This is a genomic window from Corynebacterium sp. LK33, assembly GCF_014334955.1.
GTDB lineage: Bacteria > Actinomycetota > Actinomycetes > Mycobacteriales > Mycobacteriaceae > Corynebacterium > Corynebacterium jeikeium_D.
On sequence record NZ_PDGU01000001.1, the window covers coordinates 1 to 45104 of the forward strand.

The 45104-nt window shown below is 58.2% G+C and carries 37 protein-coding genes; 21 read left to right on the forward strand and 16 right to left on the reverse strand.

The window, feature by feature from the left end:
• Window positions 1–349 precede the first annotated feature (349 nt).
• The 4 genes from CRD20_RS00005 to mptB form a co-directional block, all read right to left on the reverse strand.
• Window positions 350–1363, reverse strand: a complete 1014-nt coding sequence (locus tag CRD20_RS00005; RefSeq protein WP_016422745.1) for a heme A synthase — start codon at window positions 1361–1363, stop codon at window positions 350–352.
• A 93-nt stretch (window positions 1364–1456) separates the two neighbouring features.
• A complete protein-coding gene (locus tag CRD20_RS00010) occupies window positions 1457–2260 on the reverse strand; it encodes an ABC transporter permease (protein WP_187404611.1) in 804 nt (267 codons plus the stop codon).
• Entirely contained in the window at window positions 2260–3228 is a 969-nt protein-coding gene (locus CRD20_RS00015; RefSeq protein WP_049193479.1) for an ABC transporter ATP-binding protein, read from the reverse strand. The genes CRD20_RS00010 and CRD20_RS00015 overlap by 1 nt, the downstream gene beginning before the upstream one ends.
• 25 nt (window positions 3229–3253) lie before the next feature.
• Window positions 3254–4993: a polyprenol phosphomannose-dependent alpha 1,6 mannosyltransferase MptB gene (gene mptB / locus CRD20_RS00020; protein ID WP_069359565.1), complete on the reverse strand. Its 1740-nt coding sequence runs from the start codon at window positions 4991–4993 to the stop codon at window positions 3254–3256.
• A gap of 185 nt (window positions 4994–5178) precedes the next feature.
• Between mptB and CRD20_RS00025 the strand changes: the two genes are divergently transcribed.
• The 7 genes from CRD20_RS00025 (at window position 5179) to CRD20_RS00055 (ending at window position 11629) form a co-directional block, all read left to right on the forward strand.
• Complete coding sequence (locus CRD20_RS00025; RefSeq protein WP_048734176.1) at window positions 5179–5877, forward strand: metalloregulator ArsR/SmtB family transcription factor; 699 nt, start codon at window positions 5179–5181, stop codon at window positions 5875–5877.
• Window positions 5874–7340: a Fe-S cluster assembly protein SufB gene (sufB, locus tag CRD20_RS00030; protein WP_016422750.1), complete on the forward strand. Its 1467-nt coding sequence runs from the start codon at window positions 5874–5876 to the stop codon at window positions 7338–7340. The genes CRD20_RS00025 and sufB overlap by 4 nt, the downstream gene beginning before the upstream one ends.
• A gap of 5 nt (window positions 7341–7345) precedes the next feature.
• Window positions 7346–8536, forward strand: coding sequence for a Fe-S cluster assembly protein SufD (gene sufD, locus CRD20_RS00035; RefSeq protein ID WP_187404612.1), 1191 nt, complete (start codon window positions 7346–7348; stop codon window positions 8534–8536).
• 92 nt (window positions 8537–8628) lie between these two features.
• A complete protein-coding gene (sufC, locus tag CRD20_RS00040) occupies window positions 8629–9390 on the forward strand; it encodes a Fe-S cluster assembly ATPase SufC (protein ID WP_049190726.1) in 762 nt (253 codons plus the stop codon).
• The gene (locus tag CRD20_RS00045) at window positions 9383–10636 is read left to right on the forward strand and encodes a cysteine desulfurase (protein ID WP_187404613.1); all 1254 of its coding nucleotides are present in this window, start codon (window positions 9383–9385) and stop codon (window positions 10634–10636) included. Before sufC ends, CRD20_RS00045 begins: the two co-directional genes overlap by 8 nt.
• 20 nt (window positions 10637–10656) lie before the next feature.
• The gene (sufU, locus tag CRD20_RS00050) at window positions 10657–11172 is read left to right on the forward strand and encodes a Fe-S cluster assembly sulfur transfer protein SufU (RefSeq protein ID WP_070567113.1); all 516 of its coding nucleotides are present in this window, start codon (window positions 10657–10659) and stop codon (window positions 11170–11172) included.
• Window positions 11165–11629, forward strand: a complete 465-nt coding sequence (locus CRD20_RS00055) for a metal-sulfur cluster assembly factor (RefSeq protein WP_016422755.1) — start codon at window positions 11165–11167, stop codon at window positions 11627–11629. Before sufU ends, CRD20_RS00055 begins: the two co-directional genes overlap by 8 nt.
• Before the next feature lie 405 nt (window positions 11630–12034).
• Here CRD20_RS00055 and CRD20_RS00060 read toward each other — a convergent pair whose 3' ends face one another.
• Together CRD20_RS00060 and CRD20_RS00065 are read right to left on the reverse strand one after the other, a co-directional pair.
• Entirely contained in the window at window positions 12035–13498 is a 1464-nt protein-coding gene (locus tag CRD20_RS00060) for an amino acid permease (protein WP_187404614.1), read from the reverse strand.
• A 98-nt stretch (window positions 13499–13596) separates the two neighbouring features.
• Complete coding sequence (locus CRD20_RS00065) at window positions 13597–14805, reverse strand: lycopene cyclase family protein (protein WP_187404615.1); 1209 nt, start codon at window positions 14803–14805, stop codon at window positions 13597–13599.
• A gap of 20 nt (window positions 14806–14825) precedes the next feature.
• Between CRD20_RS00065 and CRD20_RS00070 the strand changes: the two genes are divergently transcribed.
• Window positions 14826–16457 (forward strand): ABC-F family ATP-binding cassette domain-containing protein, encoded by a 1632-nt coding sequence (locus tag CRD20_RS00070; RefSeq protein ID WP_038625400.1) that lies wholly within the window; start codon window positions 14826–14828, stop codon window positions 16455–16457.
• Here CRD20_RS00070 and CRD20_RS00075 read toward each other — a convergent pair.
• The 6 genes from CRD20_RS00075 to acnA form a co-directional block, all read right to left on the reverse strand.
• Window positions 16454–17212, reverse strand: coding sequence for a response regulator transcription factor (locus CRD20_RS00075; protein WP_224433497.1), 759 nt, complete (start codon window positions 17210–17212; stop codon window positions 16454–16456). The two genes, CRD20_RS00070 and CRD20_RS00075, sit on opposite strands and share 4 nt — an antisense overlap.
• Window positions 17205–19481 carry a sensor histidine kinase gene (locus CRD20_RS00080; protein WP_070858598.1) on the reverse strand — a complete coding sequence of 759 codons (2277 nt, stop codon included), beginning with the start codon at window positions 19479–19481 and terminating at the stop codon, window positions 17205–17207. Before CRD20_RS00080 ends, CRD20_RS00075 begins: the two co-directional genes overlap by 8 nt.
• Window positions 19482–19526: 45 nt before the next feature.
• Window positions 19527–20273 carry a glutamine amidotransferase gene (locus tag CRD20_RS00085; protein WP_083229260.1) on the reverse strand — a complete coding sequence of 249 codons (747 nt, stop codon included), beginning with the start codon at window positions 20271–20273 and terminating at the stop codon, window positions 19527–19529.
• Window positions 20274–20320: 47 nt separating this feature from the next.
• A complete protein-coding gene (locus CRD20_RS00090; RefSeq protein WP_070438429.1) occupies window positions 20321–21070 on the reverse strand; it encodes a glutamine amidotransferase in 750 nt (249 codons plus the stop codon).
• A gap of 142 nt (window positions 21071–21212) precedes the next feature.
• The gene (locus tag CRD20_RS00095) at window positions 21213–21779 is read right to left on the reverse strand and encodes a TetR/AcrR family transcriptional regulator (protein ID WP_016422763.1); all 567 of its coding nucleotides are present in this window, start codon (window positions 21777–21779) and stop codon (window positions 21213–21215) included.
• Window positions 21780–22001: 222 nt separating this feature from the next.
• Window positions 22002–24788, reverse strand: a complete 2787-nt coding sequence (gene acnA / locus CRD20_RS00100) for an aconitate hydratase AcnA (protein ID WP_080971469.1) — start codon at window positions 24786–24788, stop codon at window positions 22002–22004.
• A 367-nt stretch (window positions 24789–25155) separates the two neighbouring features.
• On the opposite strand from acnA, the gene CRD20_RS00105 reads away from it, so the two are divergent.
• The 6 genes from CRD20_RS00105 to CRD20_RS00130 all read left to right on the forward strand — a co-directional run bounded on the left by CRD20_RS00105 (window position 25156) and on the right by CRD20_RS00130 (window position 32135).
• A complete protein-coding gene (locus CRD20_RS00105) occupies window positions 25156–25665 on the forward strand; it encodes a DUF6676 family protein (RefSeq protein ID WP_048734147.1) in 510 nt (169 codons plus the stop codon).
• A 630-nt stretch (window positions 25666–26295) separates the two neighbouring features.
• Window positions 26296–27942 (forward strand): DIP1281 family NlpC/P60 protein, encoded by a 1647-nt coding sequence (locus tag CRD20_RS11245; protein WP_187404616.1) that lies wholly within the window; start codon window positions 26296–26298, stop codon window positions 27940–27942.
• Window positions 27943–27996: 54 nt separating this feature from the next.
• Window positions 27997–29001, forward strand: a complete 1005-nt coding sequence (locus CRD20_RS00115; protein ID WP_016422767.1) for a MoxR family ATPase — start codon at window positions 27997–27999, stop codon at window positions 28999–29001.
• Window positions 29001–29849: a DUF58 domain-containing protein gene (locus tag CRD20_RS00120; protein WP_187404617.1), complete on the forward strand. Its 849-nt coding sequence runs from the start codon at window positions 29001–29003 to the stop codon at window positions 29847–29849. The genes CRD20_RS00115 and CRD20_RS00120 overlap by 1 nt, the downstream gene beginning before the upstream one ends.
• 115 nt (window positions 29850–29964) lie before the next feature.
• Window positions 29965–30957, forward strand: coding sequence for a VWA domain-containing protein (locus tag CRD20_RS00125; RefSeq protein ID WP_016422769.1), 993 nt, complete (start codon window positions 29965–29967; stop codon window positions 30955–30957).
• 119 nt (window positions 30958–31076) lie between these two features.
• Window positions 31077–32135 carry a ferrochelatase gene (locus CRD20_RS00130; protein ID WP_187404618.1) on the forward strand — a complete coding sequence of 353 codons (1059 nt, stop codon included), beginning with the start codon at window positions 31077–31079 and terminating at the stop codon, window positions 32133–32135.
• A 40-nt stretch (window positions 32136–32175) separates the two neighbouring features.
• Here the strand turns inward: CRD20_RS00130 and CRD20_RS00135 are convergent, their stop codons facing one another.
• A complete protein-coding gene (locus CRD20_RS00135; protein ID WP_187404619.1) occupies window positions 32176–33033 on the reverse strand; it encodes a hypothetical protein in 858 nt (285 codons plus the stop codon).
• A gap of 65 nt (window positions 33034–33098) precedes the next feature.
• On the opposite strand from CRD20_RS00135, the gene CRD20_RS00140 reads away from it, so the two are divergent.
• From CRD20_RS00140 to CRD20_RS00150, 3 genes are all read left to right on the forward strand, one after another.
• On the forward strand, window positions 33099–33953 hold the full coding sequence (locus CRD20_RS00140) for a DUF3097 domain-containing protein (RefSeq protein ID WP_070643480.1): 855 nt from the start codon (window positions 33099–33101) through the stop codon (window positions 33951–33953).
• 60 nt (window positions 33954–34013) lie between these two features.
• Entirely contained in the window at window positions 34014–34451 is a 438-nt protein-coding gene (locus CRD20_RS00145) for an NfeD family protein (protein ID WP_042388696.1), read from the forward strand.
• A gap of 91 nt (window positions 34452–34542) precedes the next feature.
• The gene (locus tag CRD20_RS00150) at window positions 34543–35943 is read left to right on the forward strand and encodes an SPFH domain-containing protein (RefSeq protein ID WP_070643482.1); all 1401 of its coding nucleotides are present in this window, start codon (window positions 34543–34545) and stop codon (window positions 35941–35943) included.
• Window positions 35944–35947: 4 nt separating this feature from the next.
• Here the strand turns inward: CRD20_RS00150 and CRD20_RS00155 are convergent, their stop codons facing one another.
• Window positions 35948–36520, reverse strand: coding sequence for a DNA-binding protein (locus tag CRD20_RS00155; protein WP_187404620.1), 573 nt, complete (start codon window positions 36518–36520; stop codon window positions 35948–35950).
• Between the two features lie 129 nt (window positions 36521–36649).
• On the reverse strand, window positions 36650–37321 hold the full coding sequence (locus CRD20_RS00160) for a TVP38/TMEM64 family protein (protein WP_187404621.1): 672 nt from the start codon (window positions 37319–37321) through the stop codon (window positions 36650–36652).
• A gap of 385 nt (window positions 37322–37706) precedes the next feature.
• Here CRD20_RS00160 and CRD20_RS00165 point away from each other — a divergent pair, with 385 nt between their 5' ends.
• The 3 genes from CRD20_RS00165 (at window position 37707) to meaB (ending at window position 43006) form a co-directional block, all read left to right on the forward strand.
• Entirely contained in the window at window positions 37707–39599 is a 1893-nt protein-coding gene (locus tag CRD20_RS00165; RefSeq protein WP_370545770.1) for a methylmalonyl-CoA mutase family protein, read from the forward strand.
• Window positions 39600–39607: 8 nt separating this feature from the next.
• The gene (gene scpA, locus CRD20_RS00170) at window positions 39608–41827 is read left to right on the forward strand and encodes a methylmalonyl-CoA mutase (RefSeq protein ID WP_076772029.1); all 2220 of its coding nucleotides are present in this window, start codon (window positions 39608–39610) and stop codon (window positions 41825–41827) included.
• Between the two features lie 66 nt (window positions 41828–41893).
• On the forward strand, window positions 41894–43006 hold the full coding sequence (meaB, locus tag CRD20_RS00175; RefSeq protein ID WP_048734122.1) for a methylmalonyl Co-A mutase-associated GTPase MeaB: 1113 nt from the start codon (window positions 41894–41896) through the stop codon (window positions 43004–43006).
• Between the two features lie 60 nt (window positions 43007–43066).
• Here the strand turns inward: meaB and CRD20_RS00180 are convergent, their stop codons facing one another.
• Window positions 43067–43399: a metalloregulator ArsR/SmtB family transcription factor gene (locus CRD20_RS00180; protein WP_048734120.1), complete on the reverse strand. Its 333-nt coding sequence runs from the start codon at window positions 43397–43399 to the stop codon at window positions 43067–43069.
• Between the two features lie 186 nt (window positions 43400–43585).
• Between CRD20_RS00180 and cls the strand changes: the two genes are divergently transcribed.
• Complete coding sequence (gene cls / locus CRD20_RS00185; protein WP_070547124.1) at window positions 43586–45079, forward strand: cardiolipin synthase; 1494 nt, start codon at window positions 43586–43588, stop codon at window positions 45077–45079.
• The last annotated feature ends 25 nt before the right edge of the window (window positions 45080–45104 follow it).

Below are 45104 nucleotides of genomic sequence, written 5' to 3' on the forward strand. Positions count from 1 at the left end.
CCGGTTGCGGGAAGGGCCTCTTTTTGTGTGTGGAGATGGGCACGGGCTGCAAACGTGAAACTGTGCGAGTTTATGCCACTTTCAGGCAATTTTTCGCGCGATTTCTGTCATAAACATAGTCAGTAACTCGGATCGATAGGTGGGCAGACCGCCCCCTTGCACCGCCCGCGCAGCCCGCACCGCCCGCGCAGCCCGCTAGCCACTGGGAAACGCACATCCGAGCACACGGAGCCGAGCAGACAGCAGAACCGCCTAAACACGCACAACCAAAGCGCGTGTTTAGGCGGTTCAAGCAGGAATCAACAGCCGGTAACCACAGTGGTTAATACAGCCGCTGACCGGCAGCTAGCTACGCGGTAACCTCGACGTTCTTCTCCGAAGCAACAGTGGCGGCAGCCGCATCGCCTTCAAGCGAGCCAGTGACTTCTGCGCTCCCACCGACAGTGCGGTAACCGTGCTGGAAAAGTACTGCAGTCAAAGCGGTGCAGATACCAGATCCGGCAACGTGAACCGGCACCAATGCCTCCGGTACACCGGACCAATACTGAATCATTCCAACTACGCCCTGAGCCAAAATGAACACAACGAGTGCGATGGCAACCTTACGCACAGGTGCAAAGGCTTCCGAGGCCAGCAGACCGAAAATGAGGCCGATAACCAGGCCAAGGTAGAGGTACATAAAACCAGCGTGGATATGCGCCAGGTCAACAATCGGTAGCTGGAGGCGATCCTCCGGGAGCACCGAAGCATCTCCAGCGTGTGGTCCGGCACCGGTGACCATAGTTCCGGTAATCAGCGTCATCGTCAGGGCCAAGCCGGAGGCGGCAGCCAGATAGCGCAGATAGCGCGGGTACATGCGGGTAGCAGTGCCGTCGTCAGGCTCAGAAATCTTGACGAAAAGCATGCCAGCGAGCCAGACCAGAATCATCGAAGGCAGGAAGTGCAGCGCTACGGCGTACCACTTCAGGTCAACCCAAACGGAGATACCGCCGATAACAGCCTGGACGATAACGCCGAGACCGTTGAGGAAGGCCAGCAACTTGATTTCCTGACGGCGACCGACACGCATAACCGAAAGAAAGAGCAGAAGTGTCAGAGCAACCAGCACAAAGGTGAGCAGCCGGTTGCCAAACTCAATAATCTGATGGAGCATTTCTGCTTCCCCCGCGACAGGAACGAAGCTGCCTGGGTGACATTCAGGCCACGAAGCACAACCGAGACCTGAACCAGTAACACGGACGATAGAACCGGTTACCGCAATTGCCGCCTGTGCAATCAAAACCAGCAGGGCATAGAGCTTCTGGCGCCCGATTGGTGTCAGCGGCAAAAACGATAGGGGCAAACTTCGATCTGCAGTATTCACATTAAGAAATTCTACCCATGCTGGCGGAAAATGGTAATAAGCGAAACCCCTGCGTTGGGCTGCGCTTTTCTATGCAGACTCCCCGATAGATTCCTAGTCATTCGGCATATCAAAACGGAACCAGCGAGCCGCCAGTGCAGCGCCAAGGACACCCCACACAATCAGCACCCCGACAGCTGACCAATGGACGGACATGGCCAATGCCGCGGAGATCACGTCGGTAAGCGCGACGGACGGCAAGAGGTGTAGCAGTTCAGAGCTGATGTCATCTAACGATGGCGCAACGGCCACATACGTAGTAGCACCAATGAGGATGAACCAGATCAGGTTGGCCAGACCTAGGATTAGCTCGGCTCCCAACGTACCGCCCATGAGCAAGCCCAATGAGGTAAAGACGAACGTTCCCAGAAGCATCCCCACATAAGCCAGCAGCCAGCCGCCAATCGACAGCTCTGCGCCAAGGGCGAGCCCCACGAGACTAAACAGTACGTACTGCAACGTGACGGTGGTGCAGACCGACACAATCTTTCCTGCGATAATGCCCCAGGGTGGCACGCCTGAGGCGCCGATGCGCTTCAGGGCTCCGTAACGGCGGTCAAAGCCCACGGCAATTGCCTGTCCGGTAAACCCTGCAGACATGACGGAAATCGCCAGCACCATGGGGAAGATACGCTCGAGCGGATCATCGAGCTCCAACACCGGCACCATCACCAGGCCGATGAGCATCGCCAACGGGATAATGATGGTGAGGAGCATTTGCTCACCATGTCGCCAGAAGAGCTTCGTTTCCAACCACGCCTGCGACATGACCAACTTCGCCATGTCCGAACGCTGTGGCGCTGGGGCGAAAGTGCCCTTTGCAAAGCGGGAAGCATCGGCCCTCGGTGCGGTAGTCATTAGCTCCTCATCTCCGTTCCAGTGATCTGCAAGAAGACATCTTCAAGCGATTGCGTCGCCCTATTCAACGAGGTGATCAACACCTCTTGCTGCTCGCAACTCTGCGCCAAGACAGTCAAGGCGCGCGGTGAAGCCTCACCAATCAGGGAAAACTCTCCACCGCCAGAACGCTGCAGACGCTGTGGAAGACCGGACTCGCTGAAGTTGCGGTTGACCTCTTCGAAGTCAAGGCTGCCTCGAACGCTGATCTTCATAGCAGTGCTTGACGACGTTCCCTGGAGAGCCGATGCGCCTGCGCTAGTGATCTCCTCGGTGGTACCGGCCACAACTAAATGGCCCCGGTCGATAATCGCAACGTCGTCGGCAAGCGATTCGGCCTCGTCCATGAGGTGCGTTGTCAGGACCACGGTGACCCCATCACGGCGCAGCGACGAGATGAGATCCCAGACGGCTAGACGGGACTGAGCATCGAGGCCTGCTGTCGGCTCGTCGAGGAACACAAGCTCCGGGCGTCCGACCAGGGCACATGCGAGCGACAGTCGCTGCTGCTGACCGCCAGAGAGCCTGCGGTAGTTCGTCTTACGATGGCGTTCTAGGCCAACGACTTCAAGAAGCCAATCAGTGTCCAGCGGGTTTGCGGAGTAACTGGCAACGAGGTTCAGCATTTCGCCAACGCGAACACCGGGGTAGGCGCCTCCGCCCTGGAGCATGATGCCAATGCGACTGCGCAGTGCTGTGGTTTGAGCGACCGGGTCGAGATCGAGAATGCGAATTCGCCCTTCATCCGGCTTGATGAAGCCCTCACACATTTCAACGGTTGTGGTCTTACCAGCACCGTTGGGGCCGAGGAGCGCAAGAACCCTACCTCGATCCAGGGAAAGCGAAAGGTCTGATACAGCCTCAACGTCATCGAATTTCTTCGTTACGTTCTCAAGGCGCAGAGCAGGAGAATTGGCAGCGTTATTCACGGTTAGTCAGTCTAATCTCACAGTTTTAATGAAGGCGAAATACCTTAGATCGCGTCGAGTACGCCAAGATGACGAACATGACTGCGACGAAGAATACCAACGCCAGTAGGTAAATCTGAGCGACGGTGCCCGGAGGCAACCCCAGGCCGCGTGGTAGTACTACAAAACTGAAAATTGCCGAGTACAGAACCACGGCAATGCGAAATTGTACCCGGTTGGCCCAAGCGGACAGGGGCACGATGGCCCATAGCAGGTACCAGGGGTGCACGACGGGGAAGAGGATTACTAGAGCGAACATCGCGAGGCCGTAGCCGCCGAGCGGGTGAATGCGCCCACGGAACGTCGCTAACAGCATGCGCAGGAGCCAGGCAGCCACCAGCACTACGCCAATGCCGCGGGTAAACAGCAAAGCACTGTCGCTGATATCGCCGAGCCCCAGAAGCCTGCCGAAGAAACCAGCGATGATCCCGAGCAGGGTAGTCAACGACATCCAACTGCGCACCGTTGCGGCGCCACCCTGCGCGGTGATCCAACCAAAGCCCAGACCAGTTCCTAAGGAAACAACGACTGCCGTGACGACGGTCATTGCGCCCGTCACTACCGCGGAAAGAGCAACGGCCTTCCAGGTACTGCCAAACTTTCGAGCCAGCCACATGCCGGCGAAGCCGAGCGCCACGAAACCAGTGACTTTGACCATTCCGGCGAGACTGATGAGCACAATACCGCCTGCATACATTGCCCACGATCTACCTCGGCTTTGGTTCTCGTGTCCGATTGGTCCGGGTTCTGGCAGCTCATCGGGCACCATCGATTGCGCAGGGCCGTGGATAGCGCGCAGACACAGTTCGAGACCAACAAGCAGGAGTGCCAGCAGCAGGGCCTCATTGTGGATACCGCCCACCAGGTGCAGCAATACCAGCGGATTGAGCGTGCCCAGCCAGAGGGTGAACTGAGAGCTAACGCCGCAGCGGCGACCAAGCTGCACCAGCGCCCAGGACACCACGAGAAGCGAAACAATGGCGACGAGTCGATGCAGAAAGACGGAAGCGATCACCCCGTCGCTGGTTATCTTGGCGATACCCCATGCCACTGCGAGGGCCGTGGGACCGTATGGGCTCGGAGAGTGCGACCAAATCAATGGCACCGATCGGGCAAGTGGGTCGTTGGCTCCCAATAGGTCAACAGGCCCTGCGAGGTAGGGATCCATACCCCGCTCCACAATTGCAGCCTGCGCCAAATAGGAATAGATATCCTGCGTAAACAGGGGAGCGGTAAACATCAAGGGCAATACCCATGCCGCGTAGGTGCGTATGAGCATCGGAGTAGTCACTGCGGTGACGCGAGTCCGCGCACCGGCCAGAACGAAAGCGCCGACACCCAACCAGGCTGTGACTAACATGCCAATGCCCACGAAGGTGACGATTGTCGTTGCCACCAACATTCGACCGAGGATTAGCCCAAGTGGTGTACCCCAAAACTCATTTCCAACCACCGGTGTCGCGCCTGCGCCAATCCCGGCGACCATAATAAAGACCGCCCCGAGAGCACCCAGCCAACGCAGCCAGGTGAAGCGTCGGAGTTCGCGGTAATTGATGCGGTGTTGGAGCGGCTGTTCTGAGCCCTGGTGGAGGGTTGCCGACCTAGAACCGGCCAGACCAATTTTCGGAATGGCGTCACGCACCCCGAGAGCGTCGTCGAAGGTGGACGAGCGGCGCGAGGTAGGTCGGTTAGTTTTCACAAGGTCACATAGTAGACGATTCGACACGCCGAAAGGGCGTTCTAATCAGCGACGTTGCATTGATATTTAAATGCGTTGGACATTGTGGCCCAATTACGACACAATTATGTTGTCTAATACACCAGCGGCGCAAGTGGGATACTTGCCTCGCTGAGCCACCTAGACACCCATTATTATCCAGCAGTCCAATCGCAGGAGGTGACTCACCAGTCATGGCAGATCGGAAGCCGACAGTCAATGATGGTGATACGCGCAAGCGCATTCTCCAATTGCTTCTGGAACACAACCCGGCGTCCGCGACTTTTATCGCAGACACCCTGGGACTATCCGCTGCAGGCGTCCGCCGTCATATTGACATTCTGGTGGACGAAGGTCTTGCCGAAACCGCTCCGGCACCCAGCACCGGCCCCCGGGGCCGAGGCAGGCCAGCAAAGTCCTATCGCCTGACAGATCGGGGCCGCGCTAGATTCGGGCACGCTTACGACGATCTTGCCAGTGCAGCTCTGACCGCACTGCGCAAGGCCGGTGGTGAGCAGGCAGTTGCCCAGTTTGCCCGTCAGCGCATTGATGACATTCTGCTCGGCGTCACCCCAGTGGGGCAGGACGCAGAGAAGGAAGAGGTCGTAGAGGCCGTCGTCGATGCTTTCCGACGGGCCGGGTACGCGGCAACTATCAACCAGAACACTGGCGGCGTGCAAATTTGCCAGCACCATTGCCCAATTAGCCACGTAGCCTCCGAGTTTCCGGAGCTCTGCGCGGCGGAGCATGAAGCCGTTAGTAAATTATTAGGTCAGCACACCCAACCGTTGGCGACTATCGCTGATGGAAACGGTATCTGCACTACGAATATCCCACTCACTCCCGTAACAAAGACACTTACTGAATCGCCACAAGAAAGGAGCGGAGAATGACCCTCGCCCATGAGAACTCCACCGACGTGGCTGAATCCACGAAGGCTGCCACTCCGCAGACTGACGAAGAGATTATCGAGTCCATTGGTGCCTACCAGTTCGGTTGGCACGACCCGGATACCGCTGGCGCTTCCGCGAAGCGTGGTCTGTCTGAAGCGGTCGTTCGCGATATTTCGGCTAAGAAGAACGAGCCGGAGTGGATGCTTGAACGTCGCTTGAAGGCTTTGGAAATCTTCGACCGCAAGCCGCTGCCCACCTGGGGCGCGGATTTGTCGGGCATCGACTTCGACAACATTAAGTACTTCGTTCGCTCCACCGAGAAGCAGGCCCAGACCTGGGAAGACCTGCCGGAGGATATTAAGAACACCTACGACAAGCTCGGCATTCCGGAGGCTGAGAAGCAGCGCCTGGTCGCAGGTGTCGCCGCTCAGTACGAGTCTGAGGTTGTCTACCACCAGATTCGCGAGGATCTGGAGGCCCAGGGCGTTATCTTCCTGGACACCGACACCGCTCTCAAGGAGCACCCGGAGCTGTTTAAGGAGTACTTCGGCACCGTCATTCCGTCCGGTGACAACAAGTTCTCCGCTCTTAACACCGCAGTCTGGTCCGGCGGCTCCTTCATTTACGTGCCGAAGGGCGTCCACGTGGACATCCCACTGCAGGCATACTTCCGTATCAACACGGAAAACATGGGACAGTTCGAGCGCACGCTCATTATTGTCGACGAAGATGCCTACGTGCACTACGTCGAGGGCTGTACCGCTCCGATTTACAAGTCCGACTCGCTGCACTCGGCTGTTGTGGAGATCATCGTGAAGAAGGGTGGCCGCTGCCGCTACACCACGATCCAGAACTGGTCGAACAACGTCTACAACCTGGTTACCAAGCGCACCAAGTGCGAAGAGGGCGCAACCATGGAGTGGATTGACGGCAACATCGGTTCCAAGGTCACCATGAAGTACCCGGCAGTGTGGATGACCGGTCCGCATGCCAAGGGCGAGGTGCTGTCCGTGGCTATGGCTGGCGAGGGCCAGTTCCAGGACACCGGCGCCAAGATGGTGCACATGGCTCCGCACACGAGCTCCAACATCGTGTCCAAGTCCGTGGCCCGCAACGGTGGCCGCGCTGCCTACCGCGGGCTGGTGCAGGTCAACAAGGGTGCCAAGCACTCGCACTCCAACGTCGAGTGTGACGCACTCCTGGTGGACACGATTTCACGTTCGGACACGTACCCATACGTGGATGTCCGCGAGGACGACGTCACCCTCGGCCACGAGGCAACGGTTTCCAAGGTCTCTGACGATCAGCTTTTCTACCTGATGAGCCGCGGCATCGAGGAAGAAGATGCAATGGCCATGGTCGTGCGCGGCTTTGTCGAGCCCATCGCCAAGGAGCTCCCGATGGAATACGCCCTCGAGCTCAACCGCCTCATTGAACTGCAGATGGAAGGTTCGGTCGGTTAATACCAATGACTACGACGATTAACAACGAAAACCAGGCTGCTCGTAGCCGCCGCGTGCTGGCGAACAAGGGCGACGTTTTCTCATCCTTCAACGTGGAGGACTTCGCCGTGCCGCATGGCAAGGATGAAGAGTGGAAGTTCACGCCGCTGCGTAAGCTCCGCGGTCTCCACAACGGCACCGCAGCAGAGCCGGTTGCAGCCTCAATTTCGGTCGAGACTGCTGGTCAGGATGGCGTCGCTGTGGACGTCGTCAAGCGTGACGACGAGCGCCTTGGTCGCGCCGGCGCCCCAACGGATCGCGTGGCAGCACAGGCGTACTCCAACTTCGACGATGCGCACATCGTGACCTTCGCGAAGAACTCGGTGTCCAAGGAGCCTGTCGTCATCGACATCGATGGTCCGGGCGAGGACAAGGTGTCCTACGGCCATATCGTCATTGACGTGCAGTCTCACGCCGAGGCCGTCTGCGTCATTAACTACCGAGGCAGTGGCACGTTCGCGGACAACATCGAGTTCGTAATCGGCGACGGCGCCAAGCTGGGTGTCGTGACCATGGTGAACTGGAACGAAGATGCCGTTCATGGCTCTGCGCACCACGTTCGTGTCGGCCGGGATGCTACGCTGCGCCACACTGTCGCAACGTTTGGCGGCGAGGTTGTCCGTATCGTTCCGCGCGTTGCTTTCACGGCACCCGGCGGCGACGTCGATCTGCTGGGCGTGTACTTCGCCGATGCCGGTCAGTACTTTGAAAACCGCATGCTGGTCGACCACGCTGTGCCGAACTGCCGCTCCAACGTGATGTACAAGGGCGCGCTGCAGGGCGAGCCGAATGTCGCTCATCGTGAGGCCCGCACCGCGTGGGTGGGAGACGTGCTCATTCGTGCAGAAGCTACGGGCACCGACACCTACGAGCTCAACCGCAACCTGCTGCTCACCGAAGGCGCGCGTGCCGACGCAGTTCCGAACCTGGAAATTGAAACCGGTGAGATTGCCGGTGCTGGTCACGCTGCCACCGTTGGCCGCTTCGACGAGGAACAGCTCTTCTACCTGCTCTCGCGCGGTATTCCGGAGCTGGCCGCTCGCCGTCTGGTGGTTCGCGGCTTCTTCAGCGAGGTCATCAACCTGATTCCGGTCGAGTCCGTTCGCGAGAAGCTTGAAAAGCTCGTTGACGAAGAGCTCAACACCGCTGGCTTCTAACCGCTTATCTTCTTTCTCACCCTTTCCGTCCTGTCACCCCGGAAGTGCCGGGGGACAGGCCACTTACACCGATTAAAGGAAAAGATTTCACTATGAGCACTTTGGAAATCCGTAACCTCCACGCGCAGGTGCTGCCGACCGACGAGTCCGCCGAGCCCAAGGAGATTTTGAAGGGCGTCAACCTGACGATTAAATCCGGCGAAACCCACGCTGTGATGGGGCCGAACGGCTCTGGTAAGTCCACCCTGAGCTACACCATCGCAGGTCACCCGCGTTACGAAGTCACCGAGGGCGAAATTCTCCTCGACGGCGAAAACGTGCTGGAGATGAGCGTCGACGAGCGTGCTCGCGCTGGCCTCTTCCTGGCAATGCAGTACCCGGTCGAGGTCACCGGCGTGTCCATGTCCAACTTCCTGCGCTCTGCAGCGACCGCTGTCCGTGGCGAGGCACCGAAGCTGCGCCACTGGGTCAAGGAGGTCCGTGAGGCAATGGCTGACCTGGAGATCGATTCGTCGTTCTCCGAGCGCTCCGTCAACGAGGGCTTCTCCGGTGGCGAGAAGAAGCGTCACGAGATTCTGCAGCTCGACCTGCTGAAGCCGAAGTTCGCCATCCTGGACGAGACCGACTCCGGCCTGGACGTCGACGCTCTGCGCGTTGTCTCTGACGGCATTAACCGCTACCAGGACGAAAACGACGGCGGCATTCTGATCATTACTCACTACCAGCGCATCCTGAACTACGTGAAGCCGGACTTCGTCCACGTCTTCCACGATGGTCGCTTCATCACCTCCGGTGGCCCGGAGCTTGCAGACGAGCTGGAAGAGCACGGCTACGAGAAGTACATCAATGCCTAACGCCGAACTACTCAGCCCATCACTCCGCGAGGACTTTCCGATTCTGTCGCGCACTGTCCGTGACGGAAAGCGGCTGGTCTACCTGGACTCCGGAGCGACCTCGCAGCGCCCCAAGCAGGTCATCGATGCTGAGGTGGAGTTTCTGACTCATCACAATGCACCGGTGCACCGCGGCGCTTACGAGATCGCTGAGGAGGCCACGGATGCCTACGAAGATGCCCGCGAAGCCATCGCTGGCTTCATCGGCGCTGACTACGACGAGCTGGTCTTCACCAAGAACGCCACCGAAGCGTTGAACACAGTGGCATTCGTGCTTGGCGACGACCGCGCAGGTCAGTACCAGGTCGGCGAAGGTGACGAGATTGTCGTCACCGAGCTGGAGCATCACGCGAACTTGGTGCCGTGGCAGGAGCTGGCTCGCCGCACTGGTGCGACACTGCGTTGGTATGGTGTGACTGAAGACGGCCGCATTGACATGGACTCGCTGGAGCTCAGCGAGAAGACCAAGGTTGTGGCCTTTACCCATCAGTCAAACGTCACCGGTGCAGTAACCGATGTGAAAGAGATGGTGCGCCGTGCACGCGAGGTCGGTGCGCTGGTAGTCCTCGATGCCTGCCAGTCGGTGCCGCATATGCCTGTCGACGTCAAGGATCTCGATGTGGACTTCCTGGCGTTCTCCGGCCACAAGATGCTTGGCCCCAACGGGGTCGGTGCGCTCTACGGTCGCCGGGAACTGCTCGAGGCACTGCCGCCGTTCCTCACTGGTGGCTCGATGATTGAGGTCGTCACCATGGAGAAGACCACCTTCGCGGCGCCTCCGCAGCGCTTCGAGGCGGGTACCATGATGACTTCCCAGGTCGTCGGCCTGGGTGCTGCGGTGAAGTACCTGGATGCCATCGGTATGGATAAGGTAGCTGCTCATGAGCACCACCTGACCGCGCTCGCACTGGAGAAGCTGCAGGAAATTGATGGCGTGACCATCATCGGTCCGACTACTCCAGAACAGCGTGGCTCTGCAGTCTCTTTCAAGGTCGAGGGCATTCACCCGCATGATCTTGGCCAGGTTTTAGACGACCAGGGCGTGTGCATCCGCGTCGGTCACCATTGTGCGTGGCCAATTCACCAAATCCTCAACGCCCAGTCGACCGCCCGGGCATCCTTCTACATCTACAACACGGAAGAGGACGTTCAGGCGCTTGCCGACGCAGTGCGCCATGCACAGAAGTTCTTCGGTGTCACCCCGTAACTTTAAGAAAGGAGAAGGACATGAAGCTCGAGCAGATGTACCAGGAAGTTATCCTGGATCACTACAAGCATCCGCAGCATGCGGGTTTGCGGGAGCCTTTCAATACGGAAGTGCATCACGTCAACCCGTCGTGTGGCGATGAACTCACGCTTCGCGTCACTCTGAACGACGACCTCACCGTCGTCAATGACGTCTCCTATGACGCCGTGGGCTGTTCTATCTCGCAAGCCTCCACCTCAGTTATGGCTGAGGAGATTGTCGGCAAGACTGTCGACGAGGCCATGGCCAAGCTTGCCGAGTTCGAGAAGATGGTCACCTCCCGAGGCAAGATTGAGGGCGATGAGGACCTTATCGGCGATGGGATTGCCTTCGCTGGTGTTTCTAAGTACCCCGCCCGCGTGAAGTGCGCTCTTCTCGGTTGGAAGGCTTTCCAGGCCGCGACCGCTGAGGCTCTGGCCAACGCCGCTGAAGGCAACGGCGTTGGTACCGCGACTGTAACCGTTACCGATGACGAGGAAGGCCATCGCCATGACTGAACCAATCGCTAATGACGCCACCTCACCCGCACAGCCTGATGCTGTCGACGAGGACACCATGACCACTGGTGCTCCGATTGATGAGGGGGATGCGTACGAGTCCATCACCGTCCCGCCGGCACCGGAGCAGACCGAAGCCGATAACAAGCTGGCCATCCAGGTTGAAGAGGCAATGTACGAGGTTGTTGACCCCGAACTCGGAGTCAACGTCGTGGACCTGGGCCTGGTATATGACATCTGGATTGAAGAAGGCGACATTGCCGCTATCTTCATGACACTCACGTCCCCGGCCTGCCCGCTGACCGATATGCTCACCGACCAGACTGCCTCCGAGGTTATGAAGGTCGAGGGTATCCGCGACTTCCGCCTCAACTGGGTCTGGTCCCCGGCATGGGGCCCACACATGATTACTGAGGACGGCCGCGAGCAGATGCGCGCTCTCGGCTTCTCGGTCTAGATGATCAGTGACAGCGGTGATTAGAGAACCGCTACGTTAAAAGTGCTTGGCGACGAGCTCCTGGCTCGTTCAGCTAGGCACTTTTTCGTTTGTTTTTTGAGTTGCTGACTGCGTTTATGGCCGGGATCGGTAGGGCGATGCGAGTTACTGACTGCATTTATGTCAAAAATGGCTCAAAAAATGGCCTGAAAGCGTCATAAACTTGCACAGTTTCACATCTGCAGCCCGTATTCACACGAGCATCCCCGCAATTTTTTCAAGCTGTCCGACTCGGAGTTAAAAACGACCCCACCTGACACTGAAAAGTGCCAAGCGGGGTCGCTATTGTCTTCGACTGCTAATCCAAGTCGTGAGAGTTAGATGCGAGATGCATAGCTACTCGCAGCTATTCACAGCCATTCGCACCTATTCGCGACTCATGTCTGCGGTGGCCGGGTCAACGAGCTTGGAGCCCGTGACCTTCTTATGGATGAACCACAGCAGGACGAATACCGGAATACCCAGGTACGGAGTGAGGATAGCGAAGATATTCTCGCCAGTACGGATCGGATCAAGTGCCTGTCCGGCCACCACAAAGAAGCACATAATCAGTGCCAGCACAGCACCGGCGGGGAAAAAGTTCGCCTTGTAGGGAAGCGAATCCAACGGGATATTTTGGGCCTTCAGACACTTGCGGAAGCGGTAGTGGCTGAAAGAGATACCAAACCAGGTGATAAAGCCCGCGAGCGCAGAGAGCGTCAGCAAGAACGTGTACGCCACACCATCGCCTACCAATGAAGTAATGAAGCCAGCCATACCGATGACAGCGGTGGCAATCAGAGCGCGCAGCGGAACGCCGTGCCCGGAAAGCTTGCCGAAGTAACGCGGAGCGTGTCCCTGGCGGGCCAGGGAAAACAGCATACGAGTGGACACATACATACCGGAGTTACCCGCGGATAAGACCGAAGTCAGAATGACAGCGTTCATCAGGCCAGCGGCGATCGCGATACCTGCGCGTTCAAAGACCAGGGTGAACGGTGAAATGGAAATGTTGTCCTCGGCGGCGTTCAGAAGATTCGGGTCCGTGTACGCAATAAGGAAACCAATAACAGCGATGGCACCGATGTAGAACAGCAGGATACGCCAGAAGATAGTGCGAATCGCGCGGGGAATCGTACGCTCAGGATCTTCAGCCTCACCTGCTGCTACGCCAACCATCTCGGTGCCCTGGAAGGAGTATCCAGCTACAACGAAGACAGCCAACAGTCCCATTCCGCCATTGACGAATGGGGCGTCGCCCGTGGTCCAGTTTTCGAAGCCGGGGGAGGAGCCACCCAAGATGCCGAAAATCATGCCGACACCAAGAACGAGGAAGACGATGACGGTAATGACCTTGATGGTCGCAAACCAGAACTCACCCTCGCCGAATGCACGTGCGGACAGGGCGTTCAGCCCAAATAGAATCGCGAGGAAGAGCGCGGACCAGACGATTGAAGGCACATCCGGGACCCAATAGCGCATCACCAGTGCAGCAGCGACGAGCTCTGCGGCCACAGTAATCGCCCAGTTAAACCAGTAGTTCCAGCCCATGGCAAAGCCGAAGGATTCTGAGACGTATCGGCGACCGTACTCCTGGAAGGAACCGGGCACCGGCAGGTAAGCGGCCATCTCGCCGAGAGACTGCATAACCAGCCACACCATGATGCCGATAAGAGCGTAAGCGATGAGCGCACCGCCTGGACCGGCCTGCGAAATGGTCGCACCGGAGGCAACAAACAGGCCCGTACCAATGGCACCACCAATGGCAATCATGTTCAGGTGGCGAGCTCTCAGCCTGCGCTGAAGCTTATGGTTTTGTGAGGAAGTCTCCTCAGATTGCGTCGAAGTCATTCATTTATCATAAGCGTTTGTACTCCGGTGAATGCAAAAACCACACCGCTTCAATTGTTGGTATCACCCCACAAATCGGCTGATGTATATGCTCTCGGTCAACGAGTTCTCCATCTCCCAGGTCCCCGCACAAACCCAGCGATGAGCTTTCCGCACGTACGCGGACTCATTTTCAGCAAAGGCACGGCCACTTTCGCCATAGCGCGAAGCGTCGTCAGTGGGGATGTCCCTATCAAATAGGCAAACACGTCCTTCTCCGGCAACGAAAAGAACGCCCGAAAAAACGCACCCGTCTGTCGTGCATCGAACCCCAGCAACGCCGCGAGCCCACGTTCGCGTAGCCATCGCTGCAATCGCATGCTTAGCGACGTCCCCAGCGTCCGGCTTTCCTTCTTTTCCATATCGGCCAAGAAGCGGTCGACATCTTCGATAACCGAACCCACCGAGTAGCCAGTGGCAGGATGCATCCAACCACCAGCAAAGCCGAAGAGGGCGCCCATGGATGGTCCACTGTGCGTCACGTCACCGCGGCGAGAGGGAAAGTTTGCCAGTAGGGGAAAGGACACCACTTCTTCATCGATGGCCAGATCTTCCGAAAGCCCCAGGGACTTCAACCGTGCACTTTGGCGTCTACGCAACAGCGCTAAAAGTGCGGAGTCATCGGCCTCACCGCCGATCCGGACTGCAGCACCAGCTTCGCCGAGATAGCCGCCAATCATAGGAATCGGAGTAGCGAGAATGGTCTCTTCAATGAGGAAGGTCCTGTCATCCAAGAAAATGCGATAGGAGAAACTAGCCGGCTCTGTCGCTGGGTCAACCGGTTCAGCCGGAGTGAAGTCCATGAGGACTGCGCGGCGGTGGTCGCTGGGGACGTCGTCAAGCGAAAAGATGTGCCCGATGGCGAGCTGCCGTACCTGCCCACCTCGCCCGACTGCGGCGTGCGTGCGCCCGGTGGTGACAATTGTGATGTCAGTACCCGTGGTTTCGGAATCGGTGAGTGCGCGGCGTTCTATGTGGAAACCGCCAAGTTCTTGCAGGCAGTCCTTGTTAACAACGCCGTAGTTGCGGGTGAGCTGACGTTCGGTGCCGTCGGCAAGAATGGCGCTGGGTTGAAAAGTGGCGGCGAGGAAGTCGCTGGGCAACCAGTCGGGGAGTTGGTCGCACCACAAGCCGATCGTCGAGGGCAGTGTGCCACCGGCGGGGTCATAAGCGGTGACATCCCAGCCGCGAGCGGATGCGCGGTGGGCGGCGATTCTTCCGGCGGGCCCGAGGCCGACGACGGAGGCGGTCACGGGAAATGAAGTCATAACTGGTAGGCTACTCGTTCGTGATTGTGACCCATGACCTTGAAGTCCGAGTCGGCGCCCGTACCCTGCTCACTGCGCCGGGTGAGCAGCTGCGCGTCCAGCCGGGAGACCGGATTGGACTCGTCGGGCGAAATGGTGCTGGCAAAACGACGACTATGCGTATCCTCTCCGGTGAAACTGAACCCTACGGCGGTTCAGTAGTGCGCTCTGGCTCGATTGGGTACCTGCCACAGGACTCGCGCGAGGGCAACATCGACATCTCCGCCCGCGACCGTGTGCTGTCGGCGCGAGGCCTTGACCAAATCCGCCGCAGCATGGATCGCCAGCAGGAGATCATGGAGACCGCGACCACCGACACGAAGCGCGATGCGGCGATTCGGAAGTTTTCGCGTCTCGAGGAGCGCTACCACGACCTCGGCGGCTACGAGGCGAACGCCGAGGCAGCCCGCATTTGCGACGCGCTGGGGTTGCCGGAGCGCGTACTCGACCAGCCGCTGAAGACGCTTTCGGGTGGTCAGCGCCGCCGCGTCGAGCTTGCTCAGATTCTCTTCGCCGCTACCGAAGGCTCGGGCAAGTCCGCCACGACGCTGCTTCTCGACGAGCCGACGAACCACCTCGATGCGGATTCGATTACCTGGCTGCGCGAATTCCTCAGTAAGCATGAGGGCGGCTTGATTATGATTTCGCACGATGTTGAGCTGCTCGAGGCCGTGTGTAACAAAGTCTGGTTCCTCGATGCGGTGCGCGCCGAAGCTGATGTGTACAACATGGGCTGGAAGAACTACCTGTCGGCACGCGCGACCGATGAGGCTCGACGTCGCCGTGAATTCGCTAACGCGGAGAAGAAGGCCAGCGCACTGCGCAAGCAGGCCGAGAAGCTAGGCGCGAAGGCGACGAAGGCTCGTGCGGCCAAGCAGATGGTGGCTCGTGCTGAGCGCATGATGGACAGTCTCGACGAGGTCCGCGTCGAGGATAAAGTCGCCCACATTTCCTTCCCAGAGCCGGCCCCCTGTGGCAAGACTCCGCTCAACGCCACGGGACTGACCAAGATGTATGGCTCGTTGGAGGTCTTCGCCGGTGTTGATCTTGCGATTGACAAGGGTTCCCGCGTGGTTGTCCTCGGCTTCAATGGTGCTGGTAAGACGACGCTGCTGAAGCTACTCGCCGGTGTGGAGCGCACCGATGGCGAAGGCGGCATTGTCTCCGGCCACGGCCTGCGCATCGGCTACTTCGCCCAGGAGCACGACACGATTGATCCGGACAAGACTGTCTGGGAAAACACCGTCTACGCCTGCCCTGACGTCAACGAGCCGGAACTGCGGAGCCTGCTCGGTGCCTTTATGTTCTCCGGCGACAAGCTGCAGCAGCCAGCGGGAACCCTCTCCGGTGGTGAGAAGACACGTCTGGCGCTGGCGACGCTGGTTAGCTCCCGCGCAAACGTCCTGCTTCTCGACGAGCCCACTAACAACCTCGACCCTCAGTCCCGCGAACAGGTGCTCGACGCACTGCGCACTTACACCGGGGCCGTCGTACTGGTTACCCACGATCCAGGTGCGGTCAAGGCGCTAGAGCCCGAGCGCGTCATCGTGCTTCCCGACGGCACCGAAGACCTCTGGAGCGACGACTACATGGAAATCGTCGAGCTGGCTTAAGACGGATCCATTGGCCCTGGCAGGTAACCGTCCTGCTGAGCGAGCCTATACATCTCCGACTTGTTAAGGCTGTTCTCGGCCCGGCCAGCTGCCGCATACTTGGCTCGAATACGACCCAAGTAGTCCAACACGGTGTTCGGTGTCAGCCCTGTCATCGACGCGACTCGCTTCGTCGACTCACCGGAGGCGTAAAGCTCCAGTACCTCACGCTGGCGTTCTGACAGATCGACAGAGTCGAGCAGGGGATCAGAGTCAACTACCGATGCCCATTCTGTAGTCAGCGCGCCCTTGCCAAGTGCCGCCAGCCGTACTGCAGACACGATTGTCTCCGGGGTTTCCGATTTTTGCACAACCCCCATCACTCCGGTACGCACTGCCTTTCGGACAAGGTATGGGCTTTCAGCTGACGAGAGGATGAGCACGTGATCGGTAACCAATTCCAGCGACAGAACGTTCTGCGCTGGATCTGAATTATCCGCCAGCCGTAGATCCAGCACGACCACATCCAGGCGGTCATCGGTGCCCACATCGGCCAGTAGCTCCGGCACAGTTTGATAACAGCCGACGAGCTCAAAGTCTGGCTCTGCAGAAAGCAGGGTTTCGAGCCCCTGCAGAGTCAAGGCATGATCATCAATCGCAGCAACGCGAAGCAAACGATCCGACTGCACGCTGTAATCTCCGATGTTGTCGGAGTCAATTGCAGCCGAGACGTCGATGGAAGCATTGCTCATTCCCGCAATATTCTCCCTAGTCACGTGACATCACTATCCTCTCACCGGCTTCATCAAACCTTTGCACTCCATTGTCATCAGAAATAGATGCAAATGCACGTCTGCCCGGGGGCAATAGGCGAATTGTTACCGATCCTTCTTCGGCGTTATCGATTGCTTCGAGGAAGTTCGGCATCAACTTGGCCACCGCGGAATCGTCGTCGACAAGCGGAATACGGCGCACATCGGTGCTATCGGAAACGGCCTGCGTGTGATTGCGGTCATCGAGGAGCCGGACATGAACACCTCTTGCGCGGGCGTCCCAAACAGCTTGGTGAAGGGACCCAACATTTAGATGCGGCGAACGTAGGACGTCTCGGAGAAGCTGCTCTGTAAGCCGCGCACGCAACTGCAGTCGCGGGGTCGGTTCTTCCAAAACTGCAGCGGCGCTAAAAATGGGGCCGACCCGGCGCTGCAACCATTCGTAGTTACTCTGGCTGCTAATTTCGTACTCTTTGGCGGCCCCGGCAGCGTACAGCGCACGATTATAATCCTGAATAGACTGCGGAACGGTGCGCATAAAAAAGCGGACCATGATGGACGTCAAAATTCCCGCGACCAACATCACGGAGCGAACTAACAGGTCAACTCCAGAGATACTGATGTGGGTCGTATCCGAGGGGGCAAAGGGGAAGAACTTGAGAAGCTCCACCATGATCGCGCCACCGAGCACTGAATTCAGCGCAACCCAGGGGCGGCCGCGGATGGCGAGCAATGCAGATGCAAAAGAAATTAAGCTAAAGTGCCAGAAATACGACCATTCCAAATTATTTGGAATGGGCTGGTAGAGCCCCACCACAGCTAATACAACGATCGCGACACCAGTTACGATTGCACGGGCTAACGGCAATTGTGAATGGCGGCCATACATAATCAGCCCGAGAAGGCCGATCGCTAATGCCAGACTGATTTGCCCGGCCACGGTAAATAATTGTCCATTACTGACTAGAACCATGAACAACACGCCGACAATCGCGCCGTAGAACTGCCAGGAAAAAACAATTGACATTCCCATGAGGTCATACAGCGATGTCGTGTGAGCGGAGGAATCGACTACATCTTCCTCTTCCACAGGAGAGGTATTACCGTGCCATTTGAGAATAACCTGAGTACCTTTCCCAGGCTTTGAATTAACGAGAGCATCTCCACCGCGAAGGGCCTCCATTCGCCCTTTAACGCTCAACCGGATACCTGCACGATGCGGGTCAATTCCCTCGGGGTCGAACCCGGTGCCATCGTCACGAAAATCAATGGACACCTCTCCCGAGGCAACACGAATGTGGCATTTCTTTTCCGCTGCGGCACCTGCGTGACGCTTGGCATTATTTGCCACCTCGGTTGCGGCTAATAGGAACGTGTTAGCAACTTCTCCTGGCAGCCGAACTGGACCGCCTTCTTCGCTGGTGTCTAGCGTTACCGAAATGTCGGGGCTCACCGACATCAATTGCGCCCGTACAGCCTCAGCAAAAGTTCTACCGCTTACTGTTTGCCGAGGCGAGAAAAACAGCCCAGTCTGCTCGTCTAGCGAGAAGTCAATCTTAGAGCCCTTACCAATTGCAGACAATGCGGCCAATACATAGTCATGGACATAGGCGTTGAAGCTGCTCATCGCCTCGCCGCGGACACGCATACGCTCCGCTCTCTCATTCACCTTTCGAGAGTTCTCGTAGGTGAAGTCAATAAGCCTTGCGACGGGTTGTGCAGAGCCCGCAATAATCACAAATGGAAAAGTGTTGATGAGATTGAATCCGACATCCGACAACATGTCGAGCCAAAAAGTGTGTCCCAGCAACCACGAATTAATGACCGCAATAAGTCCGGGAACAAATACCATCACGGACAAACTGATGTGGAGTGGCACTGTCAGAGCAAATGCAGCGAGGGCTAAACCTGAAAATGGGCTATACCAGAGCGCATTTCCAACGACGTTATGAGGGAGATCCCAATAGGTTGAAACCAACATCAGGAAAACCAACATGATGTACATCGGCACACGCAGTGCGGTAATAAGGCCTCGCCGCGTATTATTAATCACAGCCCAAATCAGCAACATATCGCTGAGAATGAATATGAGCAGTGATGCAAAAGGGAACCAGTGGCTCAGAAAGTTTTCAAAGGGGACAGAACGAACAGCCGATTCAACCTGCCACAAAAAGCCGGTGACGGCAATAATAATCGCGCCGGATCGCAGCACAGACATTTCAATTGATGGTGACTGTCCGGCAAGTGCCGAATCGGGATTCCACCTCTCCATGCGACAATCACATTCCTTTTGCTTATTGCCACTAGATAAAACTAATTAGTCTCTACATGCGGTATGAAGCCGAGCGAAATTCTGAAGAATACGCCCACTTCGAGCAACATCCAACTGTCGCGCGGCCGACACCGCTTCAAGATCTGTTCCTGGTAAATAGTAGCCCTCATTTGCGTAAATCTGGAGACGCTGGGCAAACGTGTTGGCATCTAATTCCGGGTGAAACTGCGTCGCATATGCATTGCGGCCCAACCGAAACATCTGTACGGGGCAGTCCTTTCCAGTTGCCAACAACGTAGCGTCGCCAGGCAGTTCTTCGATGGCCTCCTTGTGGCCGACGATGGCGTGAAAGTGGGCCGGTAAACCATCAAGAATTGGATCTGATTCGCCATCTGGAGTTGCAGCTACTTCGATTACAGCTGCCTGCTCCCCGTGCTTGCGGGAGACACGGCCATGGCCAGCAGTACCGAGCAGGCCGACGCCATAACAAGCTCCGAAGAAGGGGAAGTCTCGTTCGAGCACTTCTGCCAACAAATCCTCGAACCAGGTTTCGACTTCCTTCTGTAGATAGCTCTTATCGTCATCAGAGGCGTTAAAGGGACCTCCGCCAACGATTACGCCCGAGTAGTTATCTAGATTCAGATTCCCCGGACGAGACTGTTCCAGGCGAATTTGATGCAACTTTGCCGGCGCCAATGCACACCTCCTGGCAAATGAGAGATGTTCAGCGTGAGCTGCGGCATCTTCGCCGCGTGTGGAAAGCAAGAGGAAGGGCTTGGCGGAGGTAGACATTTGCGGGAACAAATTTCGTGAAAAAGGGAGCTAGAGGGGGACGGAGACTACTGCACCACTAGCAGGCTCGGATTGGCTGCATGCGTACATACGTGCATAAATCGGGGGATGATTGACGAGACGGCCTGGAGGTCCACATCAGATACCTTTAGTCGAATCGCATCGACTTCCTCCGGGTCAAAGTAACCGACGTCGGTGTAGAAAGACATTCTGCGGAGCAGTCCGTTGGCATTCATCTCCGGATGAAATTGGGTAACCCAGTTATTCGATCCGATCGAGTACATCTGCACCGGACAGGTTGGGCCTGTGGCAAGCAAAGTCGCGTGATTTGGAAGTTCCGCAACGGATTCCTTGTGGCCAGTCAACGCATAAAAAACCGGAGGCAACACCGAAGCTATTGGATCCTGAGTGGCAGCTTCGGTGAGCTCTACCCGGGTAGAACCCGCTACTTCGCCGTGACGCAGGTTAACCAAACCGCCCGAAGTAAAGGCCGTGTAGCTAGCGCCGTAGCAGATAAGCAGTGCGGGGACAGGACTCCTAAGTACGTCGTAAAGCACATCGTGCGAATACTTCTGCAGCCCCGAATGCTCAAGGTCGGTGATGTTAAATGGGCTGCCTCCGACGAATACGCCGTCATAGGAGGTCAGGTCGGGCAACTTAGCGCCGACAGCGTCGATGGTAAACAGATCCAACTGGCTGGGCTCAAGCCCGGTGGAATCCAGAAAGTCCTGGTACTCGGCTTGCCCCGCACCATCTGCGGGGCGGAGCGCCACCAACAAAAACTTACCCACACTCATAAATAGACAGCTTAGTCCATATTGGGTGAAATCTATGCATTGTCACCGGTCAAACGGGGTAAATGCACGGCAGAAAGCCGAAACCCGCTCCCGTATTAGGGGAGCGGGTGGTACGTAACGCTATCAGGCCTAGCCTGAGTGGCTAGTCCTTGCGCCGTAAGCTGTCTTCAACTAAATCAAGCACGGAATCCAATTCGTCGACAGTGCGACCAGATGCCAGACGAACGATGATGCCATCGAGCATCAGCTCGAGAAAAAGCTGCATCGTGCGAACCGAATAATCCGACCGTAGGGAGCCGGATGAGGATGTCTGGGTCAATCGGTGGGCAACAGCGTCATCCAATTGATCCTGATGGCCCAACCATTGGCCCTTAAACTCCGGATCGCTGCGAAGGCGACGGGCAATCTCAAGGCGAGTTCCCAGCCAGCCATGCTTGTCTGGGTTCGCCACGATATCACGCATTACTTCCACTAAGCCGGAAGCCTCCGCGACTTCCGCCATATTTGCGGCATCTTCTTCGGCCAATGCTAAGAACAGACCTTCTTTGGATCCGAAGTGATGGAAAATAGCACCGCGAGACTTACCGGTAGCGGACTCCAGACGAGAGACCGTTGCGCCGTCGTAGCCGAATTCTGCAAAGCACTGCCGAGCGCCGTCGAGAATTTCGTGCCGCCGTTGAGCTAAATCCTGGTTACTCACTTTTGGCATAAGGAAACTCTTTTCTTGCCGGCGACGCCCAGGGACATGTTTCACTGCATGACGTGGCAGCGCCATTCCTATACTTCCCAAGCCTCATTTTGGTTGGGGTAGAGAAACCCGAGGCCGGCAGGGCGCTAGCCCGTGGGGTATGAATCCGCGGGCTAGCGCTACCTACCGGCCTCTAGAAGCGCTGCTTGTAACAAGCCCTAGCGCGCACGAGTCAAAGGGAAACTAGTTGCCCTTGATCATGTTGCGCAGGACGTACTGCAGAATACCGCCGTGGCGGTAGTAGTCAGCCTCACCAGGGGTATCGATGCGGACCACAGCGTCGAAGTCGAAGGACTCGCCGTTTTCCTTGGTAACCGTAACCTTGACGGTCTTCGGGATGGAGCCGTTGTTCAGCTCCTCCAGACCAGCGATGTCGAAGGTCTCAGTGCCATCGATGCCCAGGGACTTCCAGGACTCACCCTCCGGGAACTGCAGCGGAACAACGCCCATGCCGATGAGGTTCGAGCGGTGGATACGCTCGAAGGACTCAGCGATAACAGCCTTGACGCCCAGCAGCAGGGTGCCCTTAGCTGCCCAGTCACGGGAGGAACCGGTGCCGTATTCCTTACCACCAACGACGACCAGCGGAGTGCCAGCCTCCTTGTAGTTCATGGCAGCGTCGTAGATGAAGGCCTGCGGGCCACCCTCCTGGGTGAAGTCGCGGGTGTAGCCACCGGTAACACCGTCAAGCAGCTGGTTCTGCAGGCGGATGTTAGCGAAGGTGCCGCGCACCATGACCTCGTGGTTACCACGACGGGAACCCAGGGAGTTGTAGTCCTTGCGCTCAACGCCCATGGAGTCGAGGTACTGAGCAGCCGGGGTGCCCGGCTTAATGGAGGAAGCCGGGGAGATGTGGTCGGTGGTCACCGAGTCACCCAGGGCAGCAAGGACGCGAGCGCCCTTGATGTCGGAAACCGGTGCCGGCTCCATTTCCATCTCGTCGAAGTACGGTGCCTTGCGGATGTAGGAGGACTTGTCGTCCCAAGCGAAGGTCTTGCCCTCCGGGGTCGGCAGGTTCTGCCAGCGCTCGTCACCAGCGAAGACATCCTTGTAGTCCTCGTCGTACAGCTCGGAAGAGATGGAGGCCTCGATGGTTGCTTCGATCTCTTCGGTGGACGGCCAAATGTCGCGCAGGAAGACATCGTTGCCCTCTGCGTCCTGACCCAGGGCGTCGGTTTCAAAGTCGAAGTCCATGGTACCGGCGATCGAGTAGGCGATAACCAGGATCGGGGAGGCCAGGTAGTTCATCTTCACGTCAGGGGAGATGCGGCCTTCGAAGTTACGGTTACCGGACAGAACCGCGGTAGCAGCCAGGTCGGCCTCGTTGATGGCGGAGGAAATCTCAGCCGGCAGCGGACCGGAGTTACCGATACAGGTTGCACAACCGAAGCCGGACAGGTAGAAGCCCAGAGCCTCGAGGTCCTTCCACAGGTCAGCACGCTTGAAGTAGCCGTTAACAACCTGGGAGCCCGGAGCACAAATGGTCTTGACCCACGGCTTAGCCTGCAGACCCTTCTCGACTGCCTTGCGTGCCAACAGACCAGCACCAATCATGACCGACGGGTTGGAGGTGTTGGTACAAGAGGTGATGGAAGCGATAGCGACCATACCGTGGTCGAGCGTGTACTCGCCGCCCTTCGGGGAAGTGACGGTAATCGGGGAGCTCGGGCGACCTTCAGCGCCGTTAGCGGCGGACTCGCCGTGGCCCTCGCGGGACTCGTTGTAGTCTGCGGCCAGCTCGGAGGTCGGTGCGGAAGCCTTGACAGCGCCCTTAATCTCGCCGTCGGAGTAGTTGTGCAGGTCCTTGCGGAACTGCTCCTTGGCGGAAGCCAACTCGATGCGGTCCTGCGGGCGCTTCGGGCCAGCGATGGACGGAACGACGGTGGACAGGTCCAGCTCGAGGTACTCGGAGTACTCAGCCTCCGGAGTGTTCTCGTCCAACCACATACCCTGAGCCTTGGCGTAAGCCTCGACGCGCTCCAGGGTCTCCTTGTCACGGCCAGTCAGGGCCAGGTACTTGACGGTCTCATCGTCGATCGGGAAGATTGCGGCGGTGGAACCGAACTCTGGCGACATGTTACCGATGGTCGCACGGTTGGCCAGCGGCAGCTTGGAGACGCCAGCGCCGTAGAACTCTACGAACTTGCCGACGACGCCGTGCTGGCGCAGCATATCGGTGACGGTGAGCACAACGTCGGTTGCGGTAACACCCGGCTGAATGTCGCCAGTCAGCTTGAAGCCAACGACGCGCGGAATGAGCATGGAGATTGGCTGGCCAAGCATTGCGGCCTCAGCCTCAATACCACCGACACCCCAGCCCAGGATGCCCAGGCCGTTCTGCATGGTCGTGTGAGAGTCAGTACCAACACAGGTGTCCGGGTATGCCAGGCCGTTGTTCTCGAAGACAACGCGAGCCAGGTACTCGATGTTGACCTGGTGGACAATACCGGTTCCCGGAGGAACAACGCGGAAGTTGGAGAATGCGCCAGTACCCCAACGGAGGAACTTGTAGCGCTCATCATTGCGCTGGTACTCAATTTCGACGTTCTTAGCCAGAGCGTCTTCGCTACCGAAGGCCTCGATGATGACCGAGTGGTCGATGACCATCTCTGCCGGGTTCAGCGGGTTAACCTGATCCGGGTCGCCGCCGAGAGTCTTAACAGCCTCACGCATGGTAGCCAGGTCAACAACACAGGCGACGCCGGTGAAGTCCTGCATAATAACGCGAGCAGGGGTGAACTGAATCTCGATCGACGGATCAGCCGAAGGAACCCAGTTGGCGACAGCCTTGATGTGCTCCTCAGTGATGTTGGCGCCATCTTCGTTGCGCAGCAGGTTCTCACCGAGAACCTTCAACGAGTAAGGCAGCTTCTCCATACCCGGCACGGCGTCAAGAGCGAAGTAGTCATAAGACTTGTCTCCGACCTCAAGCTTGCGCAGGGCGTTGAAAGAGTTCTTGCTTTCAGCCACAGTCAGCTCCATTTCTATTCGGGTGAATTGTCGCCTTAACTGAAGAGTCCGGCACTCGAATTTCGGCTCTCCACAAGGCATAGGTGCGATCACGCCGCCCCTTATCAACCAATTAAAGCAATAATCACGACGCGGGGCACACGAGCCCACACACACGTTTTTAAGGAAGCGTTACCGTCCTTGCATCAACAATAACAGTACGAACGTTCTGTATGTAGATTGCTCGCGGCGCGCCGAGTCACGCTACCCCCGTTCACATCCAGAGCAGGCCATTATAGATAGGACAAACGAAGCAGCATCTCCGCCAAATTGGGGCGCGTGGAAACCATTCTCACGCAAAACAGGAGCACGATACGGAAGGCAATTAATGCATACGCCAGCAGATTCACAGGCAGCGAAAGAAACCGTCGAGAAGGTGGTCGCTCAGCTACGCACCGACAACATCGTGACAAATAACCCACAGCTCCGAGAAGCGGTCCAGCCAATTGTCGACGATGCAGCAAATCGGGGGGTGCCCAATTTCAATATCATCTACCTAGATAGCGAGAAGATTTACCCCGTCGCCGAACAAAAGAACACCGACATCTTTTCCTTTGCCCGCCAAGTAGCGGACCAAGTCGGCGGCACCACTGTCGTGCGCACACCGGGCAATGTGGCCACCGCATCTGCCGATTTCCCCCGCGCAGCCATTGAACGCGCCGACCACGCAATGATGGAGACTCCACGAGACTATCCGGCGGGTCTCGATGCCTATTTGCACGAGCTCACTAACTACGTCGTCCCGTGGACTCTTTACAGCCTCATCGCAGGCGTCGTTATCGTCGCACTCTTCGTCGGGCTGACGTTCTACTGGCTACGCACACGCCCAACCGCCTAAGAGTTCGCTTTACGACGGACGCTGGAGTTAACGGCCCCACTGAACACATTCACCGTCCCCGGTTTTCCACCTCACGGCAAGGGACAGGGTAAATGCCCCAAAAACTGGTAGCAGTGGAGAACTCAGTCACTATCTCAATTGGATAACACTGTTGCAGTCGCCGTAACCGTGTCAACGATTTTCGCCAAGGTCAAGCATGAGCGCTTGACCTTTTCTTATGTCCGGTACCCCAGGTAAAGGTCCGCGGCAGTCCGGCACGCCGATAAGTCATCACATAGTGACATAATTCACACAGAAAACTGGGGCTCATCATAACCGCAGGCCACGGCATATAACGAAACGGTTACAAAGTGGGGGACAGTTGGTAATTTTGTTACTTATGTTTTTTTAGAGCTTTTTGACCCGTAAAGTGCTTCGTGATGCCAATAGTGGACTCAAGGGTCCAGTATTGACCAATGAAAACTCGCGGGAGCGCCGCTGTTGCTTTTGGTTCTGGTTTCGGTTCGACGTTTTTCGAAGTTCCACTCAAGACCTGGAGGCAACAATGGGAAGATATCCAACGATGGGGAAGTCGCTGGTGTCGATTCTGAGGCGTGAACGCACCCATAGGAGAAATGTAGGAGTAACGCGGTGCCGAGTAATCGCAAAGTCCGTGCATCATATTGGACTCGTCCAATTGCCGGTATTATCACGGCGGGTCTTCTGGCGACGAACACTCAGGTCGCAGCTGCACAACCACTGAATCCGAGCGACGCCCAGATCCGTCAAGCGCGTGAGGCGGCCTCTAACGCCGAGTCGTACTTGCAGTCCCTGGTCGCCGAGGTAACTTCCAGCGAGCGCCGGGTATCTGACCTCGAGCTACGCATGGGCACTCTCCGCGAGGATGTCAACAAGGCCATGGTGGACCTTGAGAACGCTCGAGATGCCGCTAACCGTGCGCGCGAGGCGGTCGACGAGGCGCGAACCCAACTCGACCGTTCCCGCGCTGAGCTCGCTAGTGCCCAGAAGCAGTTCGACGAGCTAGCCCGCACCATCATGCGCCAGGGACGTTCCAGTGGCTCGATTCTCGAGGGTGCGCGAGATGCATCCGAGGCTATTAACCGCCTGTCCGCCTTGCGTCGCGAAGCGGATCGTCAAGAGCAGACCGTTGACTCTCTGGATAAGAATCGCACCGAGGCTGCTAACCAGGAGTCCACGCTTCGCAAGAAGAGTGACGAGGCTCAGCAGGCGGAGGCCACCGCAAATCAGCGAAACACCGATGCTCAGAACGCGTACTCCGAGGCAAACGAGGAGCTTCAGAAGGAGCAAGCTGATTACCAGCAGGCTCAGGTCGATCGCGATGCCGCAAAGGCATCTTTGGATGCAGCCCGAAACGCGGTCAACGAGCTGAACTCCCAGCGCCAGAATTATGAGAACGAGCAGGCCCGCAAGGAAGCGGAAGACGCCGCTGCCAAGAAGGCCGCTGAGGAAGCCGCAGCTAAGACTCGCGCCGAGGCGCAGTCGAACCAGACTGATGAGGATTCCTCTTCTGAGTCCACAGATGAAAGCTCTAGCACCACTGGTTCTACGGGCTCGACTGATTCCACTAGCTCTACCGACTCGACTGGTTCTACGGCCTCCACTGGCTCTGACAGCTCCACCGGCTCCACTGGCTCTGACAGCTCCACCGGCTCCACTGGCTCTGACAGCTCCACCGGCTCCACCAGTTCCTCTGAGACGACCGAATCTTCGGATTCCTCTGAGTCCACCGATACCTCGGATTCGTCTAGCACCGGCAGCTCGTCGTCAAGCGGCACCCCGGCACAGACTGTGGCGCCGACGAATCCGGAGACCGGTCAGAGCACCTCGGGTTCTTCCAGCCAGAAGGTCGAGACTGTCATCGCACGCGCGATGGGGCAGCTCGGTGTCCCATACGCATGGGGCGGTGGCAACGCCAACGGCCCGACCAAGGGCATCCGTGACGGCGGAGTAGCTGACTCCCACGGCGACTACAACAAGATTGGTTTCGACTGCTCGGGCCTGACTCTGTACGCCTACGCCGCTGTCGGCATTGACCTGCCTCACTACACCGGCTACCAGTACCAGCGCGGAAAGCACTACCCGGCATCTCAGATGAAGCGTGGTGACCTGCTGTTCTGGGGCCCGAATGGTCATGGCCACGTCGCTATCTACCTGGGCGATGGCAAGATGATTGAGGCACCGCAGTCCGGTTCTGTGGTTAAGATCTCGCCAGTCCGTTATAACGGAATGACACCGAACGTTGTCCGCCTCGTCTAGTTTCTAACGACGTGTTCTACAGGTCGGGCGACCGACCTAAAGAAGGGTTTCTCTGTGACCTACCCAACGCCCACTGACCACACGGACCTCGAGCGCGCATACGCGGAGCTGGGGAAGGTTGTGGTTGGCCAGGAGCACCTGATTAAGCAGCTCTTCATCGCGATGCTCGCAGGAGGTCATGTCCTGCTCGAAGGTGTTCCGGGTGTTGCGAAAACTCTGGCAGTGTCTACTTTTGCCACAGTGATGGGTGGGTCCTACTCCCGCATCCAGTTCACTCCGGATTTGGTGCCATCAGATATTGTCGGCACCCGGATTTTCCGCCAGGACACCTCGGAGTTCATTGTCGAGCCCGGCCCGGTCATGTCAAATATCGTGCTCGCTGATGAAATCAACCGCGCACCGGCGAAGGTGCAGTCGGCACTGCTGGAAGTCATGGCAGAGCACCAGGTGTCCATCGCAGGGGAGTCCACGCCAGTACCGGAGCCGTTTTTGGTTCTGGCCACGCAAAACCCAATCGAAAACCAGGGTGTCTACCCACTGCCGGAGGCCCAGCGGGACCGTTTCCTATTTAAGGTCCTCGTGGGTTACCCCACTCCGGCGGAAGAGCGGGAGATTGTCTACCGCATGGGAGCCACCCCTCCAGTCGCGCAGCAGATTCTCACCCCAGAGAGTGTTCGGGAACTGCAGCGCGCTACCCGCGAAGTCTTTGTCCACCACACACTGATTGACTACATCGTGGCCGTCATCGAACTCACCCGCAATCCGATGCGGGCGGAGTTGAAGGATGTCGACCGCTGGCTTTCCTATGGCGCATCACCGCGTGCAACTCTTGGTGCTGTCGCGGCCGCCCGCGCCCACGCGCTGTTTTCCGGTCGCGACTATGTCGTGCCGGACGATGTGGTCTCCGTGCTTCCCGACGTGCTGCGTCATCGCTTGGTCCTTTCCTATGAGGGCCTGGCCGATGGCGTTACTCCCGAACGGATTATTGACATCGTGTTGTCTCACGTGCGCCTTCCCCAAGGCGCGAGCACTGGCTCCGATGAGGGCACTGCCTCCTAATGTCAGCTCGTGAAGACGATCTTGCACGCGTCCTGGCGTACTTAGATCTAACTGTTACGCGTAAGCTCAACGGACTTTTGCGCGGCAGCTTTCTCTCCACCGCTACTGGAGATGGCTCTGAGCCGGTTGGCTCCCGCGAATATGTCATCGGCGATGATGTTCGCCAGATGAACTGGGCAGTGACAGCCCGCACTGGAGTGCCGCACGTTCGCACCTCCGAGGCCGAGCGCGAGCTGGAGTGCTGGATTGTAGCCGAACCCGCCGCACGTCTGTCCACCGGCTTGGCCGATACCACCAAACGACATCTGCTCACCGCCGCTGCCGGCGCAGTAACGATGCTTAACGACGCCCCGGGGTCCCGAACTGGATTAATCGCCGGTGGCACTCCAGTGCCCGCGGGCCAGGGCCGTGCCCACAGCTTGATGCTGCTCAAGCAGTTGGCTGACGCGACTGCTGAGCATAACCTCGCAGCGGATATTGACACAGTAATGACTCAGGCTCCGCGCGCTGGGCTGTTGGTTGTCATCTCGGATTTCCTTGGATCACTCGATTGGGCGCGCCCGCTGCGCGTTGCCTCGGCCTCGACAGAGATTATGGCGATTCGCCTGGTAGATCCAGCCGATGAAGCCTTACCCGGCGAAGGCCCGGTGGTCATGGCGGATTCAGCAACCGGCGAGACCATTGAACTCAACATCAACGACAAGACCCGCGCCGAGTATGCGGCTCAGGCTCGTGCCCACCACGAGCGTGTAATCAATGAACTGCGCAAATGCCGTGCTCGCGTTATTACCTTGCGTACGGATTCAGATTGGGTACTGGATTTTGCTCGACAAATTGGCCAACATTAGCGTCTGAGTAACCGCTTGTTAGTGCTATCTTTTTTGGGCCACCGACTAACCGGCTATAGCCACTGGTTTATACGCGACTGTTTAGGCGACTGGATGTGAGGAAACTGATACCGCGATGACGTTCCTAAACTCAACTTTTGCGCACCCAGGGTGGCTGCTCGCACTCGCTCTGCCTCTCGTGGCAGCCGTGGCCTATTGGATCAGCACTAAGCAGCGAAAGCAACGTGCCATTGCCTTTGGCAACTTCACCATCGTTGGGTCACTGGGGAATAAGTCGTCGGCACGCCTGCGCCATGTCGTAGCTATCAGTGCGCTGTTGTCACTTGTTCTGGTCATCATTTCATTGGCTGGTCCGATTTCGGAGACCAAAGTCGCCCGCAACCGAGCGACGGTTATGCTGGTGGTCGACGTTTCGCTGTCCATGTCGGCCACAGATGTTGCGCCAGACCGCATCACTGCAGCTAAAGAAGCCGGCCAAGAGTTCGTGGAGAACCTTCCCGACGACCTCAATATCGGCCTGGTGACGTTCTCTGGTCGCGCTCGCACTGCTGTCAGCCCGACTACCAACCATGACACCGTGAATCGAGCGCTCCAGGCTGCTGAGTTAGATCAGGCGACTGCGACCGGTGATGCTATCGCTGCCGCGCTGGATGCCATCAATCAGTTCAGCGATTCGGTTCAGGGCGGGGGAGAAGGCGCCCCGCCAGCGACAATTGTGCTGCTTTCCGACGGCAAACAGACCGTCCCACAAGAACTCGACGATCCCCGCGGCGCGTATACCGCCGCCGCCGAAGCCGCCAAGGCCGGGGTGCCTGTCAACACGATTTCGTTCGGTACCGCGCAAGGCGCAATCACGGTTCAGGGCGAATTGATTCCAGTGCCTAACGACGACGATTCGCTGCGAGAGATCGCCCGTCGAACAAAAGGTGAGTTCTTCAGCGCTGGTTCCCTCGAGCAGCTCCGCGATGCCTATGGCTCACTGGAAGATGACATCGGTTACGAACTCAAGCGGGCCGAGAATCCGAGGCCCTATCTGATTGCAGCCTTCACGATGCTGCTAGTGACCGTGGGCTCACTGCTTGTAACCAATCGTCGAATTCCGCAGTAGGGCGCGGTTAGGGTGCCGTCGTCAAGCGATTGGTATGGAACCCGATTGGCAGGAGACGCCGGGGGCATTGAGCAGTCGTCTTATGGAGTCCTCAGACTGCGCTACTAACATGGTTGCCTATGTCTTCTGATAATTTTGACGCTATTTTGCTGTTGTCTTTCGGCGGTCCCGAAAAGATGGCCGATGTGCGTCCCTTCCTGGAGAATGTCACCCGCGGCCGCGGAATTCCGCCGGAGAGGTTGGACGAAGTCGGTGCTCACTACGCGCACTTTGGTGGTAAGTCCCCGCTCAACGATTTAAACCGCGAAATTGTCTCCAACCTTAAGGCTGAGCTGACTCGCCGTGGCTATGACATGCCTGTTTATTTCGGCAATCGCAATTGGCATCCGATGGCTGAAGACACCGCGGCGAAGATGGCTGATGACGGCGTTAAGCGAGCGCTCGTTTTCGCCACTAGCGCCTGGGGAGGCTATTCCGGCTGCCGCCAGTATCACGAAGACATTGCTCGGATGCGCGAATCTCTGGGCGACCGTGCTTTTGACATGGAGAAAATCCGGAGCTTCTACGATCATCCGCTCTTTATAGAAGCCTATGCAGACGCAGTGCGTGAGGCGTTTGCCAAGCTGCCGGATGACCGCCGTGACAAGGCCCGGCTTATTTTCACCGCTCACTCTATTCCGGTCTCGGCGGACAAGGCATCCGGGCCGGTAGAGCTCGGCGGAAATCTTTACTCCCGCCAGGTCAACGAAGCAGCACGGCTCGTCGCCGATGCAGTGGGTATCACCGACTTTGACGTCGTCTGGCAGTCCCGCTCTGGCCCGGAGCACGTGCCGTGGTTGGAGCCTGACATCGTCGACCACGTTGAAGCGGAGGTCACCCAAGGCCTTCGATCCGCAGTAGTGTGCCCGATTGGCTTCATCTCGGACCATGTTGAGGTCGCCTGGGATCTGGATGCCGAGCTTCAGGATGAAATGGCTCATCACGACATCGTCATCGAGCGTGTCGCAACGCCTGGCCCGACGGCTACTTTCACTGACATGCTCGTGGAGCTCATCGAAGAGCGCATCGCAGATGCCGAACCCCGCCGCCTGGGAAGTGAACCGCTACTCGGCTCGGCCTGCAACGGCGCCCCCTGCGCCGCAGCCTGTTGCACCCCGGCAAAGCGCCGCCCACACTGATTCCTTTGGCTTCAATTGGGCCGCAGGGCAAGGCAAATCCCTAGCGGGTCCACTCCTGAATCGCGTATTCCACCGCGCTCATCCGCGCCTGCCGGATCTTTCGCCACAGCGGGATGAGCTGCGCATCAAACGCGGCGCTGCCGTGCCCCGACTCGCTGCCCTGTGCCACCGCCAGAATCGACGACACCCGATCAGCTCTGGCGAGCACTCCCAGTGCACGGCGCGGCACATCATCCGGCACAAAAGCCATGTCCAGGTGATCATCGAGCATGCCGACCATCAGCCGGGGATCCACCTTCGGGGCACCACTGCTTGACGACGTCAGCGGTGAACGCGGCATCGCCGCAATCGTGGCAGCCGCAACCCGCGCCGCATCTGCCAGCTGTAAATCCGCCTCGCCAGGGGAGAGATAGGCCGGCTCGGGAATGTGGCCTTCCAGTGTGTACCAATGCCACTGCTGTAGGCCTGGCACCGGCGTTGTCACTGGTATGAGCACATGGTTCCAGCCCGGCTCCGCATCCGCAATCACAATGGCCGAGCCTGCTGCGCGTGCAGCTTCAGCGGCGTCGGTTCCCGCAGGCAGTGCAGGTGCATCACCGGGCCCGGAGAGAATGAGGCGGACGAGGGGACGGTGGTCACTGTGCCAATCTCCCGCTTCAGTAACCGCTCGAAGAAGGCGGAGCATGTCGCTTCGATCGAGATCAGCGTCGCAATCGATGACATTCGGAACCGTGGCGTCGGCAAGCACGAACGTCCCCGGAACTGACGTAGGCCCGCCGAGCGAGTCTAGCGCGTCGAGGAGATGATCGTAGTTTTCCAAACCCGACAACCACGCGCCCAGCCAAAGGGCGATGTGCTGAGTTGGACTCCAGACCTGGTCGAGAACACTGCGCTGCATAGTGCAGCTCATCCTAGTGCAGCGTGTCGTTGGTCCCGTAACCGATGCTGTTAATCTCAGTACCCATGAGCTTTCAAGACCCGTACCGCAATCAGGACGTGTTCGCTGGCGCACGTGGCCACCGCCGTCGTATCCCACAGCCGGCACGCGAGGTGACAGCAGAAAATGGTGTTGTCGTCGAGGCGTCCTATGACGGATTCGTCGGTGCGATTATCGGGTTGGAGAAAACTTTCGACGGCTGGTGCGTCCGGCTGGAGGACCGCCACGGCAAGTCTCGGCTGTTTCCCATGCACGAGCGCGGTTTTCTCATCGACGGCAAACCTGTGACTCTGGTGCGTCCGAAAGCACAACCAAAAAAGCCCTCGCAGGATCTGTCGGCATCGGGCTCGCGCAAGGTCCACAACGTCAAGGCCAAGGTTGCTCTACCCAGCCGTATCTGGGTCGAGGGTATTCATGACGCGGCAATTGTCGAGAAGGTGTGGGGCCACGATCTGCGTGTTGAGGGCGTAGTCGTCGAGTATCTGGAGGGCTTGGACAACCTTCCAGAACGCTTGGCCGAATTTGGTCCGGGTCCGAAGCGCCGCGTCGGAGTCCTGGCAGACCACATGGTGGAGGGCAGTAAGGAAAGCCGCATGACTCAGCAGCTCGGCCCGCACGTGATGGTCACAGGCCACCCATTTATCGATGTCTGGCAAGCGGTCAAACCCTCGTCGGTAGGCATCGAGGCATGGCCGGAAGTTCCTTACGGGGAGGACTGGAAGACAGGAATCTGCCGTCGCTTGGGCTGGGGAGACGACCCCAAGGAGGGCTGGCGACACGTCTACGCAGGTGTACGCACCTACCGTGATCTGGAGTCTGATTTGATTGGTGCAGTTGAGCGCCTGGTCGACTTCGTCACTGAGCCACATATGCAGTACTAACCCCGGAATACTGGCTCCACTCGCCCCACATTTGTTCTGCAAAGTAGGTAGGGTGAGGGCGTGATTCCTCTCCTTTGGCTCGGAGCAAGCCTCCTATTGGTTCTCGGTGAACTCGCGGTCGGAGATTTAGCACTGTTAATGCTCGGAGGTGGTGCGCTGGCAGCGTCCGGTGCGAGCCAGCTTGGAGCGCCGCTTTGGCTGTCAGTGGTCATCTTCGCCGTTGTATCCGCCGCACTTGTGCTGACAGTTCGCCCTGTGTTGCGCAAAAAGATGGCAAAACCGGACAAGTCCGCTGAACTGGAGTCGCGTCCGGAACTGCTAGCGGGCCGTCATGCTGAGGTCATCGAGCCAGTTTCCTCGTCAGCGGGTCTGATTAAGGTCAATGGCGAGTTGTGGAGCGCGCGCAGTCTTCTGACTGCGCAGACCTTCGATGCGAAGGAAAGAGTCACGATTGTAGAGATTTCGGGCAATACCGCAGTAGTGGACAAGCTGCTCTGAGCAGCCAACTCACTTAAAGGGCGCTCGGAGCACTCTTAGTTACTGACCATTAAATAACTGACCACACAGTTTCTAGCTACGAGGGAATCCCATGGAAGGCTTTATCATCCTCGTCGTTTTCATTCTCGTGGTTGTTACCTTGGTTCTCAAAGCGATTGTCCTGGTTCCTCAGGGTGAAGCGGCAATCGTAGAGCGACTGGGACGATACACGCAGACACTGAACAGCGGCCTGAACTTCATCATCCCGATCATTGACCGAGTGCGCGAGAAGGTCGATACCCGTGAGCGTATGGTTACCTTCCCGCCACAGGCAGTGATCACCGAAGACAACCTGACTGTGGCTATCGATACCGTCGTGACCTTCCAGGTCAATGAACCGGATCGGGCAATTTACGGTATCGATGACTACATCTTCGGCGTCGAACAGATCACCACCGCAACGCTTCGCGACGTCGTGGGTGGCCTGACACTGGAAGAGACACTGACTTCCCGTGACTACATCAACCGCCGTCTGCGCGGCGAGCTGGACGAGGCCACTGCCAAGTGGGGTCTTCGTATCGCTCGTGTGGAGCTGAAGGCCATTGAGCCGCCACCGTCGATTCAGCAGTCGATGGAAAAGCAGATGAAGGCCGATCGCGAGAAGCGCGCCATGATTCTGACTGCGGAAGGTACCCGCGAAGCCGATATTAAAACTGCTGAGGGCCGTAAGCAGGCACAGATTCTGGCCGCCGAAGGTAACAAGCACGCAGCAATTCTGGCTGCTGAGGCTGAGCGTCAGGCAACCATTCTGCGCGCTGAGGGTACTCGCGCCGCTACCTACCTTGAGGCACAGGGTAATGCTCGCGCTATCCAGAAGGTCAACGCAGCTGTTAAGGCTTCACAGTTGACACCTGAGATTCTTGCCTGGCAGTACCTGGAGAAGCTGCCTGAGCTGGCAAATAAGGACGGCAATACTGTTTGGATGATTCCGTCGCAGTTCGGCGACAGTCTCGAGAGCTTCGCTAGGGCTTTCGGCAAGAAGGATGCCGACGGTGTCTTCCGCTACGAGCCTCCGGCCGTGAGCCGAGAGACCAAGGAAGAGGCTGAGCAGGGCCGCGACGAGAACTGGTTCGACATGTCGACTAACCCGGAGTTGGCTCGTGCAGTTGCCGCGGCGAACGAGGTCGCTAACCGCCCGGTTGATGATCCGGTAGCTGCAGCAGCTGGTAATACCCCTGAGAGGAAGAAGAATCGCCGCGCTGATTCGGCTCAGCCCGCTCAGCCTGAACAGTTGGGTGGTCAGAACGGCCCGGCAGCGGTTGAACCTGCGACACCGGCTGCGCCCGCTGCGCCGTCCACACCGGCTGCGCCGTCAGTTCCTTCCGGCAAACGTGACCTGCCCTCGGCTCCTGGCACCGGTAATGCCAATGCAGGCGGCGGTGCGCACTCCGCCGAACGTCCAGATTTTTCAGGATGGTCACGTGACCCTTACGCCCCAGAAAATGGGCAGTAAGCTTTTATAACTCATCAGCTCGCTGAAGCAGGTGGACGGCCAGGTTCCATCCGGCCAGCTCCGCCTGCCAACCAGCTGCTGCGAGGCGCTGATTGACGGCCTGCTTTGAAACTCCCAATTCTTCCGCGGCCTCTACCTGTGAAAAACCAGCGCGAACCAAACCAGTTGCCTCGCGCCCTTCGGGGGACCTGCGAGAGATAACGTGGTGCAGCAATGTGAATGCCGCACCAATATCATCCGAGTAGTCCTTACCACGCGGATTGTTAGTCCGAATGCGGGTCTTTACCGTGCCGGCTCTGCCTCCCTTACCGACGACTGAGCTCGATGCCAGATGCGCTTGCTCAATGTCGTCCTGAGGACAAACACCGATACCTATTGCCCAGTCGCCTGCGGCCAATAGCGCCAGCACAAGCGTGGTGACTCCCACAGCATTATCAGGAGCTGCGCGAAGCTCTTCGATACCTGCAACCTCAACAGTTCCCACGCCTTCCAGGCCGGAAAGTGCCTGCGCAGAGGCCTGAACGTGATCTGCCCTGCGAGTAGATCGACCGCGATACCTGGCAAAGACTGAGTACATACGCTCTAGTCTAGCCCCACCCCTTGACAGTTGGGCTAAGACACGTTCCTTCGCTACGCACACTCACGGGCGCCCAACACCAGCTCGCCGAAAAACGCACGTCTAGATCAAGAGCACCAAGCGGTGTTTTTAACGTTTCGAAGAACCGGTTACGACAGGGAACTTCGCATCCGCAAGAAGTCCCAGCAAACCAAGCACGAGCAGAATTCCCGTGGCCACCGCAAAGTGCACGTCGAAGCCGACCAACAGCGCGTCGCCAAGCAGAACGACGGCGAGTGTGTTCGGCGCCGAACCTAGGGCAGTGGCGATGATATACGGCACGATGCGTATCGACGACAGCCCACAGGCGTAGTTGAGAAACGAAAATGGGACGCCAGCAATCATGCGCAAGCTGAGCACTGTGAGCCAGCCGCGCTGTTCCAACCGATGGTCGAGACTGAGAAGACGGCGGTTGGTCAGGTGCGTGCGAAACCAGTCGCGCCCCAGGAAACGCACAATACACAGGGAGAGAAGGGCAGAAACCGTCGTCGCAGTAATTGCCAGCAGGAAACCGAGCACTGGCCCGAAGAGAATTCCGGACGCCAAAGTGAATACGGTGCGGGGGATTGGGAACTGAGTCAGTGCAACGTATGCGAGGAAGTAGAGGAGCGGGAACCAGTCACCGGCATCGATGGACCACTGCCGGATGGTAGCGACGGTGGGAACATCGACGTACAGCGTGACGACGACCCCCACACCTACGGCTAGCACCAGCAGAACCTTTTTGAGTGTAGGGGTAATTCGCACATCGGATACGTTCACCCATTTGAGGTTACCGGGGATTGCGGAGAAGCGTGTGACCTGCGCGTTGGAGGCTCTGCGGGGAGGGCTAGTCAGCGGCTAAAGGCGTTTGCCCTTTATTTCACTAGGATGGGAATCAAGGTCACTATGCCTTGGCTCGAGCACTTGACGTGCCCGTCAGCACAAACCGAACGTAAGGGTATTGCACAAGTAGCTGAAAAGTTCAGTGCACGGACACTCGGGTGAGTCTTAGCGTCTGACTAGTGGCTCTTATTGACTATTGGAGGAAGCCAACGCCTTTATATCCTTTTCCGGCGCGGAGAATTCGGAAATTGTCGCAGCCGAATTTCCTCGGCCGTGGATTGATGGGGGCGTTGCTTAGAACATGTAAGGGAGAAGGTCTGTCGTGACTGACCGAACGACCCCCGAATCACCTTCCACGCTGCCACCAAACTTCGAGGAATTGCAGAATTCCTGGTATCAGGGCGTGGCCAAGGTATTCGCGCGGGTGCACAAGCAAGACGTTGCAGATGTACCGCTCGACATTTGGAAACGACTGATTCAGACCACCTATGACGGTGTCGATGTCCGCCCGCTCTACACCCGTGCGGACGAGCTCGCGGAAAGCCCAGCTCCGGGCCAGTTCCCATTCGTCCGTGGCGCAAAGGTCACTTCGGACAACACCAACGGTTGGGGTGTTCGGGAGACCTTCGGTCGCCAGTACCCGGATGAGGATGCACTTGACCCAAAGGCCGTCAACGAGACTCTGCTGACTGCCTTGGAAAACGGAACCACGGACATCCGCCTGGACTTCACCGGCTCCCTCGAAGCCGCTGATGTGCCGGCTCTGCTCAACAACGTCTACGTCGACCTTGCTCCGATTGCCGTGCATGCCGGTAAGAAGACTGCGCAGGTTGCGGAAGCACTGACGTCCTACATCGAGCAGGCGAACCCGACTAATCCGGATAACATCGCAGTCGAGCTTTCTGCAGCTCCGCTGACCTCCGCTTTTGCCGGGATTGACGATGTTTCTCTCGACGAGGCCACGCAGCTGGCCGTCAAGGCGGCTAAGCAGCCGGGCGACGTCCGTGCCCTGCTTGTCGACGGCGTTGTTTTCTCCAACCTGGGTGCAAACAACATCCAGGAGATTGGCTACAGTCTCGCCGTTGGTGTCGCCTACTTGCGTGCGCTGACCGACGCGGGCTTGAGCGCTGAAGAAGCCCTCGGCCAGATCGCTTTCCGCTTTGCCGCTACCGACGACCAGTTCGACACCATTGCGAAGTTCCGCGCCGCTCGCGTTCTCTGGGCCCGCGTTGCTGAGGTTATCGGCGCCCCTGAAGCTGGCCGCGCTCCGATGCACGCCGTGACAGCCCCGGTCATGTTCAGCCAGCGCGATCCGTGGGTCAACATGCTGCGTGTGACTGTCGCCTCCTTCGCCGCAGGTGTCGGCGGTGCCTCCTCAGTTGAGGTTCTGCCGTTTGATTACGCAGTTGTCGGCGGCATGCCGAACGTCTCCAAGACTTTCAAGGCTCGCATCGCTCGCAACACCAATCTGTTGCTGCTGGAAGAGTCTCACCTTGGTTACGTCGCCGACCCAGCAGGTGGCTCCTACTTCGTCGAAGACCTGACCGAAGAAATGGCCGACAAGGCATGGGAGATCTTTACCGGCACTGAGGCCGGCGGCGGTTTCGCCTCCGCGGAGGCCGATATTCGCGCCGCCCTGGACGCTACCTGGGAAAAGCGCCGCGCCGACATCGCACACCGCCGCACCAAGGTCACCGCCATCAACGAGTTCCCGAACCTGGCTGAGGCCCCACTGGCTCCTGAGGCCCGCCCGGAGGGCGACCCGATTCGCCGTTGGGCCAGCGACTTCGAGGCGCTGCGCAACCGCTCCGATGTCTTCCTGGCTGAAAAGGGCAACCGTCCGCTGATTGCCATGCTGCCGCTGGGTCCGCTGGCCAAGCACAACATCCGCACTGGTTTTACCTCCAACCTGCTGGCTTCCGGCGGTATCGCCGTCGCCAACCCCGGCCAGGTTGTGCCGGGCGAGGCAGGTTTCGAAGAGGCAGTGAAGGCCTCTCCGATTGTCGTGCTGTGCGCAGCCGACAGCGAGTACGAGGCCTCGGGCCAGGACGCTGTCAAGGCCGCCCGCGCCGCCGGCGCTAAGGAGGTCTTGGTGGCCGGCTCCGAGAAGAGCTTCGCCAATGCCGCTGAGGACGCTCGCCCCGACGGATACCTGAACATGACCATCGATGCTGTCGCGGAGCTGTCCCGACTGCTGAACGAACTGGGAGCGTGAAGGAAGTAATGACCACCATCCCAAATTTCGCTGACATCTCCCGCAACACCGACGACGCAGCCGCTGCCACCAACAAGGCAGCTGCCGCGGAAGCTGGTGAAGTGTGGACCATTCCAGAGGGCATCGATGTCAAGCGCGTCTACGATCGCGCTGACCGCGACGCCGCTGCTGCCGAGGGCCACCCGGTAGATTCTTTCCCGGGTATCGCCCCATTCATGCGCGGGCCGTACCCGACCATGTACACCAACCAACCGTGGACTATTCGCCAGTACGCTGGCTTCTCCACCGCAGCTGAGTCCAATGCCTTCTACCGCCGCAACCTCGCGGCCGGCCAGAAGGGCCTTTCGGTCGCTTTCGACCTGGCTACCCACCGTGGCTACGACTCGGACAACCCGCGTGTGTCCGGCGACGTCGGTATGGCCGGCGTGGCAATTGACTCGATTTACGACATGCGTGAGCTCTTCCAGAGCATTGACCTGGGCGGCGTCTCGGTGTCTATGACCATGAACGGCGCTGTGCTGCCGATTCTGGCCTTCTACATTGTCACCGCTGAAGAGCAGGGCGTTTCGACCGAGCAGCTGCGCGGTACGATCCAGAACGACATTCTCAAGGAGTTCATGGTTCGTAACACGTACATCTACCCGCCGAAGCCTTCGATGCGAATCATCTCCTCGATCTTCGAGTACACCTCGGCAAAGATGCCGAAGTTCAACTCGATTTCGATTTCCGGCTACCACATTCAGGAAGCGGGCGCGACGGCCGACCTTGAGCTCGCTTACACGCTTGCCGACGGCATCGAGTACCTGCGGGCCGGTATTGACGCTGGCCTGGAAGTTGATAAGTTCGCTCCGCGTCTGTCCTTCTTCTGGGGCATCTCGATGAACACCTTCACCGAGATCGCCAAGCTGCGTGCAGGCCGCATCCTCTGGTCCGAGCTGGTTGGCAAGTTTGGCCCGAAGAACCCGAAGTCCCAGTCCCTGCGTACTCACTCGCAGACCTCTGGTTGGTCGCTGACCGCTCAGGATGTCTACAACAACGTCGCGCGTACTGCTGTTGAGGCTATGGCCGCAACACAGGGCCACACCCAGTCGCTGCACACCAACGCACTGGACGAGGCTCTGGCACTGCCGACTGACTTCTCAGCCCGTATTGCTCGTAACACTCAGCTGCTGCTTCAGCAGGAGTCCAACACCACGCGTCCGGTTGATCCGTGGGCTGGTTCCTACTACATCGAGTGGCTGACTAATGAGCTGGTCAAGCGTGCACGCCAGCACATCGACGAGGTCGAAGAGGCCGGCGGTATGGCACAGGCCACCATCGAGGGCATTCCGAAGCTGCGTATTGAAGAGGCTGCAGCTCGTACGCAGGCCCGTATTGACTCGGGTCGTCAGGCTCTCATCGGCGTGAATAAGTACCAGGTCGAAGAGGACGAGGCCATCGAGGTTCTCAAGGTTGAGAACTCCCGCGTGCGCCAGGAGCAGATTGACAAGCTGGCTCGCCTGCGCGCCGAGCGCGACGAGGAGGAGGTTCAGAAGGCACTGGCCGCTCTGACCGACGCTTGCCGTAACCCGGGTGAACCGGGGGACCTGGACAAGAACCTTTTGAAGCTCGCTGTCGACTGTGCTCGCGCCATGGCCTCCATCGGTGAAATCTCCGACGCCATGGAAGAGGTCTTTGGCCGCCATCAGGCCGAGATCCGTACTCTCTCCGGCGTCTACAAGGACGAAGTTGGCAAGGAGGGAGCCGTGTCCAACGTCTCCAAGGCCATCGCCATGGCCGATAAGTTCGAAGAGCAGGAAGGTCGCCGTCCCCGTATCTTCCTGGCCAAGATGGGCCAGGATGGTCACGACCGTGGCCAGAAGGTCATCGCGTCCGCCTACGCGGACCTCGGCATGGACGTTGACGTGGGACCGCTGTTCCAAACTCCGGAGGAGGCCGCCAAGTCGGCAGTCGACTCGGATGTCCACGTCGTCGGTGTTTCTTCGCTGGCCGCCGGACACCTGACGCTCGTTCCTGCCCTGCGCGATGAGCTGGCAAAACTGGGTCGTGAGGACATCATGATTGTTGTCGGTGGTGTTATCCCACCGGGCGACTTCCAGGAACTCTACGATGCCGGCGCCGCGGCTATTTACCCGCCGGGCACTGTCATCGCTGATTCGGCAATCGACATGATGACCAAGCTCTCTAACGAGCTGGGCCTCGACCTTGCCGTTGACGAAGAGTCCTAAATAACTACCGCATCCGCGCTGGGCTGACTGTTCAGCTCAGCGCGTTGTCGGAATTGAGAAGTAGCGATGAACGAGTATCTTGAAGAAAACCTGGGCACCCTCGTCACTACCGCTGGCACGGTCGTTGAGGGAAAGACCGCTGTAGCCCCCGAAGTCGTCCGCCGTGCGCGACGACGGATCGATGTCGACGACCTCTTTGAGGGCGTGCGGGCTGGAAACCGCACTAAGTTGGCCCGGGCAATCACGCTGCTGGAGTCGACTGCTCCGGCGCATAAGGTGCTGGCTCAGGAACTACTGGTGAAGTTGCTGCCATTTTCCGGCAAGGCCATGCGTGTCGGCCTTACCGGCGTCCCCGGCGTCGGTAAATCAACCACGATTGAAACCCTCGGACTGAAGCTGATCGAGGAGGGCCACCGCGTTGCAGTGCTGGCCATCGACCCGTCGTCGACGAAGTCCGGTGGTTCGATTCTGGGCGACAAGACCCGTATGTCCCGACTCTCGGCCGCGGATGAAGCCTTCATTCGTCCGTCGCCCTCTGCGGGCACACTCGGTGGTGTCGCCAAGGCAACGCGTGAGGCCATGGTGGTGCTCGAGGCCGCAGGCTACGACATTGTCATCGTCGAAACTGTCGGCGTCGGTCAGTCCGAGGTCGCGGTGGCCCAGATGGTGGATACGTTTGCGTTTCTGGCACTCGCCGGCGCTGGTGACCAGCTCCAGGGCATCAAGAAGGGTGTGCTGGAGATGGCCGACGTGATTTCTATCAACAAGGCGGATGGTAAGAACTTGCGCCCGGCAAAGCGCGCTGCGCGTGATCTGATGACGGCCATGAAGATGGTTCGTTCCTCAGACCAAGTCTGGACGCCACCGGTACTGACTATGTCGGCATTGGAGGACGACGGCATCGACAAGTTCTGGCAAGCCATCGAAGACCATGTCGAGGCTATGCACGAGAATCATCTCTTTGATGAAAACCGCGCTAACCAGCAGATTAAGTGGATGTGGTCCATGGTTCACGAGACGCTCTTGCAGCGGCTCAACACCAACGAGGCTGTGCAGACAGAGAGCACCCTGGTGGAAAAACAACTCCGCTCGGGGCTGCTCACACCGACGCTCGCCGCCCAGCGCATCATGGAGGCATTTGACCAGGGAAGGGCATCGAACGCCGGGCTCGCCAACTAGGTTCAGAAAGGCGCGGGGTTTTCGTCGTAAAGCGAGTAAAGCGGGCGTATCCGTGTGCGCCTACTGACCGCGGTGATGGGGCGGATCGCTGTAGAGCGTGTGTTCGGCGAAGTGGAGAGCGTTGACCACGAGGTTGGTAAGGTGCTCGTCGGGCTGAGAGTAGAAGCTAGACGTGCCCTCCTTGCGGGTCTGCACCATATTGGCCATGCGCAACTTCGCCAGGTGCTGAGAAATCGCGGGGACGGGGCGATCGAGCGCGCTAGCGATGGCGGTGACGGTCATCTCCCCGTCACGGAGGAGCGACAGGATCGAGAGACGCGTCTTGTCGGCCATCAACTTCAGTACGTTAGTGGCAACGTCGAACTCGGTGCTCGTAGGAGCCTTCTCAGTCATTTGGAGGGGTAGTCCTTTCGAAGTCGACATGCCAAACGCTTGCGATGTTCAATGAGTTGAACCTTACTACGTATTGATACCAGTATTCAATTTCAGATGTCACAATAGGCTGTCACGAAAAGGGGAGAGTGCACCTAAGGGGCCGCGACCAAAGGTACTGAAAATTCCTTCAGTAATATCATCTGCATGGATTGGTTGATGGGTACCTTCCCGTGGCTGGTGGAGGACTTAACGTGGTGGCAAGTACTATTTTTCGCACTCGACTACACGATTAAGTTCATCGCGATTGGATGGGTGCCGGAAAACCGAAGCCCATCGGCTTCGACGGCGTGGCTGCTGCTGATTCTGCTGATTCCATTTATCGGCCTACCTCTGTTCCTCTTCCTGGGCTCGCAGCAGATTACGGGCCGTCGGCATGAGGTACAGGCACTGGCACAGGAGCTCATTGCGGAACGTACCGAGCATCTGCCCGACGTACCGGACGATGCCGAGATAGAAGATGACGTTGTCAACGTATTCAAGCTCTCGCGCCAGCTCACGGGAATGCCGGCAATTGCCAGCGCGGAAAAGGGACTTTTCACCGAATTCGACGCCTCCATTGACCGCATGATTGAGACCATCGATGCGGCCCAGAAATCAATCCACGTGCAGTCCTACATCTTTGCACTGGATTCCAGCACGGAGCCTTTCATACAGGCTCTTGAACGCGCGCACGACAGGGGACTAGAGGTCAAGGTACTGGTCGATCCAATTGGTTCGTGGAAGTACCCCGGCTACTACAAGCTGAAAAAGCGCCTGGACCAGGCTAAAATCTCCTGGCACCCGATGCTGCCCGTGAGCTTGCTGAAGCTCACCTGGCGCCGCCTGGATCTGCGTAATCACCGCAAGCTCGTAGTTGTTGACGGCGACATTGTATTCATGGGCTCGCAGAATTTGATTGAGCCCGAATATCAGAAGAAAAAGAACCATAAGATCGGCCGTCGCTGGGTGGACACGTGGATTGAGCTCGAGGGCGATATTGCGCTGGCCTTCGACGCAATTTTCGCGGTTGATTGGACCAGCGAGCTATACAAGACCCCAGACGCCACCAGGGACTATTCACTCCACAACACCGAAGTCAACGACAACTACAACGTTGTCCAGGTGCTGCCGTCGGGTCCGGGCTTCAGCACGGAGCCGAACCTGCGCGTCTTCAATAACATGATCTACCAGGCACACGAGCGGATTATCGCCGTCAGCCCGTACTTCGTCCCCGACGAATCCATGCTCATGGCGCTGACCTCTGCCGCATATGGAGGCATCGACGTCCAGCTCTACGTCAACGAAGAGTCCGATCAGTTCATGGTCGGCCACGCGCAGCAGTCCTACTACCAGGCACTGCTAACCGCTGGCGTGAAGATCTACCGCTATCCGGCGCCTGCGGTCCTGCACTCCAAGTTCATGGTTATCGACGACCGCATGGCCATGTTCGGCTCCTCCAATCTGGATATGCGCTCGTTCGGCCTCAACTACGAGATCACGCTTCTTTCCGCCGCCGGTTCCATCGTGGACAAACTGATCATGCTTGCCGACGAGTACCGCGACAAATCTTTCCTGCTCACCCAGGAGGAATGGAATGACCGGCCCCTTCGTCAGCGCTACCTGGACTCTGTTTTCCGCTTGACCTCGGCGCTGCAATAGGGCAGTCCCATTGGTCCGACAGACA

Excerpts from the sequence above, each read along its gene's own strand:
- CRD20_RS00010 (WP_187404611.1), bottom strand. The coding sequence starts at position 2,260 with ATGACTACCGCACCGAGGGCCGATGCTTCCCGCTTTGCAAAGGGCACT.
- CRD20_RS00025 (WP_048734176.1), top strand. The coding sequence starts at position 5,179 with ATGGCAGATCGGAAGCCGACAGTCAATGATGGTGATACGCGCAAGCGC.
- sufB (WP_016422750.1), top strand. The coding sequence starts at position 5,874 with ATGACCCTCGCCCATGAGAACTCCACCGACGTGGCTGAATCCACGAAG.
- sufD (WP_187404612.1), top strand. The coding sequence starts at position 7,346 with ATGACTACGACGATTAACAACGAAAACCAGGCTGCTCGTAGCCGCCGC.
- sufC (WP_049190726.1), top strand. The coding sequence starts at position 8,629 with ATGAGCACTTTGGAAATCCGTAACCTCCACGCGCAGGTGCTGCCGACC.
- CRD20_RS00045 (WP_187404613.1), top strand. The coding sequence starts at position 9,383 with ATGCCTAACGCCGAACTACTCAGCCCATCACTCCGCGAGGACTTTCCG.
- sufU (WP_070567113.1), top strand. The coding sequence starts at position 10,657 with ATGAAGCTCGAGCAGATGTACCAGGAAGTTATCCTGGATCACTACAAG.
- CRD20_RS00055 (WP_016422755.1), top strand. The coding sequence starts at position 11,165 with ATGACTGAACCAATCGCTAATGACGCCACCTCACCCGCACAGCCTGAT.
- CRD20_RS00060 (WP_187404614.1), bottom strand. The coding sequence starts at position 13,498 with ATGACTTCGACGCAATCTGAGGAGACTTCCTCACAAAACCATAAGCTT.
- CRD20_RS00065 (WP_187404615.1), bottom strand. The coding sequence starts at position 14,805 with ATGACTTCATTTCCCGTGACCGCCTCCGTCGTCGGCCTCGGGCCCGCC.
- CRD20_RS00080 (WP_070858598.1), bottom strand. The coding sequence starts at position 19,481 with ATGGAGAGGTGGAATCCCGATTCGGCACTTGCCGGACAGTCACCATCA.
- CRD20_RS00085 (WP_083229260.1), bottom strand. The coding sequence starts at position 20,273 with ATGTCTACCTCCGCCAAGCCCTTCCTCTTGCTTTCCACACGCGGCGAA.
- CRD20_RS00090 (WP_070438429.1), bottom strand. The coding sequence starts at position 21,070 with ATGAGTGTGGGTAAGTTTTTGTTGGTGGCGCTCCGCCCCGCAGATGGT.
- CRD20_RS00095 (WP_016422763.1), bottom strand. The coding sequence starts at position 21,779 with ATGCCAAAAGTGAGTAACCAGGATTTAGCTCAACGGCGGCACGAAATT.
- CRD20_RS00105 (WP_048734147.1), top strand. The coding sequence starts at position 25,156 with ATGCATACGCCAGCAGATTCACAGGCAGCGAAAGAAACCGTCGAGAAG.
- CRD20_RS00120 (WP_187404617.1), top strand. The coding sequence starts at position 29,001 with ATGTCAGCTCGTGAAGACGATCTTGCACGCGTCCTGGCGTACTTAGAT.
- CRD20_RS00125 (WP_016422769.1), top strand. The coding sequence starts at position 29,965 with ATGACGTTCCTAAACTCAACTTTTGCGCACCCAGGGTGGCTGCTCGCA.
- CRD20_RS00130 (WP_187404618.1), top strand. The coding sequence starts at position 31,077 with ATGTCTTCTGATAATTTTGACGCTATTTTGCTGTTGTCTTTCGGCGGT.
- CRD20_RS00135 (WP_187404619.1), bottom strand. The coding sequence starts at position 33,033 with ATGCAGCGCAGTGTTCTCGACCAGGTCTGGAGTCCAACTCAGCACATC.
- CRD20_RS00140 (WP_070643480.1), top strand. The coding sequence starts at position 33,099 with ATGAGCTTTCAAGACCCGTACCGCAATCAGGACGTGTTCGCTGGCGCA.
- CRD20_RS00150 (WP_070643482.1), top strand. The coding sequence starts at position 34,543 with ATGGAAGGCTTTATCATCCTCGTCGTTTTCATTCTCGTGGTTGTTACC.
- CRD20_RS00155 (WP_187404620.1), bottom strand. The coding sequence starts at position 36,520 with ATGTACTCAGTCTTTGCCAGGTATCGCGGTCGATCTACTCGCAGGGCA.
- scpA (WP_076772029.1), top strand. The coding sequence starts at position 39,608 with ATGACCACCATCCCAAATTTCGCTGACATCTCCCGCAACACCGACGAC.
- meaB (WP_048734122.1), top strand. The coding sequence starts at position 41,894 with ATGAACGAGTATCTTGAAGAAAACCTGGGCACCCTCGTCACTACCGCT.
- CRD20_RS00180 (WP_048734120.1), bottom strand. The coding sequence starts at position 43,399 with ATGACTGAGAAGGCTCCTACGAGCACCGAGTTCGACGTTGCCACTAAC.
- cls (WP_070547124.1), top strand. The coding sequence starts at position 43,586 with ATGGATTGGTTGATGGGTACCTTCCCGTGGCTGGTGGAGGACTTAACG.